Below are 55205 nucleotides of genomic sequence, written 5' to 3' on the forward strand. Positions count from 1 at the left end.
TGGGGTTGATACACAGCCTGACGACAACGCCGGGCAATGTGCATGACATTACCCAAGTCGATCAATTGCTGCACGGTGACGAAGATCGAGTCTGGGGTGACGCGGGTTATCAGGGTGTTGAAAAGCGCCCTGAGCATACAGAGCGAGATGTGGACTGGTATATCGCAATGCGGCCAGGAAAGCGGTCACAGCTGTCAAACTCGGACCCCTTGTCAGAAGTAGAAAAAATAAAGGCCAGTATCAGGGCGAAAGTAGAGCACTGTTTCTATCGGGTAAAGCGCCAGTTCGGGTATGACAAGGTTCGCTATCGCGGTTTGGCGAAGAATACGAATCGACTGTATCTGCTAGCGGGCTTTACCAATCTACTGCGGGCAGATTCATATAGGACGACATAACGGGATAACTCCGCCTGGAGTTTGCTGAAAAGCAAATTCCAGACGGAAAACAGAGGAATACACAGGGGGTTTCCACCCCAGAAGCCAATAAATAGAGGATTCGGAGAGCGGCGTGGAAATTCATGAGTTGTTCAGAGCTTCCCTAGAAAGCTAGAAAGCTAGAAAGCAGGTATACATTCAGCCACATATCTGGCCGCACCTGGATACTGTAGATCCCACCTTTGCTCAGACATATACGCCCCGATTCAGCTGCTACCTTTCGGCGGAGTATGGGTCCTCGGCCAACAGATATGCGCGAATATCGGCTTGCTGGGTTTGCGACTGCAGCCACTCGCGGGTCTTGCGGACTTCCTCATACAGCTCTTCGCCAAATTTCGCCCTGTAGAGATCCTGAAAACTCTGCCTGGCGCTTTCCTGACGGATTTTCTTCTGCCACTGCCGAGTGACAACCGCATTGAGCGAGCCGGCAAGCCCCTCTGATTTGAGAAGTTCCCACTCCCCCTTGTCCAGCCACAGGCCACCCACCGATACACTGTAGTCCAGGCGATGCTCGCAAGCGGCAGTGATTTTAAACTTCTGCATGATCGCGCCGGAAATCGGGCACAAGAGGGCGGACTTGGAATCGGTGGCCTCGCTGACCTCTGCCTCGCTGATATTTTCGGCAAACTGGTACTGCGGATTCTTCTCCTTCCAGGAGACGTAATCCTGAATAAGAATCCAGTTACCCCCGCAGGAAGTACAGGTGTGTCCACGAAAAATGGTATCGATAAACGTCGGCTTTAGTAGTCCCGACTTACAGCTTGTACATTTCACCTTATTAAGCATTCCTTTCGTGAATCGGGGCATCTTCTGCCCCGAGTATCATTCAGCATCACCTAATATCAGTAGCATTACGAAGTGCTACTGCAGAATTGCAACATCAAACCTGCAACTTATTGTACAGCCATGTACAAATGGTGACATATAACTCAAAGAACATGCTGACTATAAAATGAAAGTATTTTCTCTTTGAATTTTTGTAGGCATTCATCTGACAACGTTGTTTTAAACTGAGTGTCTAAATCCGGGCATGAAATCGTAAGATTTTTAGCCGGATCTGAACCACAAGGATAAATACTTAGCTCAATATATAATGTTTTTCCATCACCATCTTTTGAGATTTTAGGCATATTACACTCCGTAATAGTTTTTTGACTTAGTCCGTAATAGTTTGCTTATCAGCTCTCTGTTTCAGCCATCTTGGCAAACTCACCCACACCGGCTTCTTTCAGCAGCGAGTCGACCAAGGGTGCCATGGCGCGATGTTTCAACGCACTGCCTACCAGCGCCTCGGGCAGGCTCTGGCCAGCGGCCTTGCCATCACTATCCAGAATGCCACCGCTCGCACGGCCATCGATGCCATTTAACCCTTCCACCGAAATGATCTTCATGCCCTCGATACTCTCCAGAGGTTTGACGCTCTCGCGGATAATCTGCGGCAGGTTCTCATGCAAGCTGAGCACCTGCTTGAGAGCGATCTGGGCTTCGCTCAGGCTGTTCAGGGCTTCGTTCATCAGGCGCTGGCCCTCCGCGTCGACAGCGTACTTCTCGCGATCCGCTTCCACCTTGATGCGCACAGCTTCGGCCTCTGCCGCTGCCTGCAGTCGCAGTGCCTCGGCCTTGTCCTCCGCTGCAGATTTTTCCGCTTCGGCAGCCACCTTGATGGCGGTTGCTTGTCGCTCCGCTTCTTTTTGCGCCTCGATGATTTCGATGCGCTTGTCCCGCTCGGCAACCTCTACGTCCTTGGCGGTGCGCACCTGCTCTTCCGCTCTTACCGCTTCCGCTAGGGCGACATTGGCATGCTGGTCGGCGACCGACTGCTCCTTGGATTTTTCCGCCACCGCAATGGCCCGCTCCTGCTCGGCAATTTCTAGGGATTTCTGCTTGGAGATACGCTGCTCTTCCAGAATGCGCTCGCGCTCGATTTCCTGTTCCTGCAGGCGTTTTTCTTTCTCGATCTCAAGCAGGCGCGTGGCCTGCTCCGCGCCGATTCGGGACTGGTCCACTTCGCGCTGGGCCTCGATTTCCGCCTGACGAGCAGCGCGCTCCTGAGCTGCCTGTTCACGGGCGATATCCGCCTTCTGTGCCGCCTCGCGATTTTCCAGCTCACGTTGCTGTTCCAAGTAGGCGTAGCGTTTCTCCTTTTCGATCTCCAGTTTCTGGCGCTCAGCTTCGAGATTCTTGGTCTCGATCTGCACCATGGTTTCCTGTTCGACGTCATTTACTTCCTTACGACGCGCCTCAATAGAGCGGGTCATGCTGGCAAGACCTTCCGCATCGAAGACGTTGTCTTGATTGAAGAATTCCTTGTGGGTCTGGTCGAGACCGGTCAGCGACACTGACTCAAGCTCGAGACCATTTTTCAACAGATCTTCCGATACCACCTGCTGCACTTTCTGTACAAACTGGCTGCGCTGTTCATGTAATTCAGCCATCTCCATTTCCGCAGCTACCGAACGCAGCGCATCCACGAACTTGCCCTCAATCATTTCTTTAAGAGCTTCAGGATCCAGAGTGCGCACACCCAGCGTCTGTGCGGCATTGGCGATGGCATCCGTATCCGGTTTTACACGCAGATAGAATTCCGCCAGTACGTCCACCCGCATACGGTCTTTGGTAATCAACGCCTGGTGCTCCTTGCGCGATACCGCCAGACGCAGGGTATTCATGTTGACGGGAATTATTTCGTGCAACACCGGCAACACCAGCGCGCCGCCATTCATGATCACCTTCTGGCCACCCATACCGGTACGAACGAAAGAGCGCTCCTTGGAGGCCCGGGTGTAGAGGCGCGCAAAGATTGTCCCGATGACGATCAGGCCAACTAGGACAGAGCCAGCCATAAATAGAATCGTGGAAAAATTATCGATTAGCATCACTGTTCTTCGTTCCTTGTTTTAATTGTTCTCTACCAGGTACTGGCTAGTAGGTCGAATCACTCGGAAATTCACCCCGCGCTCTTCCACCAGCAACACCTGCTCCCCCTGGGTAAATACTTCATTTACATCCGGCTCCACCATCACGTAGTGAGTGGTGCCAAATTCGTCACTAAAACGGGCCTCCGCCGGTGAGCCAGAGCGTGCCTCACCAATAGTGATGGTCGCCACCCTGCCAACAAAGCTTTTACGAGCCACCGCTTCGGTCTCATCGCCGACGGCAAAACGCCGCAAGACGTTGCCGACAAAGCGCACCTGCGGCAGGGCAAGAAGCAACACCGGTATCGCCAGTAACCAAGACGGCAGCAGAATACCGATAAGCGAGACTGCGAACATTTGGATCACCAGACCGGTAATACCAAAGCTGACCAGAAGAGCTACCAGTAAAATCAGTGCCGGCACTTCACCGAAGCGCAGCCATCCAAGAAATTTTGTCAGGACACCCCCAGGCTCCGTATCGGGTGTGTCCAAATCAACATCCATGTCCGGCAACAAGTTATCCAGCAGCTCGGACAACCCGGCCCCAATCAGGGTCATGACGCCTTCCAATACCGCGATCATCAGCATCAATACCAGAGCACCGGTAAAGAGCTGATTGCCGTCTTGCAACAGGAACGCCATTAGGCCTCCGACTTGATTTTTGCGAGCCTTTCCTTGATGCGGTTATTGCGCGCCAGCTCTTCCAGCTCGGCCAGCTTGCCGGCATCGGCGTTGGATTGCATTGTGGGAACGCCCGCGGATTCCAGCACGCGATTGAATGCGCCTTCTGCCTGATCGACAAGGTCGACTGTGCTGCGGCTACTACCGCGCTGTTCACCGTTCAAACCATTGGCAATATGCTCGCTGGCTTTGGCAAATTCCCGCAACTGTTCACGCATATCACGCTTCTTACCCTGCAGTGCATTGATATAGGCATTCAGTTCATGAATTTCTGCATCAGCATCGGCGATGGCTTTTTCGAGCACAGGTAATTGCGCTTCAATATCCATCTGCTTGGCGATAGCGATTTCGGCCAGATCATCGCGACTTTCTTTGACAGCGATAGCAATCTGTTCAGAGAGTGCACTGTGACGATTATTTTCGTCATTAAGGGCTTTACTGCTGAGATATTTGGCCGCTTCCGCCTTGCCCAGCTGATCACGCACCTCGGCAATTGCGTCATCGATTTCTCGGATCGCTTGCTCCATTACCAACTGTGGTGTGGCGTTTTCAACAGAATCCACCAAAGCATTGGCCGACGCGGATATCAAACGGGATATGCGTTTAACCAGTCCTTCTTTCATTGTTATCTCCTTCCCTTGATGGGATTTGCTTATTTATTTAACAGACTGTCGAGGTGTTTTTTAATGCGGGTGGCGGAATCCGGATTAGCCATTCGCGGGTTCTCCTGCGTTGTAACCAGCAGGATTTTCTCCAGAAATGCTTCCATGGTGGACAGTGTTTTCTTCTCCAGCACCGGCGCCATTGGCTTTTCAGCGGCACAGCCCTGTATTGCTGCAGCACCCTCTGCCAGTAATTCCAACAGAGCCTCCACCAAAAGACTGCGCTGGTCCTCTTCCATGTAGCGGGCCTTGAAGGGCAATATCGCCTCCGCTGAGGCAATGTAGGCACGGCAAAAACTCTGCGTACCAACAGATTCGCGGGCCATAGCAATCAATTCGCGAACTTTTTCACTTTGGGTAACCGCGCCATTGCGATCGATGGACATCAGGTAGGCGTAGTCTTCGGGAGAGAGCCTTGCGGAGATAGACTGGGACTTGTTGAGCATGACAGTTACCAGTAATCGTTTGCCTGGTACCGCCGGCAGTATTGATAGGTTACGTGTCGCTTCGACAACACGCGTATACAAATGTACACACGCCGACCGCACCGGTCAATTACAGATTATTACAGCACCATATATGGCGCTTTTTTCTTCTTATATCAATAATCGCTTCATTCGTAAATCTACGCTTTGTACATCTGTGCTTTGCTGGGATTAAGCATTTTTTCACCAGGACACCAGATCGCCATGACCGCGCACAACCTGATCCTCAATGTGGACAGCTATAAGGCGAGCCACTTCCTGCAGTATCCGCCCGGCACGCAATATATCAGCAGTTATATCGAGTGTCGTGGCGGTGATTTTTCCGAAGCGGTGTTTTTCGGCTTGCAGGCGTTTGTTAAAGAATACCTGCTGCAACCCATACACGCGGGCGATATCGACGAGGCGGAAACTATCTTCAAGAGCCACGGGCTGCCTTTTCACCGCGCGGGCTGGGAACATATCCTGCACCACCACGGCGGCTTGCTGCCGTTGGAAATCTCGGCGATTCCTGAGGGTACGCCGGTGCCGCTGCACAATGTGATGCTGCAGGTGGTGAATACCGATCCGGCCTGCTTCTGGCTCACCAGTTATATTGAGACCGCGCTGGTGCGCGCCATCTGGTATCCGGTCACCGTTGCCACCCAGAGTCGCGAGATCAAGAAAGTGATTGCCGGCTACCTGGACGCGACCGCCGGCAGTCGCACCGGGCTGGAGTTCATGCTGCACGACTTCGGCGCCCGCGGTGCCAGCAGTCTTGAATCCGCCATGCTCGGTGGTATGGCCCACCTGGTGAATTTTCACGGCACCGATACCGTCTCCGCGCTGGTCGCCGCGCGCCGCTTCTACGGCGCCGATATGCCGGCGTTTTCCATTCCCGCCGCCGAGCACAGCACCATGACCGCCTGGGGCAGAGACCGCGAGGAAGACGCCTACGCCAATATGCTGCGGCGGTTTGCCGGCCCCGGGCACACGCTGGCGGTAGTGAGCGACAGTTATGACCTCTGGCACGCGATCGAAAATATCTGGGGCGGCAGCCTGCGCCAGCAGGTGATCGACAGCGGCGGCACTTTGGTGGTGCGGCCGGATTCCGGCGATCCGGTGGCGATTGTCAGCGAGAGCCTGGAGCGGCTGATGCGGATTTTTGGTGCGCGCCGCAATGCCCACGGTTATCGCATTTTGCCGGACTTCATCCGCTTGATTCAGGGCGATGGTGTCTCGCGCTCTTCGATCCCGGAGATTCTGCAGGCGTTGAAAGAACGGCGCATCAGCGCGGAAAATATCACCTTCGGTATGGGCGGCGAGCTGTTGCAGAAAGTGGATCGCGATACGCTCAGCTTTGCCATGAAGGCCAGCGCCATCTGCATCGATGGCCACTGGCACGATGTGTGGAAGGACCCGGTTACCGGGCCGGAAAAAAAGTCCAAGCGCGGCCGTCTGGCGCTGGTGGCGGACCCGGCCGCGGGCATGCGCACCGTCCGCCTGGAATCGCTCGGCTCATCATCTCAGGGCCTGTCATCCCACGCCATGGGGCACAACCTGTTGCGGCCGGTTTACCGCAACGGCCAGCTATTGCTCGATACCAGCTTCGATGAAGTGCGGGCGCAGGCGCGCATTTGAGATTATCCAGATATTGCCCTGAAAACAGCGTGAGAACAGCCTCAGAACAACCTGGTAGCGGACCATCACCTTATTTTCAGTATTTGCAAAAGCTTACTGGGGCGCGGCCACAGGGGGCGGCTGCGACTGATCGACGAAGATCAGCTGCTCGGTGGGGAAACCCTTGGCGCGCGCCTGCGCCACCAGTTTATCGAGGGTTTTCTGCGGCAACTGCGGCTGGCGGGCTAGTATCCACAGGTTGGACTTGCTGAAACCGCTCACCATTGCATATTGGTAATCGCCGCCCAGTTCGAACACCACATAGGATGCGTAGAAGGGCCCGAAAAAGGATACTTTCAGATGACCCACATCGTCACTACCGACAAACTTGGCCCGCCCATCGGCCTTTTCCCACTCGCCATCCTCGGTCTGGAAGCCGCGATTGATCACCCGCACGGAGCCATCGGCATTGAGGCTGTACTCGGCGGTGACATGGGTCATGCCGCGCTCGAAGGAATGGTCCAGCCGGGCGATTTCATACCATTTGCCCAGATAGCGCTGCAGGGCAAAATCCTGCACCGGGGCGACGTTTTCCGGAAGGCCGGTACAGGCGCTGAGGGCGAGTGAGAGAAGAAGAAGCGGGAGAGACCGCGGAGACAAGAGCCACTTTTTCATATTCATGGGAGAGTTCCTTTGACCGCATGAAGCTTTAAGCCTTCAGCCTTAAGCGAGAGACGAAGAGCGGGGAGCGCTCCACACATTGAAACACAGGGGCCATCCCTGAGGATGGCCCCTGCATCACAAGTTTAGTGCAGCGCCGGCACTATTCTTCCCCGGCCTTCCCCGGCCTTCCCCAGCAATATTCCTCTATGGGTATCGCCAGCGGCCGGGCCCCGCTACTTCTCCACAAAAGCGCGCTCGATCACATACTCGCGGGGATTGCCGGCACGGGTTTCGCTGAACCCCCAGTCGTCGAGGATGCTTGTGAAGTCCTTGAGCATGCTGGGGCTGCCGCAGAGCATAAAGCGGTCGTCGGCAACCGTCGGCGTGGGCACCCCCAGGTCCTCGAACAGCTTGCCGGACAGCATCAGGTCCGTCAGCCGGCCAGTATTCCGGTAGGGCTCGCGGGTCACCGTGGGGTAATAAAGCAGCTTATCGCGCACCATCTCGCCGAAATACTCGTGGTTCGGCAGTTCATTTTCGATGTAATCCTGGTAGGCCAGCTCCGATACGTAGCGCACACCATGGGTGAGAATCACCTGGTCGAAGCGCTCGTATACGTCCGGATCTTTGATAATACTGAGGAAAGGCGCCAGGCCGGTTCCGGTGGACAGCAGCCACAGGCGCTTGCCGGGCAGCAGATGGTCCGCCACCAGGGTGCCCGTGGGTTTGCGGCCGACGAAAATCTCGTCGCCGGGCCGGATTTTCTGCAGGCGCGAGGTCAGAGGGCCGTCGGGTACCTTGATGCTGAAGAACTCCAGCTCGTCTTCATAGTTGGCGCTGGCGATGGAATAAGCGCGCATCAGCGGGCGGCCATCCTCCTGCGGCAGGCCGATCATGACAAAGTGGCCGTTTTCAAAACGGAAGCCGGTATCGCGGGTGGTCTTGAAACTGAACAGGGTGTCGTTCCAGTGGTGGACCTGCAGCACCTTCTCTATATTCAAATTAGACATTTGGTTAGAACCACTTATTCCTGAATTCTCTTAATGATGGAATTTTAGCGCTGGAATTAGTATCGGAGAAATGGGATATTCCGATATTCCTTATCTATTTTCTCGATATAGGTCCTCCCACCGCCATGCGCTACTCCCTGCGGCAGATCGAAGTCTTCCTCGCCTGCGCCCACCACCAGAATGTGAGCCGCGCCGCCGCCAGCCTGAACATGTCCCAATCCGCCGCCTCGTCGGCGCTGAAAGAATTCGAGCAACAGTTCGAGCTGCGCCTGTTCGAGCGCACCGGCAAGCGCCTGCGACTCAATGAACTCGGCCGGCAACTGTGGCCGCGGGCGGAGGAGCTGCTGGAGCGGGCGCGGGAGCTGGAGCAGTCCCTGGCGGCACACGGTGATCTGGGCCGGCTCAAGATCGGCGCCACCCTCACCATCGGCAACTATCTCGCCGCCGCCATCATGGCGCGCTATATGGCGGAGCAACCGGGAACCCGGGTGGAACTGGAAGTGGCCAACACGGCACTGATCGCCGACAAGGTGCTGGGTTTTGAACTGGATCTGGGGCTGATCGAGGGGGAGCTCAACCACCCGGACCTGGAGATGATTCCCTGGCGCGAGGACGAGCTGGTGGTTTTCTGCGCGCCGCAGCACCCGCTGGCGCAACGCAAGCGGCTCTCTGACCGCGACCTGTGCCAAGCGACCTGGATTCTGCGCGAGCCGGGTTCCGGCACCCGGCAGACCTTTGAGCGCGCCGTCGCCGGCCTGCTGCCGCAGCTGCATATCCTGCTGGAACTGCAGCACACCGAAGCCATCAAGCGCGCGGTGGAGGCCGGCCTCGGCATCAGCTGCCTGTCGCGGGTGTCCCTGTCCGATGCCCTGAAACGCGGCGCCTTGGTGGAGCTGCCGGTGCCCCAGCGAAACCTGCAGCGCGAGTTTTATTTCGTCCTGCACCGGCAGAAATACCGCAGCAGCGGTATCGAGCGCTGGCTGCAGCTGTGCCGTGAGCTTGCCTGAGCGGCAGCGGGCAGTGCCCATTGCCGCGGCGGCATTCAGGAGCCCATCTCAACTGCGCGCCGTGCGCCCCTCACGGCGGGTCTCCAGCCGGCGCAGGAATTCCTGCAGGATTAACCGGTAGAGCTCCCGTCCCAGGTACTTGTCCTCGACACCGCTGTCGATTGAAGGGTTGTCATTCACCTCGATCACATAGCCCTTGCCGTCGGATTCCTTCACATCGACACCGTAAAATCCGTCCCCGATCGGCTTGGTCGCCTTCAGTGCGGCCTGCAGCACTGCTTTCGGCACTTCGAAGGTAGGCAGCGTGGTGAAGCCGCCGCTGCTGGTCTTGCCGCCGCCGTGGTTATAAATCTGCCAGTGATTCTTGGCCATGTAGTAACGGCAGGCGTACAGGGGCTTGTTGTTGAGTACGCCGATGCGCCAGTCGAATTCCGTATAGAGAAACTCCTGCGCCAGCAGCAGGCTCGACTCCTCGAACAGTTCCCTGAGGCTGTCGCGCAGCTGCCCCTCATCCTGGACTTTGACCATGCCGCGGGAGAAGGAGCCATCGGGAATCTTGACCACCATCGGCAGACCCAGCTCCGCCACCGCGGCCTCGATACCCGCCTCATCCCCCCGGCGCAGGATGCGGGTGCGCGGCGCCGGCACCCGGTGCGTTGCGAACAGATCCGCCAGGTAAATCTTGTTGGTGCAGCGCAAAATACTGGTGGGATCGTCCAGTACCACCAGACCCTCCGCTTCCGCTTTTTTGGCGAAACGGTAGGTGTGATGATCGATGGCGGTGGTTTCGCGGATAAACAGCGCATCGAACTCCGGCAGGCGCATGTAATCGGCCGCGGTAATCATTTCCACGGCAAAGCCGAGCTCGCGCGCCACGCTGGTAAACTTTTTCAACGCCGGCCCGTCTGAGGGCGGCAAGGCCTCTTCCGGATTCACCAGAATCGCCAGATCATAGCGGCTGTTGTCGCTGCGCTTGGGCGCACGCCACACCTGGTTACTGAAACGGTCGAGGGCCTCGGCAAAGGCGGTTTCCTCGGTCTCTTCCAATGCCCGATGGGAACCGATTTGCAGGTCGACGATTTCCCACTGCCCACTGAGGCAGGACAAGCGCATTTCCAATACCGGGCAGGGAAAGCGATCGAACAGCAGCCGCGCCAGCGGCTGCAGCGGGGCCTCAGCACAGTAACCGAAATAGGATTTCACCCTAAGCTCAGTGCCGCCATCTTGCGGCATGCGCAATTTGCTTAAGGCCGGCGCCACCTGGTTCAGCTGCAGCTTGTACAGCTGCGGTACCGACAGGTCGTTGAGGGTGCGCACACTGGGCAGTACCCGGTGGTTTCTGGCCTCGGCCAGCAGCGAGCAGTAATAGCCTTCGGCGCGGTAGTTGTAGTCCCCACACAGGTTAATGATGCGCACCCGCTGCTGGCGGGCGGGTAGCTGCAGGTAATCCGAGAAGGTGATTACCCGCTCACTGGGATAGTAGGGTGCCCAGTCGCCGGGCTGGTCGACGACGATAAGAACCTGAGTCATGCAGGAAGTTGCCTCGACAGAAAAAGAGACAGGCTGGTTGCGCGAAAGATAGAGGAATAACCCCAGCCCTCCTATCTTTTTTTTGCGTTTTTGCTAATGTTGCGCGGCCGCACTTTCGCGGTGTCTAGCGCCGCCCGAGGCGGACCCATTGATGCCCTCTGCCGACGAGTTTCCCTATTCCATCCGCTCCGCACTTATCACCGATGTGCCGGCATTGCACGCCCTTGAACAGAGCACTTTTCAGGGCGACCGCCTGAGCCTCCGCCGGCTGCGGCACTGGGTGAATGCGGACAACCGCGTTTTTCTTGTCGCCGAAGCACAGGGGCAACTGATCGGGTATGTACTGGTGCTGCTGCGCCGCGGCACCCGTCTCGCGCGGCTTTACTCCCTTGCCGTCGCCGCAGCGGGGCGCGGCCACGGAATCGGGCGCACTCTGCTGCTCGCGGCGGAGCAGGCCGGCATTGAAAGCGGACGGCTGTTTATGCGCCTGGAGGTGGCGACAAGCAATACCGCCGCAATCAGTCTGTACCGGCAGCTGGGCTATCGCACATTTGGCTTTTACCCCGCTTATTACGAGGATGCCGGTGATGCCATGCGTATGCAGAAACGCATCCGCTATCCGGCTGCGGATCTTCACAGCCTGCCGGTACCCTGGTACGGACAGACCACCGATTTCACCTGCGGTCCCGCCGCGGCAATGATGGCCATGGCGGCATTGAATGAAGACTACCGCCCCACGGTCAGCGAGGAGCTGGCGCTGTGGCGCGAAGCCACCACCATTTTCATGACCTCCGGCCACGGCGGCTGCCACCCATTGGGGCTGGCGCTGGCCATGCAACGGCGCGGCTACCATTGTGGGGTGTATCTCAATCAGGCCACGGCACTGTTTGTGGACGGGGTGCGCTCGGAAGCGAAAAAAAAAGTCATTCGGCAGGTGGATGCCGATTACCGCAGCGCCGCCTGTGAAGCGGGCATCCCGGTGCATTGCGAGGATTTTACCCAGCAGCAACTGCAGCAGTGGTTGGAAGAGGGGGCGTTGGCGCTGTTACTGATCAGCACTTATCGCCTGGATGGCAAGCGTGTGCCGCACTGGGTGACGTTGAGCGGTATCGATGAGCGCTGTCTCTATGTCCACGATCCCGACAACGAGGATGGCCGCGACCCCCTGGACAATCAATACCTGCCCATCGCCAGGGATGACTTCGCCAAAATGTCCCTGTTCGGCCGCGAGAGATTACGCACCGCCGTTGTGGTCAGGTGCCGGGGGGAGTAGCTCTATTTCCAATTCAGTACTGTTAACAGGCAGTTGCCGGCAAATTCACCGTTAAGATCACCAGACTGATAATCGCGCAGGTATCCCAATAACGATATCGCCCCGCTAATCACTGCCAGTTTTTCTCATCTCAAATAAGTCCGACACTTTGCACTGGTTTTTTCTTTCTTAAGCAGGAGTAGACTCACAATATAAAGCCCTTTTACGGCTTCCGGCATCACCAACTACGGCCGACTAATACAACCCGGGAAAGCTTTTCCGCACCGCCATTGTTGCCTCCTCATGGGCGGTATCGGCACAGAAATTTCCGTGGCCGCCGAGTAGATGGGCGAAGGGCAATTCCAGCAGCCTTTCGAAATCCGCAGCCAGCCAGCAGCCCGGATCACAGCCGCGCGGGGTCATGCGCAGACGCCAGGTGGGCGCCACCTGCAAGCCGCGGCGGAAGCCTGCCAGGCGCATCAGGTTGCGCCCCAGCCAGCTGCACCCCCGCCACGACTGCCAGTATTGCAAGGCATCACAGGTCAGCAGCAGGCCACCATTAATGGGCACCCAAAGCGCGGCTTCTGGATGGCGGCTGTGGCTGAATTCAAAGAACCGGCCCTCCGGTACGGGACAATTGCCGCCCTCCCGCAATGGCTGGTCCGCTGCCGGCGCCGGGTACAGGTCGGAATCCGATTGTCGCCAGAAGGTGAGGCTGTAGCGATCGCGATAGTACAAGTCGTCGCGGCCGTGACAGTAGCCAAGCCGCACCGCGTGGCGCACCCGCCCCAGGTCTTCCAGTTTTTCTTCCTGGGCGCGGCGCAGGCGCAGCGGGTTCACCAGCACCAGATCCTCACCAAAGCGCAGGATCGCCATATTGCGATTCACGGTAACCCCCGGACCCAGTCTTGCGGTACCGGGCACATAGAAAAGATCGGGCAACAGCCGGCGAATTTCGCCATGGGGCTGCGGCAGGGGGTAATCGATCCGCATAACAGCCTGAACCGGTGGCCTCAGCTGTACTGGGCCCGATTGCGCAGCCCACGCAGGCACTGCAAGGCCTCCTCCGCGCGCGCTTGCGGCACGAATATGTGATCGTGATTGAGTGCCGCCACCACATTCGCACTGATGCCGGCCTCGGCGAGCTCACCGGCAACCGCCGCCGTCAGTCCCACCGCTTGCAGGCTTGAATAAACCTGCAGGGTGATCTGCCTGAAGCCGATACTGGCCTCCAGACCTTCGCGCTCGGCCGTGTCGCTTTCCATGACCGCGCTCCAGCCCTCCCGCTCACGGAACAGGCACAGGCAGGCGCGCCAGAGTCGCTCAGCCTGCTCGTCATCGAGCGCGCAGAATACGTAACAGCCGTCCAACAGTTGCGGCTCCAGAGATTGCAACAGAGTGCCGAGTCTTACTTCTGCGTTCATGGTTGTGCGCCCTAAATCAGTGGAGGTCGGCGCTCTTGCGTTGCGCTCGCGCCTGTTCGGATCACTAAAAATCTTTGCCGTCGAATTCAGGCTCATCCGCTGCCGGCGTGGTATCGACTTCGGGATCTTGCGCCGCGGCCGCTTCTGAACGCGCCTGCTGTTCCCAGCGATCCAGCGCCGCATCGATATCGCGCTCGATTGCCAGACTGGGAAATTCCGGACAGGCCGCATCCTTGCCCGGATTGTGCCATCCGGACAGCGGTGCCACGAACACCACCAGCGACTTGTGCAGATGATTTTCACCGATGCTGGCCTCGGTCCAGGTGGTCTGCCAGGCAAATTTGCCGCGCACCGCGTAGTCGCTCTCATAGGATTTGAGCGTCAGGAAGTAGGGGTAGATGCGGCCGCCGCGACAGACGATCCGCCGTTCGGTCTTGATATTGGCCATCTGGGTGAAAGGATCGAAGTACCAGTGAATGTCGTAGCCGTAGGCAAAGCGCATTCCATTCTGGCTGTTGATAAATGCGTAGGAACGCCCACTGCCATCGGCGTTGAGACTCCACACATGTCGCGCCTCACCATCGCGGGAAATCAACCAGTCTCCCACCCACTGTTTCGCTTCAAGGCGCGAGTCCGCCTCCCATCCCCAGCCCGGGGACATCTTTTTCCCATTGGAATCCTGTTTGCCCTGCTGACCACCGTTTTCGTTCGCGGCAGAGGCAGCCAGCGCGAAACCCATAAGGACAACAACGAACATAAAGCGTCGCTGCGACACAGCGTTTCTCCCATTCGCTCCACTCTTCCCTGAGCTGGCCCTGAATGACCCTGAGCTGCCCCGGCCCTGCGCTACCTGTGTATGCCGCTTATCCAGGGCGGCAGCCCCTGCCAACATCGCAAAGTCATCACTTCAACTGGCCAGATTCGGGCACTCATTTCCCGCACGCGGTGTCTTCCAGGTTTGCAGACGCCGCTGGAAGGCCAGCAACCCGCCATTGCGCTGCAGCCAGTGGCGACCATCCACTATGGCGAAGTCGAGGGTCGCGGCGCTCCAACCGACAAAAGCGACGGCAACCACGCCGCCGCTGCAACGCACGGAAGCGCCGGTGCGCACGCGCACACGATCGCCATCCAGCTGCCAGTTGATGGCAAAACCGTGCGAGAGGCGCCCATTGGGCTGGAAGCCATAGGCAAAACCGGTGCCGTCGGCATTCAGTTGCCATACCAGCTGCTGATCGGATTCACCCACCACCAGCCAGTTGCCGGCCCAGGAGCGCTGGTCGGGTTGCTCGGCGAGCGCCATGGGCACACTCGAGAGCAGCAGCAAGACCAGTAACGCCTGTCGGCAATTGCGGAGCGGTGAAGACAGGAGACGGGGGAAAGAAGGGTATCGCAGGTACTTCATGCGCGACTCTACCGTTGGCTGGTTGCGACAGATGACCACCCTGGGCCACCGGTTGTCCCTGCCGGGCCGGTTGCTCACCGGACACCGCAAGAAAATCGCGCGAGCGCGTTTTCCCTTCCCTATTGAATAAAAGGCTAGACGCTAAATCCTTCGCTGGCAGCGGATGCCTCAAAAAACTGCAAGCCGGCGCCAGCTACCCAGCCGACACCCCAAACTGGATATTGCGCAGAAAATAGAGCTTAAGATCGACCATCTGATGGTAATTTCGCAAAAATATGAAGAAATAACACGAACGGTGAGCACTTGAGCCCGCGCATGGATCCAATAAAACCCGGCGAAAAGGGAGAGGGGAGAGGAGAGAGCAGGAATCGAGCGAGAGGCTGCCGGGGCCCGCAGTCTATGAATTCATTCGGAAGCGCTACCGATAGGGCCAGCGACCCACAGTAACGACACTAGAGCCCGACCGCCGGGGCGCTGCCGGCATAAAAAACCCCGCTCGCGGCGGGGTTCGCTATCAGGGGGCAGCGTCGATCAGCCGCGCTCAGCGCGCTCCTTCTCGATCAGGTAGTCCGCCACCTGCAGCATCATCTCCTGGGCATTGCTCTTGCCTTTGAAGCCCGGCAGGGAGCTGCTGATACGGTACTTGCCCGCCACCACGACTTCCGGCGTGCCGGACAGCTGGTAGGCGCGCTGGTTGGCCATGCCCTGCTTGACCTTGCTGTTGACGGCGAAGGAGTTCATCAGCTTGACCGCCTTTTCGCCATCCGCACCGTGCTCTTCAAACAGAGCGGCGATGGCATCGTTATCCGCGTTCCAGTCGCGGCCGGCGCGCTGGGCAAACATCTTGCGCTGCTGGGCAATGGCTTTGAAGATCGGCTCGTGCATGGTGTCCAGCACACCCATGGCGTCGGCCACGTAGAACATACGCGCGTGTATTTCCATAACCGGCTGCCAGATGGCCGGTATCTTTTTCACTGTCACGCCTTCGGCGATGCCGCCTTTCCAGCTTTTCAGCAGCGGCTCGAAGTCATAGCAGTGTCCGCAGCCGTACCAGAACAGCTCTGTCACCTCGATCGTGCTTTGATCGCGCTGAGGTACCGGCTGCGGCAGCACCTGATAGTGCTGGCCGGCCTTGAACTGGCCATTGTCCTCGGCACAGGCGGTGATGCTGAACAACAGCGCCAGCAATAGGATGATGGGGGCGGTAACCGCTCTCATAGTCTTCTCCAACGTTTTTTCTGCGCAAAAGCCAATCAAATAGACAGCGCCGATTATTTAAGTTCCCCGGCGACAGCGCAAGAAGCGCGCGCCAAAAACAAAAAGGCCGGTGCAAGACCGGCCTTTCGAGAGGGCATGGCGAGGGATCAGTCGGTCAGACCCGCCATGTACTGGGATACCGCCTTGATCTCGGCATCGGACAGCGACTTGGCCACCGAGCGCATCGGGCGGGTATCACCATCGTTGGCGCGGTCACCGGCGCGGAAGGCCTTCAGCTGAGCTTCGAGATATTCGGCGTACTGGCCACCGAGGCGCGGGTAGCCCGCCGGAGCGTTGCCCTTGCCGGTGGGGGAGTGACAGCCCATGCAGGCGGGCACACCAGTTTCCGGGTTGCCGGCGCGGAACAGCTTGCGGCCCAGCTTCAGACCGTCGACTGTTTCGCCGCTGTTGAGCTTCACCGACAGGGGCTGGGAACCGGCCAACTGCAGCGGCTGGGAATCGAAGTAGGCGGCGATATCGCGCAGATCCTGCTCACTGAGGTTGTCCAGCTGGCCGATCATCTGCGGGATCTCGCGCTCTCCGGACTTCACATCCATCAACTGCTTGTGCAGATACTTTTCACCCAAGCCGGCGATTTTCGGGAAGGCCGGGGCAATGCTGTTGCCGTCTGCGCCGTGGCAGGCGGCACAGGTGGCGGCCTTGGCCTTGCCTGCAGTTGGGTCTCCCTCGGCCGCCATGGCAGAGGTCGCGGCGAAAGGCGCGGCCAGTAGCAGGCCAAAAGCCAGAGCGGAAGTCTTTACAATGCTGTTCATACGTCGTCCCATAGCGCGCTGAAATAAGGCATATTGATCCGCAAACGGGATCATTGCGCCGCTCAAGATAACCCCCTGCGACGCATAGCTGCGGCATTATATACTTGCGCGCCAACCGAGTGTACCGAATCCAGCGGACAAACCATGCCAGAACAACGACCAGAGCGTCTCAATTTTCGCGCAGTAGAATTTTTAACCAGCGCCCCCACTGTAGCCGAGTGTCCCGAGGACAGCGGCGCCGAGGTGGCCTTCGCCGGCCGCTCCAATGCGGGCAAGTCCAGCGCCATCAACGCGCTGACCGGCAACAGCAAGCTGGCGCGCACCTCCAAAACCCCCGGGCGCACCCAGCTGATTAACTTCTTCAGTGTCTCAGAGACACAGCGCCTGGTGGATCTGCCCGGTTACGGCTACGCCAAGGTGGCCCGCTCCATGAAAGACGAGTGGCAGCGCCACCTGGCCTTTTATCTGGAACAGCGCCAGTGTCTGCGCGGGCTGGTGCTGCTGATGGATATCCGCCAGCCTCTGAAGGAATTCGACCTGCATATGCTGACCTGGGCCAAACAGGCGGGGCTGCCCACCCATATCCTGCTCACCAAGGCGGACAAGATGAAGAATGGCCCAGCGCAGAACATCCGTTTTGCGGTGGAAAAGGCGCTGCGGGAACAGGAGCTGGACACTGACGTGACCGTGCAGACTTTCTCTGCCACTAAACGCAGCGGCCTCGACAAGCTGGAACAAACCCTGAACCAGTGGCTGCGGGTGAATGGGCAATAACAGGCCAAGCTGGCTAAGCGGGCGGGCAAAGCCAAAGAGCGAGGCAGCAGACGGGCGCAGCAGATTGCCCCCGCCCCACACCTGACTCACGCCTGGCTCACAAGAGTCGGCACCTGCGCCGAAAAACAGGCAAAAAAAAGCCGACAGATGGGGGCTGTCGGCTCAGGGGGTCGGTACCCTTGGGGATGGGTACCTGCTTCAGGCGCGCCCAGGGGGACGGGCACACCTGTGGGTTCTAACTGTTTCTGCCTGTGTCTTGCTGTTTATTCGCCAGCCTGTGACGAATGGATCACTGCTGTTGGTGTTTGCTCGCTTGTTTGATGGCCAGCACTTTGAGACCTTAGCCTCTCATCACAACGATAGTGTCGGCTGCCTTGTGCCCCCACAAAATCTCAGCGCCGGGGGCCGCAATCCGTCCAGTTTTCAGCTCCGCATCAGTAGTGCGATCAATTCGCTGCGGCCCTGCTGCTCTTTGCTGCTTGGCGTCTCATGTTTTGCAGCATGGTATCCCATCTCGCAGAGAATTAGTGGTACATACTTCCCAATTATCGTCATAGACAAAAGCTATGACTGCAGATTACTTCACTCCCATACCGACAAACCCAACCTGCGCTCGACAAGCCAAACCTCCGGTTGCACCGATACGCTGACCCGGGTTCGCCCATAAAACTCATAAAACCTACAAGACACAAAAAAAGCCCCGATATGGAAATATCGGGGCGGGGAACTGACTTTCTCAGGGGTGGGAGAAGAGAGCGTTTAGGGTTTGGGGAAACGCTTTCACTATCCAAACGATACGTACTCTTAGAGGGGCCGAACCGGTGTCAGTTCCGCCGCACTGCATCAACCCGCGTAAAGAAGCGTAAAGCGCACAAATCCGCTGACCCGTTCCCGCCTGCCGGATCTCCGCGCTTTATTCAGCCTGCCGGTATCCCTTCTTGTATTGCTTCTTGTATTGCTTCTTCTATTTTATTTGCCCAGATCACCTCGACTAAGGCGCAGGCTGATTTCGGCTTTGCCATGGCCCGCGGGGGTGCTCCAGCGGCAATCCCACAAATACAGCTCACAAACCTCAGCTCACAAACTCAGCTCACAAGCTGGGCCGCCCCGGTGCAGGCGTCGAATCGCCTCCGCCAGCAGCGGCGCGCAGGAGAGAACCACTATGCCATCGGCAGATAACCCCTGCGGCAGCGTGTCGGTCACGGCTATTTCATCAAGACTGAGCGCGCCGAGACGTTTGCGCGCATCGCCGCCAAACTGGCCGTGGCTGGCGGCCACCAGTATCCGCGCGGCGCCGGCATTGCGCAGGGCGGCAGTGGCGCGCTCGATGGTACCGCCTCCGGAGATCAGGTCGTCGATCACCAGTACCGCGGCCCCGCGCACGTCGCCTGCCAGGGTGCCGCCACTCAGCTGTCCGCCACTGCGATACTTTTCCACAAACGCACGCCCGATCTCCCGACCGAGCCGCTCCCCCAACGCCAGTCGCAGGGCCTCGGCCCGCTTGACGCCGCCAACATCCGGGGACGCGACCACCAATGGGCGTTTTTCATGGCGCAGGCGGCCTGCGGCGAAATCCACAAACAGCGGCTGTGCCGGCAGGTGCAGGGTTCGGCAGCGAAACGCATTTTCAAACGCGGCCTGATTGTGGGCATCTACCGTCACCACGGCGTCGGCGCCCATGGCCTCGAACAGGCACGCCAGGTAGCGGCTGGAGAGCGGATCGCGCAACTTGGTGCGGCGGTCCTTGCGCCCATAACAGAGGTAGGGCACCACGGCGGTCACGCGCCCTGCACCCCCATCCCGCAGGGTGGCGATAAAGAACAGCAGCCGCACCAGTTTGTCATCCACACTGCTGTCGGCGCTGCCATAGAGGGACTGCACCACATAGACATCGGCGCCCTCCACATCCTCTAACGGCCGCAGCTTGTGTTCGCCGTCGCTGAAAGCCCGCTCCTCGTGTTGGCAGCGCTGGACACCCAGCTGACCGGCCACCGCTTGCGCCAGTGGCGCACCGGCATCGAGGCTGAAGATTCTCAATTGCGATAGGGTCATTTGGGTTCAGGCGGGCAGTGTGGCGAAGGAGGGACTGTCGGTGTTTTTTATTCGCTGCATTCGTTTCATTCGCTGTCTGCTCCCCCGAGCCCAGAGCCACTCGCCGCCAGTCGCTCCGCCTGGCGCAGCTGTTCCAGCACCTGTTCGTCGGTCAGCTGGGGAAACTCCCGGTACCAGGCGCCGATGGCCCAGAAGTCCCGCGGTACCTGCAGGCACTCCATGCGGTCCACCAGCGTTGCGAAACGCTGCAGCGTATCGGCGGGCGCCACCGGCACCGCCAAAATCAGCCCGGCCGGTTTTTCCGCCCTCACGGCCCGCGCCGCCGCCTCCATGGTGGCGCCGGTGGCAATACCGTCATCCACCAGTACCACCATCTTGCCGGTCAGCGCCGGCGGCGGCCTGTCGCCCCGGTAACGGCGGCAACGGCGCTGCAGTTCCTGCTGCTGGGCCTGCGTCTCCGCCTCCAGCGCCGCTGCGGGGATTGCACAACTCGCCAGCACAGTGTCGTTCAGCACCCGGGCGGTGGCGGTGATGGCGCCCATGGCCAGTTCCTCGTGGCCCGGCACCCCCAGTTTGCGCACCAGCAGCAGATCCAGCGGCACCCGCAGAGCCCGCGCCAGCTCCAGCGCCACCGGCACGCCGCCCCGGGGCAGCGCCAGCAGAATAACGTCCTCCCGGCCCGCCAGGTCCTTGAGCGTCTCTGCCAGCATGCGCCCGGCCTCGCTGCGATCGGTAAACGGCTCCATCACGGCGGCGACTCCCGCGGCGTTGCATTGCTGTGGATAAAACTAGACTAGCAAATGCAGCCGCCCGGAAAACGAACCATGGCCGTGACACTCAGCCCGACACCGTCGAACCAGCCAGGTCTTGAAGAAAAGACCCGCTTCCTGCTCGACCCCGCCAGTTACGGCGCAGCCACCACCCGGGTAACCATGGTGGAAACCCATATGGCGCGGGTATTTCTCACCGATCAGCACGCCTACAAGATGAAAAAGCCGGTGCGCAGCAGCTATCTGGATTTCAGCAGTCTGGACAAGCGTTACGGCGTATTAAATGACGAGCTGCGCCTGAACCGGCGGCTCACCGATGATGTGTACCTGAAACTGGCCGCGCTGCGCCTGCTGCCCGGGGGCGCACTGTATCTGGATGACGGTCATGCAAGAGATGGCGGGGATGGAGGAGATGGCGTGGCGGTGGAGTGGCTGGTGCAGATGCGACGCCTGCCGGAGGCTGACTGTCTGGCGCAGCAGATCGGCGCCGTGCCGAAACAGGCTCTCTCCCCCCTGCTGCGGCGCCTGTGTGACTTTTACCGCGATTCGCAACCGATAGCCATGAGCGGCGATCAGTATCTGGCCCATCTGCGCCGCCAGATCGGCGCCTTGTGGCGCCAGCTGTTACTGCCGGGGCTGGCGCTCGACCCGAGGACAATCAATCCGCTGGCGTCGGACCTACTGCGGTTCGTCGACCACAGCACAGACCTGCTGGCCCAACGGGCCGAGGGCGGCCGCATCCTCGAGGGACATGGCGACCTGCGCCCGGAACACTGCTTCCTCAGCACCCCACCGCAGATCATCGACTGCCTGGAGTTCAGCCGCGACCTGCGCTGTGTGGACCCGCTGGACGAGGTGGGCTACCTGGCCCTGGAGTGCGAGCTGCTGGGGCGGGCGGATCTGTCGGAGTTTATTGCCGCGACCTATGCCGGCGAATGCGCCGATCAGGCGCCGGAACGACTGTGCTGGTTTTACCGCGCCTACCGGGCGCTGCTGCGCGGGCAGCTGGCCGGCGCACACCTGCTCGACGCCAATGTGGCGCAACCTGAGCGCTGGCGGCAGAAAACCCAGCGCTATCTGCAGTCCGCCAGAGACTACGCCCACCGCCTGTAACAGCTACCTGCGGGTGCCAAGCGGCGAAGCCGCTTGGCAATCACCCGGGAAAACCACAGGCAAAAAAAACCCCGGCCTTGGGGGTCCGGGGTAATATCTGACTTCCTAGGGGGGATGATGACGCATTCCAACGATCTGCCTGTTTAGAGCGCGCCTTTTGCCCTTGGTTCCCGAAAAACTGTAAAAAAGTTTCACGCCGCTAATCGCCCCGCCCCCTGCGCCCATACCGCCAGGGAATGAGCGCAGAGACATAACTCCGCGCCCGGGTCAGTGGGCCTCGTCCCAGTTGGCCCCCTGGCCGACATCCACAATCAGCGGCACGTGCAGCTCGGCGGCGCCCTGCATGCGCGCGATCAGACCCTCGCGCACTGCCTGCACCTCGGCCTCGGGTACTTCCAGTACCAGTTCATCGTGCACCTGCATGATCAGTTTGCCCTGCAGCTGCGCCCCCGTGAGCCACGCATCCACATCGATCATGGCGCGCTTGATGATATCCGCCGCGCTGCCCTGCATCGGCGCATTGATGGCGGTGCGCTCGGCCGCCTGGCGCAATGCGCCATTGCGGGCCTTGATGTCCGGCAGGTAGAGGCGGCGGCCGAACAGGGTTTCCACGTAACCCTCTTCGGCGGCCTGCTTGCGGGTGTTTTCCATATAGCGCAGCACGCCGGGGTAGCGCTCGAAATAACGGTCGATATAGGTCTGCGCATCGGCGCGGGGAATACCCAGCTGGCGGGCCAGGCCGAAGGCGGACATGCCGTAGATCAGCCCGAAGTTGATCGCCTTGGCGCGCCGGCGCTGCTCGTCGGTCACCTCACTGGCGGGCACCTCGAAGACCTCCGCGGCGGTGGCGCGATGAATGTCGGCGCCGTGGGCGAAGGCGTCTACAAGCCCCTTGTCCGCGGACAGATGCGCCATGATGCGCAGCTCGATCTGCGAGTAGTCGGCGGCGATGATGACGCTGCCCTCCGGCGCCACAAAGGCCTGGCGGATGCGGCGGCCCTCCGGGCTGCGGATCGGAATATTCTGCAGGTTGGGATCGCTGGAAGACAGCCGCCCGGTGGCCGCCACCGCCTGGTGATAGGAGGTGTGCACGCGGCCGGTGCCCGGGTCGATCATCTTCGGCAGCTTGTCGGTATAGGTGTTCTTAAGCTTGGCCAGCCCGCGGTACTCCATAATCAAAGCCGGCAGGGCGTGGTCGTGGGCCAGTTCCTGCAGCACCGCCTCCGCGGTGGAGGGGGCACCCTTGGGGGTTTTCTTGATCACCGGGATCTCGAGCTTCTCGAACAGGATATGGCCCAGCTGCTTGGGGGAGCTCAGGTTGAACTCTTCGCCGGCCTCGGCAAAGGCCTTCTGCTGCAGCTCACTCATCTTCTGTTCCAGCTCGGCGCTCTGCGCCGCCAGCATCCTGGCATCCACATAGGCGCCGTTGCGCTCGATGCGCGCCAGCACCGGCAGCAGCGGCATCTCGATCTCGTCGAGCACCCGCGCCAGTGACGGAATCTCCGCCAGCCGGCTGCTCAGCTCGCGGTGCAGGCGCAGGGTGATATCCGCATCCTCGGCGGCGTAGGGGCCGGCCTTATCCAGCTCGATCTGGTTGAAGGTGAGCTGCTTGGCGCCCTTGCCGGCAATATCCTCGAAGTGCACCGTCTTCTCGCCCAGATACTTGAGCGCGAGGCTGTCCATATCGTGGCGGCTGGCGGTGCTGTCGAGCACATAGGACTCCAGCATGGTGTCGCGGGCGATGCCGCGCAGCGCAATACCGTAGTTGGCGAGGATATGGCTGTCGTACTTCAGGTTCTGCCCCACTTTCTTCTGTGCGGGGTCCTCAAGCAGGGGCTTGAGGCTCGCCAGCGTCGCGTCGAAGGGCAGCTGCGGCGGCGCGCCCATATAATCGTGGGCCAGCGGCACATAGGCGGCCTTGCCGGGCTCCACCGCGAAGGACACCCCCACCAGCTTGGCCTGCATATAGTTGAGGCTGGTGGTTTCGGTATCGAAGGCGAAAATCTCCGCCGCCTGCAGTTTTTGCAGCCAGGCATCGAAGACTTTCTGCTCGGTGACCACCTCGTATTCCCGCGCTACCGCCTCCTGCATCGCCTCCGGCATCGCTGCGGCGGTGTCCTCACCCCGACCCAGCTCCTCCAGCCAGCCGCGGAATTCCATCGCGGTGAACAGTTCCGCCAGCTTGTCCCGATCCGGCGCGGCGTTGTGCAGTTCCTGTGGCTGGTAGGGCATTTCCACATCGGTCTTGATGGTGGCCAGCAGGTAGGAGAGTTCCGCCGCCTCGCGGTGTTCCTGCATTTTCTTCGCCAGCGTCTTGCTGCCGCGGAAGCCGAGGGGCGCGATGGCGTCCAGATCGGCATAGATGTCCTTGAGGCCGCCCAGGTTCTGCAGCAGCGCCAGCGCGGTCTTCTCACCGACGCCGGGCACCCCGGGAATGTTGTCGGACTTGTCCCCCATCAGGGCGAGGAAGTCGATGATCAGCTCCGGCCCCACGCCGAATTTCTCGCGCACGCCATCGGTGTCCATTTCGGTATTGGACATGGTGTTGACCAGGGTAATGCCCGGGCGCACCAGCTGCGCCATGTCCTTGTCGCCGGTGGAGATGATCACCTGCTGCCCCTGCTGTTGCGCCTGCAGGGCGAGGGTGCCGATCACATCGTCCGCCTCCACACCGTCAATCACCAGCCGCGGCAGCCCCATGGCGTCGATGATGTCGTGGATGGGCTGGATCTGCGCGCGCAAGTCGTCGGGCATCGGCGGGCGGTGGGATTTGTAATCCTCGAACAGTTCATCGCGGAATGTCTTGCCCTTGGCGTCGAAAACCACGGCGACAGTGCTGTCCGGGTGCTCGCGCAGATGGCGGCGCAGCATGCTGATGACGCCGCGCACGGCACCGGTGGGGCGGCCGTCACTGGTGGTCAGCGGTGGCAGGGCGTGGAAAGCGCGGTAGAGGTAGGAAGATCCGTCCACCAGAATCAGTGGCGCGGCGCTGGACGCATTTTTACTCATAAATTTCCGCAAACTGGAATGACTTCATGGGTTCTCGATATGCGCGACAGGATACCCGCGATCTGACTTTTTCGCTCGCCCGGTCGACAGCAGCGTGGCAGTCACCGCAGACCCAGCGGCAATCTGACCCGGCACTTCTAGGCTTTTAAAGAACACTTGGAGAGCTGTTACAGGGCTGTTACAGGGCTGGCGATCAACGCCAGCGGCAGTCCGCGAGGGATGTCACCATGAAGTGTCTGATGATTGGCCTGGCTCTGGCGCTTGCCGGGGGCGGCACCATGCCGGTGCTGGGGGAGAATGGTCACGCCGGGGACAATGCTCCCGGCCCGATGGAATACCTGCAGGTGGAGGGCTCTGTTGACCTGGACGCCGCCCGGCGCGAAAGGGCAAACCACAAGCGGGCCATGGCCGAGCGCCTGCGCAGCGCCGGCAGGGCGGAGCAGATCAGTGGCATGACGCAACGCCAGCAGCGCTTTTTGCACCAGCTGCTACAGCGGCAAGCCCGCGCTCAGGCGCAAGCCAGGGCAAAGGCCGGGCAGCTGCGGCAGCAGCGCGAGGCCGCAAGTCACAACACGGAGCAACCGCTTGAGGAGCGCACTGGCGCCATCTGAGAAGCGGGCTGAAACAAGCCGACGGGGCTGCCGGCGCTATTCTTCGGCGGCGCCGGCTGGCGCCTCTTTGCCATTATCCGGCGGCGTTATTGGGCGGTCTGGAACCTGCGCCAGGCACTGGCGGGCATCCGCCAGCAGCGCCTCGATCAGCTCCCGGTAGCGGGCCCCCTCAGGCAGCGCCCGCCCCAGTGGGTCGAGTGCCACATAACCGAGGCCCAGATTCTCCGCCAGCCGCCGGTCGCGATCATTGGCCGGCGCCTCGCCAAACAGGCAACCGTCGCCCAGATCCCCCAGATCCAGTAAAGTGCGCGCGCCGTGGTGGTTGTGCCCACCGGTGCCGCTGAGGGCGGTGGTGGCAACGCCCGCGCCGCCAAAAAAGTGTCCATAGGCATCGTGGGTCACCACGATGGGCACATCCCGATAGGCCCACAGGGCGCGATCCAGAACCTTCTGCAGGTTGGCCATTTCGCGGGAAAAGTCCCGCGCCCGCTGGCGGTAGGTGTCTGCCTGCTGTGGCCGCAGTTCCGCCAGCCGCTCCGCCATCTGCGCGCCAATAATGGCGGCGTTGCGCGGTCGCAGCCACAGATGGGGGTCATCCGCTGTCGCGCCAGCCATCTCGAAATCCCCCTGCTGCAACAAACCCAGCTGACGCTCCGCCGGCACCTGCGCCAGCTGCCTGGCCAGCACGGTTTCCATTTTCGGCCCCAGCCAGACCACCAGCGCGGCCTGCTCCAGCGCCGCGCGGTCGGACACAGAGGGCGCGTAGTGATGGGGATCGCCGTTGCGGATCAGTTCGCGGATTTGCATATCCTCCCCGGCAATCTCGGCGCCGATCAGCGCCAGTGGGCGCACACTGACCAGCAGGGTGCCGTCTGCCGCCGGCTCCTCGTTGGAGCAGGCGGCGAGCGCAAACAGGGCGCTGGCGAGCACAAGCAGTGGGCTCAGGACTCGCAGGTATCTCGGGTGTTGACTGGGGATCATTGGATTGCCGTGGGAGGGTGGGCGAAAAAAGTGCGATATAATCACAGCCGGCCTCGTCCCGCCAGACCCGCGCCGGCGCCCTTGCCTGCCTTATATTGGCCCGGCAGTAGCCCGGCAGCAGTCCGGTACCATAGCGGCGCGGTCGCAGCAGCCGTGCAGGCCGCCACTTTTTTATCGCCACGCAGACCGCGGAGCCGTCCCCTGAAGTATTCGCAAGCCCTGATCACCGCCGAACACCTCAGCCTCGAGGTCGCCGGGCGCACCCTTTTACAGGACATCTCCCTGCAATTACTGCCGCGGCAGATCGTCACCGTGATCGGCCCCAACGGCGCCGGCAAAACCACCCTGCTGCGCCTGCTGCTGGGCCTCAGCCGTCCCACCGGCGGGCGGATTCAGCGCCGCCCCGGCCTGCGGCTTGGCTATATGCCGCAGCGCATGCAGGTGGACGCCTCCATGCCCATGTCGGTCACGCGCTTTCTGCAGCTCGGCCAGCCGGGGATCAGCCGCGCGGAGGCGGATGCGGCGCTGGCGCGGGTGCGCGCTGAAAAGCTGCGCGATGCCAGCCTGGCGGACCTCTCCGGTGGTGAAATGCAGCGCATTCTGCTGGCCCGCGCGGCATCGCGCAAACCGCAACTGATGGTGCTGGACGAGCCCACCCAGGGGGTGGATGTGAGCGGCCAGGCCGAGGTCTACCAGCTGATCGCGGCCCTGCGCGACGAGCTTGGCTGCGGGGTGCTGCTGGTATCCCACGACCTGCATATGGTGATGGCCGCCACCGACCAGGTGCTGTGTATCAACCAGCATATCTGCTGCCATGGCCACCCGGAGCAGGTGAGCCGGGACCCCGCCTATCTTGAGCTGTTCGGCGACAAACTGGCTCCCTACACCCATCAGCACAACCACGCCCACGACCTGAGCGGCGAAGTGCTGCATCACGGTCAATGTGGCCACGATCACGGTCACAAGCAGGGAGGCGCGGGGAATGAGTGAACTCACCACCGTACTGGGCAGCCAGTTTCTGTGGCTGGCGCTGGCCGCCGGCCTGATTGTGGCCGCGGTGGGCGGGCCTCTGGGCTGTTTTGCCGTGTGGCGGCGCATGGCCTATTTCGGCGATACCCTCGCCCACTCCGCGCTGCTCGGCGTCACCCTCGGCTTCCTGCTGCACCTGCAACCGACACTGGCGGTCGGCGCCAGCTGCTGCGCTTTGGCGCTGCTGCTGGTTTACCTGCAGCGCCGGCAGACACTCTCGGTGGACACCCTGCTCGGTATCCTGTCCCACTCCATGCTGGCACTGGGCATCGTCACCGTCAGCCTGTTCGATATTAATGTTGACCTGCTGTCGCTGCTGCTCGGCGACCTGCTGGCGGTGAGCCCCGCCGATGTCCTGCTGATGGCGGCAGCCGGCGCGCTGATCGCCGGGCTGCTGTTTTATCTGTGGGAGCCGCTGCTGTCGTTCACCCTCAACGAGGAACTGGCGGCGGTGGAAGGGGTACCGGTGGAGCGTGTGCGGCTGGCGCTGATGCTGATGCTGGCGCTGCTGATCGCCATCGCCATGAAGGTGGTGGGCATTCTGCTGATCACCGCGCTGCTGATTATTCCCGCAGCGAGCGCGCGCCGCCTGGCGCGCACCCCCGAGCGCATGGCGCTGCTGGCGGCTGTCATCGGCGCCCTCGCGGTGCTGCTGGGACTGCTGGCGTCGGTGCTCTGGGACACCCCGGCCGGGCCCTCCATCGTGCTGGCGGCGGCGCTGCTTTTCCTCGCCAGCCAGACCCGCCCCCATCACCAGTAAGCCGTCAGCGCCCGGGTCTGTCGGCTTTCTTGCCCATGTCCTCGACGGGTTCCGAGCCGGCCTTGTGAAACTCGTAGATGGTCAGCGCAATGCCGATCAACAGCAGGATAAACACGCCGATAGCGATGGACAGCAGCATGGCTTTCGACATGTTTACTTCCTCCGCGCCAGAAGTGCCGACACCTTGAAGTAGATCCCGAAGCACAGAATGCTGGGCACCCACAGAGCGGTGAAGATGCCCTGCTCCTTGTAGCCGTTGAACCACAGGTAGCCGGATAGGATGAAGGACACCCCAACGGCCAGCAGGATAAACAGATCCGATAGCTTGAACATGCAGACTCCCCGCGGCTATTCACTCAGTCGTTGTCGTAATCCCAGAAACCGATGGCGGCGATCAGCAGACCGCTGATCACCACCGCGGCGGGCATCCTCAATCCCGGCACCCCGAACACCGCCACCAGCGAAGGCGCCAGCTGTAGCGCTGCCAACAGCAGCCAGATTGCGAACGGCAACACCAGCGCCAGCCCCACCCAGCCAACGATGCGCCGCGCCCGACGACAACGGGCAAATCTGTCGAACAGGTTGCTCACGATAGGATGGCCTCGCGCTCTCGGGGATGCCGGCTTGCTATCACAGTAGTTGATCGCAGGCGCGGGAGAATGTCGGCGGGCAATTCGCGCCGCTGTTTGCCGCCTTGAACCTTGCGGCGGCGGTTCAGGTTACGCGGCAGGGGTTTCCTTCAACGGCAGGCGGGCGGCTGCGCGGATGTCAGGCAAACGCGGGGGTTTGGCAAAGGCGGGGGGGGGCAGCACTGACGCGGGTATTTGACTGCGCACTTCACCTCACTATTCAGTCCAGCTATTTTTTCCAGCTATTTCCATCAGCCGTTATAAGTGGCGCGCAGGGAGCGATAGGTCAGTTTCATTTTTGCCGGGTCCAGGGGTGCGCGGAAAAAGGCGTGGTAGTGGCCGCGGGGATTGATCAGCACCACCTGGGAGCCGTGGTCCACCGTGTAGCTGCCATCGGCCAGCGGCACCTTGTTGAAAGGCACGTTGAGCTGGTTGGCGAAACGCTTGAGCGTCAGGAACTCACCGCTCACGCCACGGAAATCCGCGTTGAAGTAACGCACGTAGTCGTGCAGTTTTTGCGGCGTATCGCGCTTCGGGTCCACGGAGACCAGCAGGATGTCGGTCGCCGCCCGTGTCTCTTCGTCGAGCATCTGGTAGAAGCTGTTGAGGGTGGTCATGGTGGTGGGGCAAATATCCGGGCAGTGGGTAAAACCAAAAAACACCAGTGTCCAGCGGCCGGTCAGTGCGCCCGTTGTAAATACCTCACCGCTATCCGCCAGCAGGGTGAACTCATCCACGATGCGGGGCCGCTCGAGTTTGACCGCGCCATTGGCGACAAGCTCCGCGTCGCTCAACACCCGCGGCTGGTTCAGCCGGTTGATAAAGCCGGCCAGCACAGCCAGCATGAACAGCACCAGCACCACCACGGTGATCAGTATGCCGCGCTGCTGTTGCGGCGATTTCTGTTGCTGATGAGGAGCGGACTGATTCATCAGTTACACCGCGACCAGGTAGTGATCCAGCAACATGATGCAGAACAGCGCCATCAGATACAGGATGGAGTAGCGGAAGGTCTCCATGCCCGCATCCGGGTTGCGATTGCGCAGCATCTCCACCGCCCAGTAAATAAAGCCGAGACCCAGCACCACCGCACCCAGCAGGTAGAGCCAGCCCAGCATGGCGGTGGCGAAAGGCAGCAGGGAGACGGCAAATAGAATGAAGGTATACAGCAGGATATGGACCTTGGTGTAGGCCACGCCATGAGTGACCGGCAGCATGGGAATATCCGCTTTGGCGTACTCATCCCGGCGGTGCACCGCCAGGGCCCAGAAATGCGGTGGGGTCCAGGCGAAGATGATCAGCACCAGCAGCAGGCCGTGGCCCTGAATTTCGCCAGTGACCGCGGTCCAGCCCAGCAGTGGCGGCGCAGCGCCGGCTATGCCACCGATGACGATATTCTGCGGCGTGGCCCGCTTGAGAAACATGGTGTAAACCACCGCGTAGCCCAGCAGGGAAACCAGTGTAAGCCAGGCGGTGAGCGCGTTCACAAACACCAGCAGGATGGCCATGCCGGCACAGCCCAGCAGCAGCGCGAAAAGTACCGCATTCTGCGGTTCAACTCTGCCCCGCGCCACCGGGCGGTTGCTGGTGCGGGCCATCTTGATATCGATATGGCGGTCCACCAGATGATTCACTGCGGCGGCACTGCCGGCGCAGAGGGCAATGCCCAGATTGCCAAACAGCAGGACATCCAGCGGCACCACCCCGGGCACCGCCAGCAGCATGCCGATCACCGCGGTGAGGATCATCAGCATCACAACCCGCGGTTTGGTCAGCTCGTAATAGTCGCGCCAGCCGGGCCGGCTCAGAACTGCAGTTTGTGTGCTCATGGTCTCACCTCATTATTGTTATGGATGTTACCGACCGTCTCTTATCAGGTTTGCCGGGTTGCCGGCTGCACCGTCTGGATGCGGTAACAGAAGGTTAACAGGCCCAACAGCAGCAGCGCCGCGCCCGCATTGTGGGCCACCGCCACCGGCAGCGGCAGGTACAGCACAACATTGGCGATACCCAGCCCCACCTGCAGCACCAGTGCACCGGCCAGGCCGACTGCCCAGCGGCGCGAGCCGGCCCGCCAGGCCAGTGCGGCCAGCGCCAGCACCAGCAGGCTGACCAGCAACGCTCCTATGCGGTGGGTCACATGAATGGCGGTGCGGGCATCGCTCTCCATGGTGCCCCCCAGATAACTGGGGCCTATCTGCTGCGCGATATTGAAACCCTGTTGAAAGTCCGACTCGGGCCACCACTCGCCGTGACAGGTGGGGAAATCGGCACAGGCGAGCGCCGCGTAGTTGGAGCTGGTCCATCCGCCAAGGGCGATCTGCAGTGCCACCGCCACCACTGCCGCGATTGCCAGCGGACGGATTTTCTGCAGCGCCCGATACTCATGCACCGGGATGGTCCTGCCCTTGTTGCGCAACCGCTCGACGATCAGCCACAGCATGGCGAGGGTGCCCATGCCGCCAAGCAGGTGTGCCGTCACCACCTGCGGCCACAGCTTCAGGGTCACCGTCCACATGCCGAAGGCCGCCTGCAGAATAATCAGTGCCAGCAGAATATGTGTCTGCTTGAAGGCGCGCTGGCCACGCCGGCGCCACGCCAATACCGTCAGTCCGCCAACCAGCAACAGCAGCGAGCCGGCGAAATAGCGGTGCACCATTTCCGGCCATGTCTTGTCGGTCTCCACCGGTGCGTGCGGAAACGCCTGGTTGGCGGTGAGAATCTCGTGCTCTTCATTGGGCCAGGTCAGATGGCCGTAACAACCGGGCCAGTCGGGGCAGCCCAGCCCGGCATCCACCAGTCGCGTGAAAGCGCCCAGCACCACCACGACTACCGCGAGGAGTGTCCCCGCCAGTGCCAGCCGCAGGCGCCAGTCCGTATGTGCCGCACCCTCGCGCGCCGCCATTGGGTGTTTTCCCATCACTCTTCCCCTCACTCTCCCCTCACTTCATTTACTGCTCGTAGGAGTACTTCAGCAAGCGCTTGATATCTTTGAGCAACTGATTACCACTGTGTTCATTGCCATAGCGCATCATGGCAAATCCCTTCTGATCCACCAGCAGCGCCTGTGGCTCCGCTGTACCGGAGATACCGCTCGCTGTGCGAAGGTTCTGCAATGCTGCGGTGTCCATCTGCACAAAGCGCAGTCGCGGGTGCTGCGCCGCCAGTGCCGCGCGCTGTTGCGCCGGCAGGGGACTCGCGGTTACCAACAGCCGCTCCACCCGATCCGCCTTTTCCGACAGGCGGATATGGACCTGCCGGCTGGTGTAGAGAAACTTCTCGCAGGCAGCGTCGCACGAGTCGGCGGGAACCACCAGATAGCGCCATTTGGGTGCAGCGGAGCCCAGCGAAAACACTTGTTGGCCCCGCTGATCGTTTTGCTCGACAAAAGACAGGTGGCCGACGGCTATCGGCGGGTCGAGCAGGCTACCCTGATTGACGGTGCCGCCGGGCATGCCGAGGCCGGTGTAATACACAATGCAGGCGGCCACCATGGGCAGGGCAACGGCGGCGAGCAATGCGAACCCCTGCAAGCCGCGGATCGGACTGCGTTCTTGTTTTTCCTCGCCAGCCGTTTCGATATCCACGGCGGCATCTGCACCGGCACCAACACCGCTACCAACACCGGCGCTAACACCTGCACCAGCACCATTACCAGTACTTACATCAGGACCGACATCCGCACCGGCTTGGGAGTTCTGGCTCACAATCCGCTTCCTCTCTTATTCGAATTTTTCGTTTTTATTTTTTCTTTTGCTTTTTTATTGTGATCTATTTTTTACGCTGTTTTTAACTCTGTATTTTTATTCCTGCAGTTATTTTTTCTTTCGCATTTTCAGGATCTCCGCGACTCGAGTGGCCCCGAACAACCACAGGATACAAAGGGCGGTCGCCATGGCAAACCACTGCACGGCGTAGCCGATATGCCTCGCTTCCGAACTGTTGACGAACTGCCACTGCGTCTTAAAAGCGGTGTCGGAGTCCGAGCTCAGGCGCACTGTCCAGTCGCCCCGACTGAGGCCCAGTGAAGCAGCCAGATCCGCGCCCACTGCCTGTATCCGCAGGCGTTTCTGTGCCTGAATATTGCCACCGGTATCCAGCGCAACGGGGACCGGCTGCGACGCTTCAACCCCACCGATGGGATAGAGAAATCCGCTGATCCTCTGCGCCGCAAGTGGCCAGGAAACCAGCGGCAGAGTGTTGCGATCTTTCGCTGCGGCTATCCAGCCCCGGTTGATTAACCAGCGCTCTCCACCAGCGACGAACACCTGCAGCACCTCGTAGCCCACCTGCCCATCGCGCATACGGTTATCCAGGTAGAAAACCTCACCGGTGTAAAACCCCAGCAGGCTGATCGGCGTATATGCCTGCAGCTCACCCAATCCGCCCGGGGGCTTCGGTTGCGCCGCCAGGCGCCCGTCGATGGTCGCCACAATCTGCGCTTTCTGCCCGGCCCGGTCCAGCTGCCAGAAACCCAGCGCCATCAACAGCGGCATCATTACAGCGCTGAGGAGGGTCAGCGGCCAGTTGTGGATCAATGCTACACTGGCAGTCTCTGAGCGCGCCGAGGTGTGGTTAACAGTCATGCCGATTAGCCATTACCGCAGCCCCCTACAACCAGTGGCAAATGAATATGTGGCTGAAAGTTGTGATCGTCTTACTGTTTCTCGCGGTACTGGTCAGCCTGTCCAGTGCCCTATTCTTTCTCTTGCGGGACATGGGCGCGCCCCAGTCCAAGCGCACCCTCTACGCCCTCGGTATCCGTATCACCCTCGCCGCGCTGTTGCTGTTCGCCATCTGGTACGGCTTCCATAGCGGTATCCTCTCCAACACCGCGCCCTGGGCGAACAAATACTGATTCATCGAACAGCCCCATTCCGCCCTTCCGGTTCAGGCGCCCAGCACGTACACAAAGATAAACAGGGCCACCCACACCACATCCACAAAGTGCCAGTACCAGCTGGCGGCCTCGAAGCCAAAGTGGTCGTCCGGCTTGAAGTGATGGGCGATGACCGACCTCAACAACATGATCAGCAGCATGATGGTGCCGAGGGTTACGTGGGCGCCGTGAAAGCCGGTCAGCATAAAGAAAGTAGTGCCGTAAATGCCGGACTCCAGCGTCAGGCCAAGGTGCTGGTAAGCCTCATAGTATTCCACCGCCTGGAAGTAGAGGAATGCAAAACCCAGTACCACCGTGGCTGTAAGCCACAGATTGAAAGCGTTGCGTTTGTTTTTCTTCAGGTAAACGTGGGCGACATGCACTGTGAAACTGGAGGCCAGCAGGATCAGGGTATTGATCAGGGGCAGGTGCCAGGGGTCGATAATATCCCTGGGGCCGACAAACTTCGCTGCGTCACCATGCGCTGCCGCATCCGGAGTCACCATTAGCGGCCAGTTGTTTTCAAAACCCTGCCACAGCATATTCGACGTACCGCGATCACCCTCACCAGCCAGCCATGGCAGGGCAAAATTGCGGATGTAATACAGTGCGCCGAAAAAGGCGGCAAAAAACATCACCTCGGAAAAAATAAACCAGCCCATACCCCAGACATAGGATCGCTTCAGCTGCTCACTGTTGAGCCCGGCCATATTTTCGCGAATGACCGCCGAGAACCAGAACCACAGCACCGATGCCAGCGCCAGCGCACCGGCGAAGAAAATGTAGGCACTGCCGCCATTGATCCAGTTGGCCGCGCCAAACGCAATCATAAACAGGCCGATGGTGGCGAAAATAGGTAAGCGCGACTGCTCGGGTACGTAATAGCTGCTTTCCGTTGCCATAACTTTTTATCCCTCTCGCTCGGGTTCGTTTTTATTTTCGAACTCGCGATTGATTGAAGCTCTTTCCGTGACATCAAACAGCGTATAGGAAAGGGTAATGGTATTGACGCTTGCGGGAAGGTCCGGGTCGACGATGAACCGCAGTGGCAATTCGGCACTTTCACCGGCGGCAAGGGTCTGCTGGTTGAAACAGAAGCATTCCGTCTTGTGGAAATACTGCGCGGCATTGAACGGCACAACACTGGGAATGGCCTGGCCCACCATCGTTTTTCCAGTCGGGTTGTCCGCAAGGAAAACCGCATCCATCGCTTCCCCCGGGTGCACCTTGACGGAAACCACACCGGGGCGAAAATGCCACGGCATACCCTTATTGTTGCTGGTGACAAACTGCACCGTTACCAGCCGCTCACGGTTTACTCCCGCGGGCACCGCCTCATAGCGGGCACCGGTCTTTCCATTCAGGCCGGTCACCTCGCAAAAGGCATCATAGAGCGGCGGCATGACAAACAGTGCAAAGGCCAGCATGCCGACAGACAGCGCCATCAGCCTGGCGGTGACCCTTGCGTTGTCACTCCCGATCATCGCCGCGACTCCTCAGCGCACCGCCGGCGGGGTGCTGAAAGTGTGGTAGGGCGCCGGAGACGGCACCGTCCACTCCAGACCCTGCGGGTTATCCCACACCTCGTCGGTGGCCTTTTTGCCGCCTTTTATGGTGCGAATCACATTGAACAGGAACACCAGCTGTGAAGCGCCGAACAGGAAAGCGCCGACACTGGCTATCTGATTGAAGTCGGCAAATTGCAGGGCGTAGTCGGGAATACGCCGCGGCATACCCGCCAGCCCGACAAAGTGCATGGGGAAAAAGGTGAGGTTGAGACCGATAAACGACAGCCAGAAATGCACCTTGCCCATGGTCTCGTTATACATATGCCCGGTCCACTTGGGCAGCCAGTAGTAGACCCCCGCCGTGATCGAGAAGATCGCCCCCGGCACCAGCACATAGTGGAAGTGCGCCACCACAAAGTAGGTATCGTGATACTGGAAGTCCGCCGGAGCGATGGCCAGCATCAATCCGGAAAATCCACCGATGGTAAACAGGATCACGAAGGCCACCGCGAACAGCATCGGCGTTTCGAAGGTCATGGAGCCGCGGAACATGGTGCTGACCCAGTTGAACACCTTCACCCCGGTGGGTACCGCGATCAGCATGGTTGCATACATAAAGAACAGCTCGCCGGTGATGGGCATGCCCACGGTGAACATATGGTGCGCCCAGACGATAAAGCTGAGGAAGGCGATGGACGCGGTGGCATACACCATTGAGCTGTAGCCGAATAGCGGCTTCCGCGCGAAGGTGGGAATGATCGCCGAAACGATGCCGAACGCCGGCAGGATCATGATGTAAACCTCCGGATGCCCGAAGAACCAGAAGATATGCTGGAACAGCAGCGGATCGCCGCCACCGGCGGCGCTGAAGAAGCTGGTGCCGAAATGAATATCCATCAGCATCATGGTGACCACGCCGGCGAGAACCGGCATTACCGCAATCAGCAGGTAGGCGGTGATCAGCCAGGTCCACACGAACAGCGGCATCTTCATCAGCGTCATGCCGGGCGCGCGCATATTGAGAATGGTGGCGACGATATTGATCGCCCCCATGATCGACGACGCGCCCATGATATGAATGGCAAAGATAAAGAAGGTCACACTGGGCGGCGCATATTCCGTGGACAGCGGCGCGTAGAAAGTCCAGCCAAAATTGGGTGCGCCCCCCTCCATAAACAACGTGGACGCCAGCATCGCGAAGGCAAAAGGCAGAATCCAGAAACTCCAGTTGTTCATGCGCGGCAGCGCCATGTCGGGAGCCCCGATCATCAGCGGGATCATCCAGTTGGCCAGGCCGACGAAGGCCGGCATCACCGCCCCGAACACCATGATCAGGCCGTGCATGGTGGTCATCTGGTTAAAGAATTCCGGCTGCACGATCTGCAGGCCCGGCTCGAACAGCTCCGCGCGGATTACCAGCGCCATACAGCCGCCGAGCAGGAACATGGCGAAACTGAACCACAGGTACATGGTTCCGATATCTTTGTGATTGGTGGTATAGAGCCACCGGGACAATCCGGGTTTTGGTCCCTGTGCCATAACTCTTTTCCTCGCGGCGCTTACTGCTGGTTATTCTTGAATTTGAGGATATCGATGGGCTGCACGGTATCGCCCATGTCGTTGCCGAAGGCATTGCGCTGATAGGTGATGACCGCGGCAATATCCGCCTCGGGAAGCTGCTGGCCGAAAGCCTGCATGGCCGGATTCTTCGGCGAGCCGGCAACGACGATACTGAGGTGCTGGCCTATCGGACCCGTGGCGATGGCGGACCCGGCGATGGCCGGGAAGGTGGACGGAACCCCCTGCCCGTTGGCCTGGTGACAGGCGGCGCAGTTGCGGTTGTAGACTTCTTTACCCCGCGCGATCAGCTCGTCAAAAGTAAAGTTCTTGTTGGTCAGCTCGCGTATTTTCGCCGCCTCGGCTTCCCGCTGTTGCAGCCACTGATCGTATTCCTCCTGGGGCACCGCCTTGACCACGATCGGCATAAAGCCGTGATCCTTGCCGCACAGCTCGGCACACTGCCCGCGGTAGATGCCGGGCTCGTCGATGCGGGTCCAGGCCTCGTTGATAAAACCGGGGATAGCGTCCTTCTTGACCGCCAGATCCGGCACCCACCAGGCGTGAATGACATCGTTGGCGGTAATCAGGAAACGCACCTTCTTGCCCACCGGCAGCACCACCGGCTCATCCACCTCGAGCAGGTAGTGGGGGTTTTTCGGCAATAGGTTGTCGATTTCGGCACGGGGTGTGGAGAGATTCGAGAAGAAGGAGACATCGGCACCCAGGTAGTCGTATTTCCACTTCCACTGGTAGCCGGTGATCATGACATCGAGGTCGGCCTCCTCGGTGTCGTAGATGTCATAGAGGGTCTTGGTGGCGGGGATGGCCATCAGCACAAGGATCACCACGGGGATGATGGTCCAGACCAGCTCCACCGCGGTACTTTCGTGAAACTGGGCCGCCTTGTAGCCCCTGCTTTTGCGGTGGCGCCACATGCTGTAGAACATCACCGAAAACACCAGCACGCCGATCGCCACACAGATCCAGAAGATCAGCATATGCAGGTCATAGGTGGTCTGGGCGACCTCCGTAACCCCCCGGGGCATATTGACCCCCCAGCGTTCCGGCCCCTTCTCTTGCGCCAGGGCGCCGCCGGCCGGCAGCACCACAGCCATCCAGGCGAACAGCCGATTAAAGCCTTTCAACATCGCCTACAGACCTCCGTGTCTAACGACCCCACCAGCCTGAGCGGGCCACGCCGGTACTGCCCGAGGGCACTACCTGGTAGCCCAGTGCAAATGGAGAGTCGTGATAATTATCTTCAGCCGCTGGCTGCGCACGGATAACTGGAGTCGCCGGGAACGGGCACGCCGATGCCACGGCTTTTCCACACAGTCTTAGTGGACATGCTGTAGTAACACAAGACTACTACACTGGGCGGGAATGGGACCCCCGCGATACTGCCTTCAGTGCAACCTGTTATTCTTCGTAAAAAATTTACTTCAGATGCCGTCGTCCGAAAGGTACAACCAACAACCTGTTTTTTTGTTGCATCTACTTGCACCGCAACAGGAACATATCGCCGGCACATTGTCAATTACACTGCCAGCCCAAATTTCTTCCTGATGCCGCCATCACAAACCCTTAGCAACCCCCATCACCGCGTGTGGAATCTCGCCTGGCCGATGATCCTCAGCAATATTTCCGTGCCTTTACTGGGCGCGGTGGATACCGCAATCCTCGGCCACCTTTCATCGCCGGAATATCTCTCCGGTGTCGCAGTGGGAGCGGCGCTGACCAGCATGTTGCTGTGGGCATTCGGCTTCCTGCGCATGGGCACCACCAGTCTCGTGGCCCGCAGTGGCGACAGCGGCGAAAGCTGGCTGCTGCGCGCCCTGGTTCTGGCATTCTCCCTTGGCGCAATACTGATCCCCCTGGCACTGCCATTGGTCGACACCGCCGTACAGTGGATGAACGCCAGCCCACAGGCGGCGCCGCATGCGCAGTCCTACCTGCAAATCCGCCTGCTGGCGGCGCCGCTGGCACTGGCGAATTTTGCCCTGCTGGGTTTTTTTATCGGCCGGCAGGACAGTCGCGCGCCGCTTTACCTTCTGCTTGCCGCCAACCTGCTCAATATCGTTCTCGATCTGGTTTTTATTATCGGGCTGGGCATGGGTGCCCGCGGCGCAGCCCTGGCCACAGTGTTCGCCGACCTGTTTGCCTTTGTCCTCGGCCTGCTGCTGTTGCGCCGTTTCGATCGGAAGATTCTCACCAGGCTTGTGCGCACTCTGCAACGCGCCGATTTCCTGCCGTGGCGAAACACTGGTCCATGGATTGAGCTTGTGCAGATCAATACCGACCTGTTTTTGCGCACCCTGCTGCTGCTTTTTACTTTCACATTCTTCACCGCACAGGGTGCCCAGCAGGGCGATGCCGTGCTCGCCGCCAATGCCATTTTGATCCAGCTGCTGATGATGACTTCCTATGCGCTCGATGGGTTTGCCCACGCCACAGAGTCTCTGGTGGGCAATGCGATACACAGGCAGTCGCGCCGGCAGTTTCAAGCGATCATACGCGCCGCCGGGCATTGGGCGGCCGGCACTGCCGTTGCCATAACGCTGGTATTGCTACTGGGTGAGCCTGTGCTGCTGCCGCTGTTTACCAACCTGGAACCGGTACTGGCGCAGGCAAAGCAGGTTTATGGCTGGCTTTGTGCACTGCCACTGGTGGCGGTGTGGAGCTATCAATTGGACGGGGTTTTTATCGGCGCGGGAAAAAGCCGCCAGATGCGCGACACCATGTTTGTGGCAACCGTGCTGATTTTCCTGCCGGCCTGGTGGTTTACCCTGCCTTTGGGCAACCATGGCATCTGGTTTAGCCTCTTTTTGTGGTTTATTGCCCGCTCTCTCGGCTTGCTATCGGTTTTTTACTACTACACTTGGAAAAAAATATGGATCTGAAAGAGCGATTCCGTTTTCTTCTGCCAGCAATACCGGGCTGTGCGTACTGCGGGATATGACGTGTTATCCAGCCACCAGTGCAAACTCTGAGGTAGTTGTGGTTTGAGGACTCCGGCGTTGACAGCACCGGTTTATGGCACAAAACGAATATCAGGCCTTACAGCAGATCATCCAGTCTACGGTGGCAGCCGAACAGCACCACGGCTTGCTGCACACCTACCTTCGTAAAAGATTACCTGCGCTGCATCACACCGTCAGCCTGCCCCCGGGAGACGGCGTGTTGATTCTGGCGAGCTTCGCCATTCGCTATCTGGAGGCCCTGCCGCGCTGGCTGGAGGAGATGGTCGACCACTGTCACACCGCTGGCATATCCACCCGTACCATGCGCCGCCTTGTGCGGCGCGCTTTCTGCCGCGCGCAGCGCAGCGCCGACAGCCGCGGCGGCACACTCTCGCTGAGCGCACTGCTGCCCTACGCCTACCTCTGCCATCGTCTTCTTGAAGAAGCCAATGACCGGCTGCAGTTTGCCTGCGGCATACCACTGCTGCCGCGCGACCCCATGGTGGCCAACCTGGTGATGCGCGAACTGATCGGCGAAGAGATCGCCGCGACTCTGGACCGGGCGTGCCTCAGGGCGGCGCGGGATTTCGACGATCTGCAGCTGGCCAGCGAGCGCGTTGTGGCGCTGATCCTCGGCCGCCAGTGCCACTCCACCACGCCCGGCTGCTGGCCCGACTTTGCCGCGGAGATGCGTATTGGGCTGCTGGTGCCCGAGATTGAGCTGGAAACGGAAAAATTACACTGACGCACTCATCCCGCGCAAACTCGATTGCGCTCACGCTGCTTATCGGCCTGGCGGCTCGGCAGTTTCGGCACGAGCACCAGCCACTAACTATAAGCCCTGCGGCAAACATTGCGGGCGCGGTGCAGTTTCTACTACAACTATCACGCTGGACAGTCAGCGTGGGTTAGATGTTACATAGTAAGCGCTGTTAGATAGTCAGCGGCCGTGTAACTAGTAAGCGCCCGCATAATTAACAAGCGGCCACATAAATAACAAACGGTCTGGTTAATGGTCTTTCTTGGTCCCCGGACCGAGATCCAGAATTTTCACCGGACTTTCCATCTGTTCCTCGCGACCGCGTTCGTTTACCCGCGTGGGTATTTCCGCCGGGCTCGACTGCAGGCGGATTTCATCCTTGAAGTCACAGGCCACGCATTCACGGTAATTTTTTTCGTCCTGCCGATAATTGACGATGGTGTCCATCGCGCTGCAGCGTGGACAGACGGCACCGGCAATAAAACGCTTTTTCACCGCCGCTTTTTTTTCATCCCGCATGGATTACTGCTCCCACTTTTTAGTCATGATTCAATGCCGGAATTTCTCAGCAGGGCGTCGATCTCAGGGGCGCGCCCGCGAAAAGCGGTGAACAGTTCCAGTGCATCGCGGCTGCCGCCCTGTTCAAGAATGGTGTGCAAAAAGTGTTGGCCTGTCTTCGCATCGAAAATGCCATTCTCCTCGAACAGCGAGAAGGCATCGGCAGACAATACTTCGGCCCACTTGTAACTGTAATAGCCCGCCGCATAGCCCCCGGCAAAAATATGGCTGAAACTGTTCTGGAAGCGGTTGAGCGGCGACACCGGCACCACCGCCACTTCTGCGCGGACCTCATCCAGCAGCGCCTGAATTTGTTGCGGCGATGCGCCCTCCGCAAGGCAGTGCAGGCGGAAATCGAACAGGGCGAACTCCAGCTGGCGCACCGTGAACATGGCGGACTGAAAATTTTTCGCGGCCAGCATTTTTTCCAGCAGTGCCACCGGCAGCGGCTCACCGGTTTCATAGTGGCCGGAAATCATCGCGATCGCCTCCGGCTCCCAGCACCAGTTTTCCAGAAACTGGCTGGGCAGCTCCACCGCATCCCAGGCCACGCCATTAATCCCCGCTACGGGGCCGACATCCACCTGCGTCAGCATATGATGCAGGCCGTGGCCAAACTCATGGAACAGGGTGGTGACTTCGTTATGGGTCAGCAGGGATGGCCTGTCCGCCGTCGGCTGGCTGAAATTACACACCAGGTAGGCCAGCGGTAACTGCAGCCCTGCACTGCCCTGGCGGCGGGTGGTGACGGTATCCATCCAGGCGCCACCGCGTTTTTTATCGCGCGCAAACGGGTCGAGATAAAAGCCGGCGAATTTCTCCCCATTGCGCAGCAGCCAGAAAAACTGCACATCTTTGTGCCAGACCGGCACCGCGGGATCGGTCTGTACCGTCACGCCATACAAGCGCTCCACCACGGCGAACATTCCCGCTAAAACCCGCGGGTAGGGGAAATAGGGCCGCAGCGCTTCCTGGCTCACGGCATAGCGCTCGTGTTTCAGCTTTTCCGCCGCCCAGGCAATGTCCCAGGGTTGCAGCTTTTCAAGCCCCAGAGTCTCGCCGGCGAACGCCTGCAGCTCGGTGAATTCCCGCTGCGCCGCCGGGCGCGCGCGCCGGGCCAAATTGTGCAGAAACTCCAGTACCTCATCACTGCTCTCGGCCATTTTGCTGGCCAGAGAAAGTTCGGCGTAATTGCCCATGCCCAGCAACTGCGCCTGCTGTGCGCGCAGGCTGAGGATTTCACTCATCACCGGCGTGTTGTCAAAGCGGCCCGCATCCGGCCCCAGATCCGAGGCGCGGCTGACGAAAGCCTCATGGACCCGCTGGCGCAGCGCGCGGTTATCGGCGTGTGTCATCACCGCCAGGTAACTGGGGCCATCGAGGGTAATCAGCCAGCCGCTCTGTTCGCGCCCCTCGGCTGCGGCGCGCGCGGCTGCCAGCGCGGTGTCCGGCAGGCCCGCCAGTTCACCCTCATCATCGGTCTGGTAAGTCCAGGCGCTGGTGGCATCCAGCACGTTGTTGGCGAAGGTGCTGGACAATTCCGCCAGGCGCCGGCTGTTGGCCGCGAAGCGCTCGCGCTCGGCGCCCTCCAAACCCACGCCGCCCAGGCGGAAGTCGCGCAGGCCCAGCTCGATGGTCTTGCGGCGCGCCTGTGGCCAGTCGCTGAAACCGGGGTCTTTTTCAATATCCCGGTACACTTCATAGAGTGCGCGGTTGTGCCCCAGCTCGGTCCAATAGGCGGTGATTTTCGCCAACGCGGCTTCATAGGGCGCGCGCCAGTCTCCACTCAGCACGCTGTTGAGGTGACTCGCCGGCGAGAAGGCGCGGCTGAGGCGGTCCTGGGCCTCCTCGAGCGGCGCCAGGGTGCTGTCCCAACCCGGCTGCTCCTCCGCCAAACCCCGCTCCAGTACTGCCCGGCAGGCCGCCAGGTGCGCGTCGATGGCCGGGGCGACCTGTTCTGGGTGAAGCTGGTCAAAGCGGGGAAGCAGCGGGAGTTCTTGCAGCGGGTTCGACATATAACACCTTGTTGGCACCGGCGGATGAACGCTGCGGGGATCGCAGCAAACCTGCCAGCGGTTATCATAGGGGAAACTATTCAGTAGCCGATTGTACAGGAGGTTGTCCATGTCCCCATTGCGTTCCCACGGTGCCGGCGCGGATCAGAAGAATCCCCAGCTGGCGGACAACGTCTACGTTGACCCCCAGGCCACCGTCATCGGCGATGTCGCGATTGGCGAAGACAGCTCCGTGTGGCCGATGGCGGTGGTGCGCGGCGATATGCACCGCATCCGCATCGGCGCACGCAGCAGTGTGCAGGATGGCGCCGTCCTGCATATCACCCATGCCGGGCCCTTCAATGCCGATGGCTGGCCACTGACCATCGGCGACGATGTGACCATCGGCCACAAGGCCTGCCTGCACGGCTGCACCGTCGGCAACCGGGTCCTGATCGGTATCGGCGCCATTGTGCTCGACGGCGCAATCATCGAAGACGAGGTGGTGCTGGCCGCCGGCGCCCTGGTGCCGCCGGGCAAAAAGCTGCAAAGCGGCTATCTCTATGTGGGTTCGCCCTGCAAGCAGGCGCGGCCCCTCAGCGAGCGGGAGCGGGAGTTTTTCCGCTATTCCGCCAGCAACTACGTCAACCTCAAAAACGAATACCTGCTGCAGGAACAGACTCAGAGCTGAGCAGTACCGAGGCCCATTTGGCATTCGCGACATTTGAGCCCTACAAGGCCGAAGGTACAAACGCGGCTGCAATTGGGTAGGTTGCCGTCCAAGTCAATGCGAACAGCGTTTCCCTGCGCATTGGCTGCGGCTCGCGGGGTTCTTGTTCCTGGCCCAGAGCTTCGCTTTTGCGCTGTGCAGCCTGCGCTCTGCGCATAATGCCGGGCAGCCGCGACACGGCGGCACTTTATTTTGCCAGCACATTTTCCGCCACCAGCGCCAACCGACGGCAAGCATGACCAAGATTCCCGATCTCACCCGATGGCACCAGAGTATCGCCCGGCTAATGGAGGACGATTCGGATTCCGCGCGTATCGACGAGCTGCTCAAGGGAGCCGAGGCGCTGGTGGCGGGCAACAGCAGTATGGCGATTGTGTATCCCCAAGACGGCCCGCCGGAAGTTACCCATCACCGCCTGCTCGCCAGTGAACAGCCCGGCGCGCAGGTAGAGCGTTACGTTAATGGCGCCTACCTGCTCGACCCCTTTTACCACACGGCCATGGGCGAAGAGCGCGAGGGGCTGTTCCTGCTGCGCGAGGTGGCTCCGGACGCGTTTCGCCAGACCGAATATTTCCGCATGTACTATCGCGAGGCGCAGCTCATCGACGAAGCCTGCTTTCTGGTGCGCGGCGACGGCGGAACCATCGCCAGCCTGTCCATCGGGCGCACGGCGGCCCCCGGTCGCAGCCGCTTTTCCCGGCAGGACAGGAGCCTGCTGCAGTCGCTGCTGCCGCTGGTACAGAGCGTGCTGAAACAGTGGATGAGAAACCGCGATCCGGCCCAGTTGCGCGAAGAGAGTTTTGGCAGCCGCCTCGATAGCGCCCTGCTGCATTTCGGCAGTTCCGTTCTCACCCAGCGCGAGTGCGAGGTGCTGCACATGAGCATGCGCGGTCACTCAGTGAAATCGATGGCGGCGAAGCTGGACGCAAGCATCGATACCATCAAAACCCACCGCAAACGCATCTACGCCAAGCTCGATGTGGGTTCACAGGCGGAACTGTTTTATCTCTTTATCAGCGCATTGCGCCACGACAATGGTGCCGAGCGCGACCCGTTCGCCGCCCTCAACCGCTAGCTGCCGCTACCTGCCAGCAGCGCCCAGCGGTGCGGGTCCATCAACAAATGCCCTAGCCTGCCCGGTGAGCTGCGCGGTTATTTCGGTGTCAGCGGAAAGCCCATGCGCTCCACAAGACGCACCCACGGCACGCGCCAACCCCCTTTTTCGTCCAGGGTATCCAGCGCGTACATGGTGATCTTGGCGCCTATCCAGCGAAATGGCTCCGGTGGAATATAGGCGGGTTTGGAGCGGGCGAACTTCAGTGCGCGCTCGGGAATCTTCTTATCGTCGAGGATCGCCAACGCCACACGGGCACCAAAGCGCGTGGCCGTGACGCCGAAGCCGGAATAGCCGCCCGCATACAGCATTTTTCCACTGTGGTAGTGCTGGTAGTGCACCGCCATCCTTGTGGTCAGCGCGATGGGCCCGCTCCAGGCGTGGCTGAAACGCACGCTCCTCAGCATGGGAAAGGTGCGATAGAAATTATCGATCAGCCGCAGGTAAGGCTCCGGCGTGTTGTCCTCCTGGGGGTCGGTGTCATTGCCAAAAAAATAATCCAGCCGGCCGCCAAAGAGAATGCGGTTGTCAGCGGTCAGACGCATATAGTTCAGCTGGGTGCGGGTATCGTAGATACCCTGGCGATTCTGCCAGCCGATGGCCGCCAGCTGTTCCCCGGTGAGTGGCTCGGTGACCACGATGCGATCGCGGATGGCGGCAACGCGGTTGCGAATTTTGCGGTTGCCGGCGGCAAACGCATTGGTGGCCAGCAGCACCTTGCTGGCCCGGATACACCCCTCCGGCGTGGTCACCTCCACCACATCGCCTTTGCGGGTGTTGCTGTGCATGGGCGTGTTTTCGTAAATCCGCACCCCGAGCTCCCTAGCCACCCGCTTCAGCCCCCAGGCCAGTTTGGCGGGGTGCACGGTGCCGCTGCGTTTTTTCGACCACAGGCCGCCGCTGAATAACGGCGAACGCACTTGACGCTGTACCTCGGCCGCATCCAGCAGGTGGGCGTCGTGGCCGTAGCGGCGGTAGAGTTCGTACTCCTGCCGGATATCCGCCAGGCCCTCCTCGCCGATGGCCACGGTCAGCTCGCCGCCCCATTCCAGGTCGCAGTCAATGCCGTAGCGCTCGATGGTCTCGCGAAAGCCATCCAGATTGTCCTTGCCCAGCTGTTCGAGGATCTCCATATCGTCCGGATACAGGCGCTGCGCATTGGTGAGGCCGTGCATCACCGAGGTGGAGAGAATGGCCGCCGGACGCCCGGAGGCACCGATGGCAATACTGTCCGCCTCGATCAGCACCACATCGCGCTGCGGTTCGGCCTCCTTGGCCTGTACCGCGGCCCACAGCCCGGTGAAACCGCCACCGACGATCAGCAGCTCACAGGCGGTCTGCCCCCGCAGTGCCGGCTCGTCATCGGGTCGCTGGGGGTTGTCCAGCCAGAAGGGGAAGAAGGTGGTATTGCGCAGCGCCTGCATGGCGTCCACCCTGATCTGTTCATCACATTCGTCACGCATGGTCGATGCCAGTCCATCTCATTATCGGTTTTACTGCTGCGCACTATAAAAACCGAATGATGATTCGGGTATCACCCAATCGGGTGAGCCTTTTCAGCGGGGGAAAGAGAAGCCAAGAGGCCAGAAGCAGAAGAGAGGACTAAAGGGAATGACATTGACCGAGTGGCGTCTCAGGCTCGGCAGGTTTTGAATGAAAGGGGCCCGCTGCCGTTAGGGGTTGGTACCCACGGATGGTCCGGGCCCGCGGCAGAGGAGTGCCTGCGATCTGGTTTTGGCGTGGAGGTTTAGTGGTTCAGTGGCTCACTGGCTTAGGCGCTCAGCGGCTTAGGGGCTTAGGGGCTTAGGGGTCTCAGTGGCCGACTTGTTGTCCGCTCATTTTTCACCGGCCCTGGGCGCGCAGAAGAGCGGAAGCGAACACGCCCCCCGCCGCGCAGGCCAGCCAGACCACCAGGGGAGTCAGGGTTCCCAGGGCCAGCGCGCCCGGGCCGTAACCGCGCATTGGCAGCAGCACCAGCAGCAGGGCGCCGGCGGGAACCAGCGATAGCAACAGGCCGCGGCTGAACCAGGCGCGCCGCAGCGGCAGCAACAGCAGCCAGCCACAGATACCGCCCCAGACAATTCGCTGGTACAGATAGGGATGGGACAGGTGCGGAGCTATGTCCACGCCCAGGCGGTATGAAACGCCATAGCGGCCCAGGGCCCAGAGTGCGAGGGCGTAAACGAGGCCACCGGCGGCGCCGACCGCAAAGCCCATGGACAGATTGCGCAAGAATTCCCGCACGCTTCCCCCTCGAAATAAAAAATGGTTGGCTCGCTGGCTTATTGGTTTTGCAGCCGTGCCCGCAGCGCCTGCAACACCGGTGTCGTCTGCGGTCGGGTGCCCCGCCACAGCATAAATGACTCCGCCGCCTGCCCCACCAGCATGCCGAGGCCATCCGCAGTCTCGGCGCCCCGCGCCGCGGCCCAGGCCATAAATGGCGTCGGCTGCGCACCGTACACCATGTCATAGGCCTGGCAGCCATGGCCAACCAGCGTATCCGCCAGCGGCGGCAGATCACCGCTGAGACTGGCGGCACTGGCATTGATAATCAGGTCGAAGGAACCGCCAAGACTGTCGAAACCGCTGGCTTCAAGCGAGCCGTGGCGGGCAAATTCGAGCGCCAGGCGCTCGGCGCGCTCGGCTGTGCGGTTGGCGATATGCACAAGCGCCGGGCCCCGTTCCAGCAGGGGCAGCATGGCGCCTCTGGCGGCGCCACCGGCCCCCACCATCAACACCCGCCGCCCGGCGATTGGCCAACCCAGATTGTCGCGTATATCCGTCACCAGTCCGGCGCCATCGGTGTTGTCGCCGAGAATGCTGCCGTCGTCCCGCATGGCCAGGGTGTTGACCGCGCCGGCGGCGCTGGCCCGCTCGGTCACCTGGTCGGCGAAGTCGAAGGCGTCCAGCTTGAAGGGCACGGTGACATTGAGGCCACGGCCGCCAGCGGCGAAAAAGCGCCGCGCGACCGATTTGAAGCCGTCTTTGGGTGCCGGGAGCTTTTCATAGGCGATGTCCTCGCCGGTCTGGCGCGCGAATGCCTGATGAATCCAGGGTGACAGTGAGTGGTCCACCGGGTTGCCGATCACGGCGTAGCTATCGGTCACGAATACGTTCCTTTTATTTTTATGGGCTTACGGCTGCAGGCTGCGGCGGCGTTTCGGTTGTTCCGCTGGTGCTGGGGTTTCCCCTGGCGCTGGCAATGCTGGCGCTGTCGGTAAAGTCGACGCCGCTGGTTAAGCGGCAACGCCGTGTTATTCGCGCCCCTGCCGACGCTGGCGCAAGACCGCGCGCAGCTTGGTGGTTTCATCGCTGGCGAAAAGCGCGTCGATCTTCAGCCCGTCGGCGGTGTCGACCACCAGGTAGCGGGAGGTGGCAGCGTAAAGCTGGCTGGTCTGGTCGCCATCGGTGCGCAGCAGAATCCAGTTGAGGGACACCAGGCTGGCGCTGGCATTCACTGCCACCAGGTCCTTCACGGTGCCGACAATCTGAGCCACGCCCAGCCGGCGATAAAGACTCAGCAGCTTTTCCACCAAATCCACAAATTGACTGCGATCAAATACGCTTTTGCCACCATCGTCTGTGTAATAGTGCAGTGGAAAGCGGTAAAAATCTGCCACCTGCTGGGCATCGCCACTCTCAAAAGTGCGGCGATATTGCTGGTACAGTTTGCTGATCTCGGCCCGGCTGTGACTATCTACAGAACTCATAGACTCCCCTGGTATTCGCTGAAACTCCAAAACCTGGCAACAAACCGGAACCTTTAAACGCCCCAGGACCTATCAACAGCCTAGATCCTATCAGCGGCCAAAAACTCCCCAGCGCAAATATCACACCCAGTCGCGGGGCACGAGAAAATCGCTGTAGAGCCTTGCTTCCGCCGAACCAGGTTGCGGCTGCCAGTCGTACTGCCAGCGAACCAGCGGCGGCAGCGACATCAAGATCGATTCGGTGCGCCCGCCGCTCTGCAGGCCGAACAGGGTGCCGCGATCGTAAACCAGGTTGAATTCCACATAGCGGCCGCGGCGGTACAGCTGAAACTGCCGCTCGCGCTCGCCGTAGGCCATATCGCGGCGACGGTGAATAATCGGCAGATAGGCATCCAGATAACTGTCGCCAACCGCGCGCATCAGGGCGAAGGCGTTGTCAAAGCCACCCTGCTGATAATCGTCGAAAAAGAGGCCACCCACACCCCGCGCCTCGTCCCGGTGCTTGAGGTGGAAATATTCATCGCACCACTGTTTGAAGTGTGGATAAACGTCTTCGCCGAACGGCTGGCAGGCATCCCGCGCGGTGCGGTGCCAGTGCATCGCATCTTCCTCGAAGCCGTAGTAAGGGGTCAGGTCATATCCACCGCCGAACCACCAGACCGGCTCGGCACCGGGCTTCTCCGCCACGAACAGCCGCACATTGGCGTGACTGGTGGGCACGTAGGGATTGCGGGGATGAATCACCAGGGATACGCCCATGGCCTCGAATGAGCGCCCGGCCAGTTCCGGCCGGTTGGCGGTGGCGGAGGGCGGCAGGCCGTCGCCGTGCACGTGGGAGAAATTGACCCCGCCTTTCTCGATCAGGCCACCCTCTTCCAGCACCCGGGTGCGGCCGCCGCCGCCGCCGGGACGCTCCCAGCTGTCCTCGCGAAACGCGCTGCCGTCCACCTCGCTCAGGGACTGGCAGATGCGATCCTGCAGCTCCAGCAGGTAACGTTTGACGGCGTGGATATCCACTTCACTCATGATATTTCCCGATTGTACTTAGTGGGTTGGTGGCCGCGCTCAGCCGGCCCGCACGACCTGACCGGTGACCAGGTCGCGAATCTCGCTGGGTGACTGGCGACCTCCGGTGGCACCGCCGCCGACAAAATCCAGCTGATCACCGAAATAGCGCAGCACCTGATATTTGCTGCGCGCCGGCTGGCAACCGCCCGGATTTGCCGAAGTGGAAACGATGGGAGCGCCGAAGGCCCGGGCCAGCGCGGCGGTAAAGGGGTGGTTGCTACAGCGCAGCGCCACTGAGTGGTGGTCGCCGCTGATCCACGGCGGCACGCGACCAAAGTGCGGCACCAGCCAGGTTACCGGCCCAGGCCAGGTTTGGGTGACTTTGTCGCGCTGCTCGGCAGAGAGATTTTCCAGCAGGCCGCCGAAGGCGTCGCTATCGCCCGCTACCAGGATCAGACCCTTGGCCAGCGGGCGGTTTTTCAGCTGCAGCAGGCGCGCCACCGCGTCGGGATTGAGCGGGTCGCAGGCGAGACCCCAGACAGATTCGGTGGGATGGGAGATGACCCCGCCCGCCGCCAGGGCGCGGGCGGCGAAGCGCACATCGAGCTGTGGATATGCCATAGGCAGTGAGTCTCCCTTACATCAATCGGCCGCGCCGGCGGGTTGCGCGCGTCGCTCCCCTTCTCCTTGCGGTGTCTCTCGACGCTCTTGAGCGCTTGCTGCGGGCAGGCATGCCCGCGGCGAGAAAGAGCGCTCATTCTGCACAAGCTGCGAGAAGGAAATTAAAAGACGCGGCAATCTAGCGGATTGCCCTGCGGCGCACAAGTTGGCCACCCGGAGGCGCACTCAGCCTGCGCCCTGCTCTGCCGCTCTGCCCAGTATCGATGGGCGTCGCTGATGGACGTCGCTAAAGCCTCGAGTTTTCTCGCGCCGGCATTCACTGCCGGGATGCCTTCCGGGCCAGACTACCTTTCAGTTTACGATTTTCAGGTCATGGCGGTTAGAAGCCTGGCTCCCCGCCCGGTCAACTGGTAGCCGCCGGGCAGGGTCTCCACCAGCCCGGCCAGCTCCAGTTGCAGCAATGTCGCCATCAACGCACCGGGCTCCTGACCGGTAGTCGCGGCGATCTGTTCCAGGCTGCGGTGGTCACCGCCGAGCGCGGCGATCACCCGTTGCTCGACGCCATCCAGCGGTGGCATCTGTGACAAATCGCTGTCTGTCGCCGGCACCTCACTCAACAGACCGCCAAGCTCGTCGACAATATCCGCCGCCGTCTCCACCAGTGCGGCGCCCTCGCGGATCATGCGGTGACAGCCGCGGGACTGGGGGTTGTGGATGGAACCGGGGATCGCAAACACCTCGCGGTTCTGTTCCGCCGCCAGCCGGGCGGTGATCAGGGAACCCGAGCGCAGGGCCGCCTCCACCAGCAGTACGCCCAGAGAGAGACCACTGATAATGCGATTGCGGCGCGGAAAGTTGCCCGCCTCGGCACCGCTGCCAATGGCAAACTCGCTCACCAGGGCTCCGCCCCCGGCGAGGATTTCCTCCGCCAGCGCCGCATTGCGACGGGGATACAGCTGGTCGATCCCGGTGCCCATCACGGCCACTGTCACCCCGTGCGCATCCAGAGCGCCCCGGTGTGCGGCGGCATCGATACCCAACGCCAGGCCGGAAGTAATCGCGAATCCGGCCCCGGCCAGCTCGCGGCTGAAGGCGCGGGCGTTGTCGAGACCGGCACTGGTGGCCCGGCGCGCGCCGACCACGGCGATCTGCGGCAGATGCAGGGCATCGGGGTTGCCGCGCACATAGAGAAGTGGCGGCGGGCGCGGGATCTGCGCCAGCAGTGCCGGATAGGCATCACTGCCGGCGGCAATCAGGCTTGCGCCCAGCTCAATGCAAAGCGCCTGCTCGCGCTGGACCCAGCCCATCAGGGTGCTGGCGTCGCCGCACTGGCGCCACTCGCGCCACTGTTCACGGGCCCGCGGCGGCAATTTCTCCAGCAGGGTTGCGGGGAGCTGCTCCAGTGCCTCGACGGCGGAGGGGTAATGCTGCAGCAGGGACCAGTAACGGCTGGGGCCCATGCCCTGCAGTCGCATCAGGGCCAGGGTAGCGGTGAGCGCATCCATGCTCTGCACCTCTTGAAGGGGAAATTCGCAGGGAAACTCGCTGGCGGGCCGCCCGGCCCGCTCGTCACAATCGAACGGTCATCGACCGGTCAGGGGTTGCGCACCTGATCCATGAGCTCCAGCGGACGGTCCGCCTCCAGCACCAGGCCCAGGCTCATTTTGTCGAAGGTGCGGAACACCATCATCAGCCCGGCGCGCTCGTCCGGCAGTTTCACCTCGTCGCGGCCAATGCGGTCGCGCACTGTGGCGCCGCGCTTGTAGATGGCGAGCACATTGCCGGTGGAGATGCCCTCCCGCAGACCGCGGTTGATGGCAACCACATCGAACTTGCCGATCTGGGTCACCCCCTCCTCGACGCCGATGATCTGGCCATACACCAGCTGTGGCGGCGCGCTGGGCTGGAAGAAGGCCTCGATGGCACGCTCCTCCGCCGGCAGCAGGCGATCCTCAAGACGAATCTCGCGGGCGGTGCGGGTGACGCGCATGGTGGCAATCGCGGAGTCGCGCCGGCGATCCGGGTCCAGCTGGTACAGATCCACATTGCCCACGTCCAGAGCCTGCAGCCCCAGCACCTCACCGGTATTCGGATCCCTGTACACCTCCCCCGGGCGGTAGATGCCATAGGAACTCAGGGCGTTGCGGAAATCCCCGCGCACATAGATCTTCTCGCCGGCGCCCATCAGGATGCGCTGTTCGTCACCGGAAATCACATAAGGAGTGCCCTCGAAGGCATCGGTATCGACGATGCGGGTGTGCGACAGGAAGGCGTTGATGGCATCGAGGGGCAGTGCCGGAATGGCATCGTCAATGGCCTCTCTGCGTACCTGCGGTGACAGGCGGCTGGCGTCCGCGACCGGAGTCAGCTTGTAGGCCTGGGGACCGCGCTCCAGCTGCAGCTGCGGCTGACCGGCGACGTATACCAGGCGCAGGCGGTCACCGGGGTAAATCAGGTGGGGGTTCTCCACCTGGGGATTGACCTGCCAGATTTCGGGCCAGTACCAGGGCTGGGTCAGGAAGCGTCCGGAGATATCCCACAGGGTGTCACCCTTCTCGACAACATACTCATCGGGGTGGTCGGGGTTGAGGCGAATATCGTCCTGCGCGTGCAGGCCGATGGCCGCCACCAGAAGCGCGGCAACCAGAATAATTTTTCTCATGGAAGCATTCCTATGCTCTTTATCGCTATAATTTACAGCGCCGGGCCACGGCCAGAGTGGCGGGAGACCCGAAAAGCAACGGCGCGAGACCGGCAGATAAAGGGCTCCCTGCGGCAAATATCGAGCGCGATCATTATGTTATCAGCGCAAGTTCCACGATTACTAGAAGTTTGTCACGGGTGTTATGGCCAAGCTTGAGATTCTAGAATTTCCCGATCCCCGCCTGCGCGAAGTCGCCAAGCCAGTCGACAAGGTCAGCGACGAGCTGCGCACCCTGGTCGACGACATGTTCGAGACCATGTACGACGCACCGGGAGTGGGCCTCGCCGCCACACAAATCAATGTGCACCAGCGTATCGTGGTGATCGACGTTTCCGAAGACCAGAGCGAACCGCTGGTTTTTATCAACCCGGAAATCGAAGTGCTCGAAGAGGAGCACCACCAGTACGACGAGGGCTGCCTGTCGGTACCGGGCTTTTATGAAACCGTCGAGCGGCCCCGGCGCGTGCGCGTCAAGGCACTGGACCGGGAGGGTGAGCCTTTCGCCATGGAAGCCGAGGGCCTGCTCGCCGTCTGCATCCAGCACGAGGTGGACCACCTGAACGGCAAGCTGTTCGTGGACTACATTTCCCCGCTGAAGCGCAACCGCATCCGCTCCAAGCTGGAAAAGGCCCACCGCCAGCGCGCCTGACGGGCAGCTGCCCGGCCTTGCGCCCAACCCATGCCCCAACCATCAGACCGCCGGTTTCCACCGGCGGTCTGCGTTTATATAGAGCACCTATATAGAACACCATGTCTAAACAACTGAATATCGTCTTCGCCGGCACACCGGATTTTGCCGCCGCACACCTGCAGACCCTGCTGGACAGCGGCCATCGCGTGATCGCCGTCTACACCCAGCCGGACCGGCCTGCCGGGCGCGGCAAGAAGCTGCTGCCCAGCCCGGTCAAGCAGCTGGCCCTGCAACACCAGCTGCCGGTCTACCAGCCCCACAGCCTGCGGGATGCCGACGCCCAGGCCGAACTGCAGGCACTGGGTGCCGATATCATGGTGGTGGTCGCCTACGGACTCATCCTGCCGCAGGTGGTGCTGGACATGCCGCGGCTCGGCTGTATCAACGTGCACGCCTCACTGCTGCCGCGCTGGCGCGGCGCCGCGCCGATTCAGCGCGCCATCGAAGCCGGCGACCCGCAAAGCGGTGTCGCCATCATGCAGATGGAAGCGGGGCTCGACACCGGCCCGGTGCTGGTGGAAAAACGCTGCCCTATCAGCCCCGGCGAAACCGGCGGCAGCCTGCACGACAAGCTGGCACAATTGGGTGGCCCGGCATTGCTGGATGCGCTGCAACAGCTCGCCGCCGGCAGCGCCACAGCCCGGGCACAGGATGACAGCCTGGCCAATTACGCCGCCAAGATCAGCAAGGAGGAAGCCTGCATCGACTGGCAGCGTCCTGCCGTGGAGATAGAGCGCAGTATCCGCGCCTTCAACCCCTTCCCGGTTTGCTGGACCACGCTTGCCGGCGACAAGGGCGAGCAGCGCCTGCGGGTATACCGCGCACAGCTGGAGCGCGGCTGTCACAGCGACGCACCGGGCACCATCCTTGCCGCCGACGCCGAGGGCATTCTGGTGGCCTGCGGCCGCGAAGCCCTGCGCCTGCAAGAGTTGCAGCTGCCGGGCAAAAAAGCCCTGAGCGCCGATGAACTGCTGCGCGGGCACGGGGCGCTGTTCGCGACCGGCACCAGGCTTGGGCAGGACTGATCGAGATGAAAAAGCCAGCCGCCGGCAAAAACCAATCCCCCACCGATGTTCGCGCCGCCGCCGCCCGGGTGCTGGCGGAACTGCTGCAGTCCCGCGGTTCACTGGCACGCCTGTTGCCCGCTGCGGAACGCGTGGTTTGCGAGCGGGACCGCCCGCTGCTGCGGGAACTCTGTTACGGCAGCGCGCGCGCGGCGCCGCGCCTGCAGCTGCTCGCCGACAAGCTGTTGCGCAAGCCGCCTGCCGATATCGAGGTGCGCGCGCTGATCCTGCTGGGGCTTTACCAGCTCGAATTCACCCGCATACCGGATCACGCGTCCATTTCCGCCACCGTCAACGCCGCCCGCGACCTCGGCCTCGATCGCGCCACCGGCGTGATCAACGGCGTGCTGCGCAATGCGCTGCGCAACCGCGAGGCCCTGCAGCGCAAACTGTCCGGCAACCCCCAGTTCAGTTCCATGCACCCGGCCTGGCTGCAACAGGCCATCAAGGCCGCCTGGGGCAGTGACGCCGGCGGGATTTTCAAGGCCAACAACGCCAACCCGCCGATGACCCTGCGGGTCGACA

58 protein-coding genes (1 of these 58 running past the window's edge) are annotated in these 55205 nt (G+C 61.0%); 17 read left to right on the forward strand and 41 right to left on the reverse strand.

From position 1 onward, the window contains the following. Positions 1-395, forward strand: a 395-nt coding sequence (locus tag ABEA58_RS05525; RefSeq protein WP_345549603.1) for a transposase, incomplete at its 5' end; no start/stop codon positions are given. A 252-nt stretch (positions 396-647) separates the two neighbouring features. Here ABEA58_RS05525 and ABEA58_RS05530 read toward each other — a convergent pair. The 6 genes from ABEA58_RS05530 to ABEA58_RS05555 form a co-directional block, all read right to left on the reverse strand. Beyond that, complete coding sequence (locus tag ABEA58_RS05530; protein WP_345549605.1) at positions 648-1208, reverse strand: TFIIB-type zinc ribbon-containing protein; 561 nt, start codon at positions 1206-1208, stop codon at positions 648-650. A gap of 155 nt (positions 1209-1363) precedes the next feature. Then, positions 1364-1564, reverse strand: a complete 201-nt coding sequence (locus ABEA58_RS05535; protein WP_345549607.1) for a hypothetical protein — start codon at positions 1562-1564, stop codon at positions 1364-1366. A gap of 48 nt (positions 1565-1612) precedes the next feature. Then, entirely contained in the window at positions 1613-3277 is a 1665-nt protein-coding gene (locus tag ABEA58_RS05540; protein ID WP_345549609.1) for a flotillin family protein, read from the reverse strand. 54 nt (positions 3278-3331) lie between these two features. Then, positions 3332-3991, reverse strand: coding sequence for a YqiJ family protein (locus ABEA58_RS05545; RefSeq protein WP_345549611.1), 660 nt, complete (start codon positions 3989-3991; stop codon positions 3332-3334). Then, positions 3991-4653, reverse strand: a complete 663-nt coding sequence (locus ABEA58_RS05550) for a PspA/IM30 family protein (RefSeq protein ID WP_345549613.1) — start codon at positions 4651-4653, stop codon at positions 3991-3993. The genes ABEA58_RS05545 and ABEA58_RS05550 overlap by 1 nt, the downstream gene beginning before the upstream one ends. Positions 4654-4682: 29 nt before the next feature. Beyond that, positions 4683-5078: a hypothetical protein gene (locus tag ABEA58_RS05555; protein WP_345549615.1), complete on the reverse strand. Its 396-nt coding sequence runs from the start codon at positions 5076-5078 to the stop codon at positions 4683-4685. 303 nt (positions 5079-5381) lie between these two features. Here ABEA58_RS05555 and ABEA58_RS05560 point away from each other — a divergent pair, with 303 nt between their 5' ends. Next, positions 5382-6794, forward strand: coding sequence for a nicotinate phosphoribosyltransferase (locus ABEA58_RS05560; protein ID WP_345549617.1), 1413 nt, complete (start codon positions 5382-5384; stop codon positions 6792-6794). A 93-nt stretch (positions 6795-6887) separates the two neighbouring features. On the opposite strand, the gene ABEA58_RS05565 is transcribed toward ABEA58_RS05560, so the two are convergent. Both ABEA58_RS05565 and ABEA58_RS05570 read right to left on the reverse strand, forming a co-directional pair. After that, positions 6888-7454, reverse strand: coding sequence for a lipocalin family protein (locus ABEA58_RS05565; protein WP_345549619.1), 567 nt, complete (start codon positions 7452-7454; stop codon positions 6888-6890). Between the two features lie 215 nt (positions 7455-7669). Then, positions 7670-8446 carry a ferredoxin--NADP reductase gene (locus ABEA58_RS05570; protein WP_345549621.1) on the reverse strand — a complete coding sequence of 259 codons (777 nt, stop codon included), beginning with the start codon at positions 8444-8446 and terminating at the stop codon, positions 7670-7672. Between the two features lie 125 nt (positions 8447-8571). Here ABEA58_RS05570 and ABEA58_RS05575 point away from each other — a divergent pair, with 125 nt between their 5' ends. Next, the gene (locus ABEA58_RS05575) at positions 8572-9453 is read left to right on the forward strand and encodes a LysR family transcriptional regulator (protein ID WP_345549623.1); all 882 of its coding nucleotides are present in this window, start codon (positions 8572-8574) and stop codon (positions 9451-9453) included. 48 nt (positions 9454-9501) lie between these two features. Here the strand turns inward: ABEA58_RS05575 and ABEA58_RS05580 are convergent, their stop codons facing one another. Further along, positions 9502-10983, reverse strand: a complete 1482-nt coding sequence (locus ABEA58_RS05580; RefSeq protein ID WP_345549624.1) for a RimK family protein — start codon at positions 10981-10983, stop codon at positions 9502-9504. 151 nt (positions 10984-11134) lie between these two features. Between ABEA58_RS05580 and ABEA58_RS05585 the strand changes: the two genes are divergently transcribed. Further along, positions 11135-12256: a peptidase C39 family protein gene (locus tag ABEA58_RS05585; RefSeq protein WP_345549626.1), complete on the forward strand. Its 1122-nt coding sequence runs from the start codon at positions 11135-11137 to the stop codon at positions 12254-12256. 234 nt (positions 12257-12490) lie between these two features. Here the strand turns inward: ABEA58_RS05585 and ABEA58_RS05590 are convergent, their stop codons facing one another. The 6 genes from ABEA58_RS05590 to ABEA58_RS05615 form a co-directional block, all read right to left on the reverse strand. After that, complete coding sequence (locus tag ABEA58_RS05590; RefSeq protein WP_345549628.1) at positions 12491-13228, reverse strand: hypothetical protein; 738 nt, start codon at positions 13226-13228, stop codon at positions 12491-12493. Positions 13229-13248: 20 nt separating this feature from the next. Continuing rightward, positions 13249-13659, reverse strand: coding sequence for an ACT domain-containing protein (locus ABEA58_RS05595; protein WP_345549630.1), 411 nt, complete (start codon positions 13657-13659; stop codon positions 13249-13251). Between the two features lie 64 nt (positions 13660-13723). Further along, positions 13724-14416, reverse strand: coding sequence for a hypothetical protein (locus ABEA58_RS05600; protein ID WP_345549632.1), 693 nt, complete (start codon positions 14414-14416; stop codon positions 13724-13726). A gap of 150 nt (positions 14417-14566) precedes the next feature. Next, positions 14567-15061, reverse strand: coding sequence for a hypothetical protein (locus tag ABEA58_RS05605; protein ID WP_345549633.1), 495 nt, complete (start codon positions 15059-15061; stop codon positions 14567-14569). A 531-nt stretch (positions 15062-15592) separates the two neighbouring features. Next, the gene (locus ABEA58_RS05610) at positions 15593-16279 is read right to left on the reverse strand and encodes a thiol:disulfide interchange protein DsbA/DsbL (RefSeq protein ID WP_345549634.1); all 687 of its coding nucleotides are present in this window, start codon (positions 16277-16279) and stop codon (positions 15593-15595) included. 146 nt (positions 16280-16425) lie between these two features. Then, positions 16426-17091: a c-type cytochrome gene (locus ABEA58_RS05615; RefSeq protein WP_345549636.1), complete on the reverse strand. Its 666-nt coding sequence runs from the start codon at positions 17089-17091 to the stop codon at positions 16426-16428. Between the two features lie 144 nt (positions 17092-17235). Between ABEA58_RS05615 and yihA the strand changes: the two genes are divergently transcribed. Beyond that, positions 17236-17865, forward strand: a complete 630-nt coding sequence (gene yihA, locus ABEA58_RS05620) for a ribosome biogenesis GTP-binding protein YihA/YsxC (protein WP_345549638.1) — start codon at positions 17236-17238, stop codon at positions 17863-17865. A gap of 1077 nt (positions 17866-18942) precedes the next feature. On the opposite strand, the gene ABEA58_RS05625 is transcribed toward yihA, so the two are convergent. Next, entirely contained in the window at positions 18943-19917 is a 975-nt protein-coding gene (locus ABEA58_RS05625; RefSeq protein ID WP_345549640.1) for a ribose-phosphate diphosphokinase, read from the reverse strand. Between the two features lie 65 nt (positions 19918-19982). Further along, positions 19983-20663 carry a phosphoribosyltransferase gene (locus ABEA58_RS05630; RefSeq protein WP_345549852.1) on the reverse strand — a complete coding sequence of 227 codons (681 nt, stop codon included), beginning with the start codon at positions 20661-20663 and terminating at the stop codon, positions 19983-19985. 78 nt (positions 20664-20741) lie between these two features. Here ABEA58_RS05630 and ABEA58_RS05635 point away from each other — a divergent pair, with 78 nt between their 5' ends. Next, complete coding sequence (locus ABEA58_RS05635) at positions 20742-21800, forward strand: hypothetical protein (RefSeq protein ID WP_345549641.1); 1059 nt, start codon at positions 20742-20744, stop codon at positions 21798-21800. A gap of 267 nt (positions 21801-22067) precedes the next feature. Here the strand turns inward: ABEA58_RS05635 and polA are convergent, their stop codons facing one another. Further along, positions 22068-24809, reverse strand: a complete 2742-nt coding sequence (gene polA, locus ABEA58_RS05640; protein WP_345549642.1) for a DNA polymerase I — start codon at positions 24807-24809, stop codon at positions 22068-22070. Between the two features lie 227 nt (positions 24810-25036). On the opposite strand from polA, the gene ABEA58_RS05645 reads away from it, so the two are divergent. Next, positions 25037-25420 (forward strand): hypothetical protein, encoded by a 384-nt coding sequence (locus ABEA58_RS05645; protein WP_345549644.1) that lies wholly within the window; start codon positions 25037-25039, stop codon positions 25418-25420. Between the two features lie 36 nt (positions 25421-25456). Here ABEA58_RS05645 and ABEA58_RS05650 read toward each other — a convergent pair whose 3' ends face one another. Further along, entirely contained in the window at positions 25457-26401 is a 945-nt protein-coding gene (locus ABEA58_RS05650) for a metal ABC transporter solute-binding protein, Zn/Mn family (protein ID WP_345549646.1), read from the reverse strand. A 219-nt stretch (positions 26402-26620) separates the two neighbouring features. On the opposite strand from ABEA58_RS05650, the gene ABEA58_RS05655 reads away from it, so the two are divergent. Continuing rightward, a complete protein-coding gene (locus ABEA58_RS05655; RefSeq protein WP_425563518.1) occupies positions 26621-27391 on the forward strand; it encodes an ATP-binding cassette domain-containing protein in 771 nt (256 codons plus the stop codon). After that, the gene (locus ABEA58_RS05660; protein WP_345549647.1) at positions 27384-28190 is read left to right on the forward strand and encodes an iron chelate uptake ABC transporter family permease subunit; all 807 of its coding nucleotides are present in this window, start codon (positions 27384-27386) and stop codon (positions 28188-28190) included. The genes ABEA58_RS05655 and ABEA58_RS05660 overlap by 8 nt, the downstream gene beginning before the upstream one ends. 4 nt (positions 28191-28194) lie before the next feature. On the opposite strand, the gene ABEA58_RS05665 is transcribed toward ABEA58_RS05660, so the two are convergent. The 8 genes from ABEA58_RS05665 to ABEA58_RS05700 form a co-directional block, all read right to left on the reverse strand. Further along, positions 28195-28341 (reverse strand): hypothetical protein, encoded by a 147-nt coding sequence (locus ABEA58_RS05665; RefSeq protein ID WP_345549649.1) that lies wholly within the window; start codon positions 28339-28341, stop codon positions 28195-28197. Between the two features lie 2 nt (positions 28342-28343). Continuing rightward, positions 28344-28523: a hypothetical protein gene (locus ABEA58_RS05670; protein WP_067084720.1), complete on the reverse strand. Its 180-nt coding sequence runs from the start codon at positions 28521-28523 to the stop codon at positions 28344-28346. Between the two features lie 23 nt (positions 28524-28546). Next, complete coding sequence (locus ABEA58_RS05675; RefSeq protein ID WP_345549654.1) at positions 28547-28780, reverse strand: hypothetical protein; 234 nt, start codon at positions 28778-28780, stop codon at positions 28547-28549. Between the two features lie 290 nt (positions 28781-29070). After that, positions 29071-29751, reverse strand: a complete 681-nt coding sequence (locus ABEA58_RS05680; protein WP_345549656.1) for an SCO family protein — start codon at positions 29749-29751, stop codon at positions 29071-29073. Positions 29752-29754: 3 nt separating this feature from the next. Beyond that, positions 29755-30648, reverse strand: coding sequence for a heme o synthase (gene cyoE, locus ABEA58_RS05685; protein ID WP_345549658.1), 894 nt, complete (start codon positions 30646-30648; stop codon positions 29755-29757). A gap of 44 nt (positions 30649-30692) precedes the next feature. After that, the gene (locus tag ABEA58_RS05690; RefSeq protein ID WP_345549660.1) at positions 30693-31739 is read right to left on the reverse strand and encodes a COX15/CtaA family protein; all 1047 of its coding nucleotides are present in this window, start codon (positions 31737-31739) and stop codon (positions 30693-30695) included. Between the two features lie 31 nt (positions 31740-31770). After that, positions 31771-32526, reverse strand: coding sequence for a hypothetical protein (locus ABEA58_RS05695; protein ID WP_345549662.1), 756 nt, complete (start codon positions 32524-32526; stop codon positions 31771-31773). A 108-nt stretch (positions 32527-32634) separates the two neighbouring features. Further along, the gene (locus ABEA58_RS05700; protein WP_345549664.1) at positions 32635-33405 is read right to left on the reverse strand and encodes an SURF1 family protein; all 771 of its coding nucleotides are present in this window, start codon (positions 33403-33405) and stop codon (positions 32635-32637) included. Between the two features lie 47 nt (positions 33406-33452). On the opposite strand from ABEA58_RS05700, the gene ABEA58_RS05705 reads away from it, so the two are divergent. After that, on the forward strand, positions 33453-33677 hold the full coding sequence (locus ABEA58_RS05705) for a DUF2909 domain-containing protein (protein ID WP_345549666.1): 225 nt from the start codon (positions 33453-33455) through the stop codon (positions 33675-33677). Between the two features lie 32 nt (positions 33678-33709). Here ABEA58_RS05705 and ABEA58_RS05710 read toward each other — a convergent pair whose 3' ends face one another. The 4 genes from ABEA58_RS05710 to coxB are packed head-to-tail and all read right to left on the reverse strand — an operon-like array spanning position 33710 to position 37914. Next, positions 33710-34600, reverse strand: coding sequence for a cytochrome c oxidase subunit 3 (locus ABEA58_RS05710; RefSeq protein ID WP_345549668.1), 891 nt, complete (start codon positions 34598-34600; stop codon positions 33710-33712). Positions 34601-34606: 6 nt separating this feature from the next. Continuing rightward, the gene (locus tag ABEA58_RS05715; protein ID WP_345549670.1) at positions 34607-35182 is read right to left on the reverse strand and encodes a cytochrome c oxidase assembly protein; all 576 of its coding nucleotides are present in this window, start codon (positions 35180-35182) and stop codon (positions 34607-34609) included. 12 nt (positions 35183-35194) lie between these two features. Next, positions 35195-36745: a cytochrome c oxidase subunit I gene (gene ctaD / locus ABEA58_RS05720; RefSeq protein ID WP_345549672.1), complete on the reverse strand. Its 1551-nt coding sequence runs from the start codon at positions 36743-36745 to the stop codon at positions 35195-35197. A 20-nt stretch (positions 36746-36765) separates the two neighbouring features. Continuing rightward, a complete protein-coding gene (coxB, locus tag ABEA58_RS05725) occupies positions 36766-37914 on the reverse strand; it encodes a cytochrome c oxidase subunit II (protein ID WP_345549673.1) in 1149 nt (382 codons plus the stop codon). A gap of 417 nt (positions 37915-38331) precedes the next feature. Between coxB and ABEA58_RS05730 the strand changes: the two genes are divergently transcribed. Next, the gene (locus tag ABEA58_RS05730) at positions 38332-39666 is read left to right on the forward strand and encodes an MATE family efflux transporter (RefSeq protein WP_345549674.1); all 1335 of its coding nucleotides are present in this window, start codon (positions 38332-38334) and stop codon (positions 39664-39666) included. A gap of 133 nt (positions 39667-39799) precedes the next feature. Further along, on the forward strand, positions 39800-40471 hold the full coding sequence (locus tag ABEA58_RS05735) for a hypothetical protein (RefSeq protein ID WP_345549675.1): 672 nt from the start codon (positions 39800-39802) through the stop codon (positions 40469-40471). 264 nt (positions 40472-40735) lie between these two features. On the opposite strand, the gene ABEA58_RS05740 is transcribed toward ABEA58_RS05735, so the two are convergent. Both ABEA58_RS05740 and ABEA58_RS05745 read right to left on the reverse strand, forming a co-directional pair. Further along, on the reverse strand, positions 40736-41005 hold the full coding sequence (locus ABEA58_RS05740; protein WP_425563516.1) for a YheV family putative zinc ribbon protein: 270 nt from the start codon (positions 41003-41005) through the stop codon (positions 40736-40738). Between the two features lie 23 nt (positions 41006-41028). Further along, positions 41029-43059, reverse strand: a complete 2031-nt coding sequence (locus ABEA58_RS05745) for a M3 family metallopeptidase (protein WP_345549676.1) — start codon at positions 43057-43059, stop codon at positions 41029-41031. Between the two features lie 109 nt (positions 43060-43168). On the opposite strand from ABEA58_RS05745, the gene ABEA58_RS05750 reads away from it, so the two are divergent. Together ABEA58_RS05750 and ABEA58_RS05755 are read left to right on the forward strand one after the other, a co-directional pair. Then, complete coding sequence (locus ABEA58_RS05750; protein WP_345549677.1) at positions 43169-43729, forward strand: gamma carbonic anhydrase family protein; 561 nt, start codon at positions 43169-43171, stop codon at positions 43727-43729. A 274-nt stretch (positions 43730-44003) separates the two neighbouring features. Beyond that, the gene (locus ABEA58_RS05755) at positions 44004-44843 is read left to right on the forward strand and encodes a helix-turn-helix transcriptional regulator (RefSeq protein ID WP_345549678.1); all 840 of its coding nucleotides are present in this window, start codon (positions 44004-44006) and stop codon (positions 44841-44843) included. A gap of 77 nt (positions 44844-44920) precedes the next feature. Here the strand turns inward: ABEA58_RS05755 and ABEA58_RS05760 are convergent, their stop codons facing one another. From ABEA58_RS05760 to ABEA58_RS05795, 8 genes are all read right to left on the reverse strand, one after another. Next, positions 44921-46345, reverse strand: coding sequence for an NAD(P)/FAD-dependent oxidoreductase (locus ABEA58_RS05760; protein WP_345549679.1), 1425 nt, complete (start codon positions 46343-46345; stop codon positions 44921-44923). Between the two features lie 379 nt (positions 46346-46724). Further along, complete coding sequence (locus ABEA58_RS05765) at positions 46725-47126, reverse strand: hypothetical protein (RefSeq protein WP_345549680.1); 402 nt, start codon at positions 47124-47126, stop codon at positions 46725-46727. Positions 47127-47164: 38 nt separating this feature from the next. Beyond that, positions 47165-47989 (reverse strand): shikimate dehydrogenase, encoded by an 825-nt coding sequence (gene aroE, locus ABEA58_RS05770; protein WP_345549681.1) that lies wholly within the window; start codon positions 47987-47989, stop codon positions 47165-47167. A 147-nt stretch (positions 47990-48136) separates the two neighbouring features. Next, positions 48137-48592 (reverse strand): nuclear transport factor 2 family protein, encoded by a 456-nt coding sequence (locus tag ABEA58_RS05775; protein ID WP_345549683.1) that lies wholly within the window; start codon positions 48590-48592, stop codon positions 48137-48139. 120 nt (positions 48593-48712) lie between these two features. Next, the gene (gene hemF, locus ABEA58_RS05780) at positions 48713-49618 is read right to left on the reverse strand and encodes an oxygen-dependent coproporphyrinogen oxidase (RefSeq protein WP_345549684.1); all 906 of its coding nucleotides are present in this window, start codon (positions 49616-49618) and stop codon (positions 48713-48715) included. A 39-nt stretch (positions 49619-49657) separates the two neighbouring features. Then, a complete protein-coding gene (tsaC, locus tag ABEA58_RS05785; protein WP_345549686.1) occupies positions 49658-50221 on the reverse strand; it encodes an L-threonylcarbamoyladenylate synthase type 1 TsaC in 564 nt (187 codons plus the stop codon). 365 nt (positions 50222-50586) lie between these two features. Beyond that, positions 50587-51726 (reverse strand): DNA-processing protein DprA, encoded by a 1140-nt coding sequence (gene dprA / locus ABEA58_RS05790; RefSeq protein WP_345549688.1) that lies wholly within the window; start codon positions 51724-51726, stop codon positions 50587-50589. 89 nt (positions 51727-51815) lie between these two features. Continuing rightward, a complete protein-coding gene (locus ABEA58_RS05795) occupies positions 51816-52883 on the reverse strand; it encodes a LysM peptidoglycan-binding domain-containing protein (protein WP_345549690.1) in 1068 nt (355 codons plus the stop codon). 184 nt (positions 52884-53067) lie between these two features. On the opposite strand from ABEA58_RS05795, the gene def reads away from it, so the two are divergent. The 3 genes from def to rsmB form a co-directional block, all read left to right on the forward strand. Continuing rightward, positions 53068-53574 carry a peptide deformylase gene (gene def / locus ABEA58_RS05800; RefSeq protein ID WP_345549692.1) on the forward strand — a complete coding sequence of 169 codons (507 nt, stop codon included), beginning with the start codon at positions 53068-53070 and terminating at the stop codon, positions 53572-53574. Between the two features lie 101 nt (positions 53575-53675). Then, positions 53676-54641 carry a methionyl-tRNA formyltransferase gene (gene fmt, locus ABEA58_RS05805; protein WP_345549694.1) on the forward strand — a complete coding sequence of 322 codons (966 nt, stop codon included), beginning with the start codon at positions 53676-53678 and terminating at the stop codon, positions 54639-54641. A 5-nt stretch (positions 54642-54646) separates the two neighbouring features. Beyond that, positions 54647-55205, forward strand: partial view of a 16S rRNA (cytosine(967)-C(5))-methyltransferase RsmB gene (gene rsmB / locus ABEA58_RS05810; RefSeq protein ID WP_345549696.1) — the beginning only. It continues 776 nt past the right edge of the window; the window shows 559 of its 1335 coding nt (coding positions 1-559); it begins with the start codon at positions 54647-54649; its stop codon lies off the right edge, out of view.

This window comes from Microbulbifer aestuariivivens (assembly GCF_039545115.1).
In the GTDB taxonomy this organism is placed as follows: Bacteria; Pseudomonadota; Gammaproteobacteria; order Pseudomonadales; family Cellvibrionaceae; genus Microbulbifer; species Microbulbifer aestuariivivens.

Excerpts from the sequence above, each read along its gene's own strand:
- ABEA58_RS05665 (WP_345549649.1), bottom strand. The coding sequence starts at position 28,341 with ATGTCGAAAGCCATGCTGCTGTCCATCGCTATCGGCGTGTTTATCCTG.
- yihA (WP_345549638.1), top strand. The coding sequence starts at position 17,236 with ATGCCAGAACAACGACCAGAGCGTCTCAATTTTCGCGCAGTAGAATTT.
- ABEA58_RS05600 (WP_345549632.1), bottom strand. The coding sequence starts at position 14,416 with ATGTTCGTTGTTGTCCTTATGGGTTTCGCGCTGGCTGCCTCTGCCGCG.
- ABEA58_RS05605 (WP_345549633.1), bottom strand. The coding sequence starts at position 15,061 with ATGAAGTACCTGCGATACCCTTCTTTCCCCCGTCTCCTGTCTTCACCG.
- ABEA58_RS05635 (WP_345549641.1), top strand. The coding sequence starts at position 20,742 with ATGGCCGTGACACTCAGCCCGACACCGTCGAACCAGCCAGGTCTTGAA.
- ABEA58_RS05730 (WP_345549674.1), top strand. The coding sequence starts at position 38,332 with ATGCCGCCATCACAAACCCTTAGCAACCCCCATCACCGCGTGTGGAAT.
- ABEA58_RS05690 (WP_345549660.1), bottom strand. The coding sequence starts at position 31,739 with ATGGGAAAACACCCAATGGCGGCGCGCGAGGGTGCGGCACATACGGAC.
- ABEA58_RS05745 (WP_345549676.1), bottom strand. The coding sequence starts at position 43,059 with ATGTCGAACCCGCTGCAAGAACTCCCGCTGCTTCCCCGCTTTGACCAG.
- hemF (WP_345549684.1), bottom strand. The coding sequence starts at position 49,618 with ATGAGTGAAGTGGATATCCACGCCGTCAAACGTTACCTGCTGGAGCTG.
- polA (WP_345549642.1), bottom strand. The coding sequence starts at position 24,809 with ATGAGTAAAAATGCGTCCAGCGCCGCGCCACTGATTCTGGTGGACGGA.
- coxB (WP_345549673.1), bottom strand. The coding sequence starts at position 37,914 with ATGTTGAAAGGCTTTAATCGGCTGTTCGCCTGGATGGCTGTGGTGCTG.
- tsaC (WP_345549686.1), bottom strand. The coding sequence starts at position 50,221 with ATGGCATATCCACAGCTCGATGTGCGCTTCGCCGCCCGCGCCCTGGCG.
- ABEA58_RS05625 (WP_345549640.1), bottom strand. The coding sequence starts at position 19,917 with ATGACCCTATCGCAATTGAGAATCTTCAGCCTCGATGCCGGTGCGCCA.
- ABEA58_RS05700 (WP_345549664.1), bottom strand. The coding sequence starts at position 33,405 with ATGACTGTTAACCACACCTCGGCGCGCTCAGAGACTGCCAGTGTAGCA.
- ctaD (WP_345549672.1), bottom strand. The coding sequence starts at position 36,745 with ATGGCACAGGGACCAAAACCCGGATTGTCCCGGTGGCTCTATACCACC.
- ABEA58_RS05570 (WP_345549621.1), bottom strand. The coding sequence starts at position 8,446 with ATGTCTAATTTGAATATAGAGAAGGTGCTGCAGGTCCACCACTGGAAC.
- ABEA58_RS05795 (WP_345549690.1), bottom strand. The coding sequence starts at position 52,883 with ATGAGAAAAATTATTCTGGTTGCCGCGCTTCTGGTGGCGGCCATCGGC.
- cyoE (WP_345549658.1), bottom strand. The coding sequence starts at position 30,648 with ATGAGCACACAAACTGCAGTTCTGAGCCGGCCCGGCTGGCGCGACTAT.
- ABEA58_RS05755 (WP_345549678.1), top strand. The coding sequence starts at position 44,004 with ATGACCAAGATTCCCGATCTCACCCGATGGCACCAGAGTATCGCCCGG.
- ABEA58_RS05550 (WP_345549613.1), bottom strand. The coding sequence starts at position 4,653 with ATGAAAGAAGGACTGGTTAAACGCATATCCCGTTTGATATCCGCGTCG.
- ABEA58_RS05595 (WP_345549630.1), bottom strand. The coding sequence starts at position 13,659 with ATGAACGCAGAAGTAAGACTCGGCACTCTGTTGCAATCTCTGGAGCCG.
- ABEA58_RS05555 (WP_345549615.1), bottom strand. The coding sequence starts at position 5,078 with ATGTCCATCGATCGCAATGGCGCGGTTACCCAAAGTGAAAAAGTTCGC.
- ABEA58_RS05660 (WP_345549647.1), top strand. The coding sequence starts at position 27,384 with ATGAGTGAACTCACCACCGTACTGGGCAGCCAGTTTCTGTGGCTGGCG.
- ABEA58_RS05650 (WP_345549646.1), bottom strand. The coding sequence starts at position 26,401 with ATGATCCCCAGTCAACACCCGAGATACCTGCGAGTCCTGAGCCCACTG.
- ABEA58_RS05590 (WP_345549628.1), bottom strand. The coding sequence starts at position 13,228 with ATGCGGATCGATTACCCCCTGCCGCAGCCCCATGGCGAAATTCGCCGG.
- ABEA58_RS05545 (WP_345549611.1), bottom strand. The coding sequence starts at position 3,991 with ATGGCGTTCCTGTTGCAAGACGGCAATCAGCTCTTTACCGGTGCTCTG.
- ABEA58_RS05750 (WP_345549677.1), top strand. The coding sequence starts at position 43,169 with ATGTCCCCATTGCGTTCCCACGGTGCCGGCGCGGATCAGAAGAATCCC.
- ABEA58_RS05535 (WP_345549607.1), bottom strand. The coding sequence starts at position 1,564 with ATGCCTAAAATCTCAAAAGATGGTGATGGAAAAACATTATATATTGAG.
- ABEA58_RS05735 (WP_345549675.1), top strand. The coding sequence starts at position 39,800 with ATGGCACAAAACGAATATCAGGCCTTACAGCAGATCATCCAGTCTACG.
- ABEA58_RS05630 (WP_345549852.1), bottom strand. The coding sequence starts at position 20,663 with ATGGAGCCGTTTACCGATCGCAGCGAGGCCGGGCGCATGCTGGCAGAG.
- ABEA58_RS05580 (WP_345549624.1), bottom strand. The coding sequence starts at position 10,983 with ATGACTCAGGTTCTTATCGTCGTCGACCAGCCCGGCGACTGGGCACCC.
- ABEA58_RS05705 (WP_345549666.1), top strand. The coding sequence starts at position 33,453 with ATGTGGCTGAAAGTTGTGATCGTCTTACTGTTTCTCGCGGTACTGGTC.
- ABEA58_RS05680 (WP_345549656.1), bottom strand. The coding sequence starts at position 29,751 with ATGAATCAGTCCGCTCCTCATCAGCAACAGAAATCGCCGCAACAGCAG.
- ABEA58_RS05565 (WP_345549619.1), bottom strand. The coding sequence starts at position 7,454 with ATGAATATGAAAAAGTGGCTCTTGTCTCCGCGGTCTCTCCCGCTTCTT.
- ABEA58_RS05710 (WP_345549668.1), bottom strand. The coding sequence starts at position 34,600 with ATGGCAACGGAAAGCAGCTATTACGTACCCGAGCAGTCGCGCTTACCT.
- fmt (WP_345549694.1), top strand. The coding sequence starts at position 53,676 with ATGTCTAAACAACTGAATATCGTCTTCGCCGGCACACCGGATTTTGCC.
- ABEA58_RS05540 (WP_345549609.1), bottom strand. The coding sequence starts at position 3,277 with ATGGCTGGCTCTGTCCTAGTTGGCCTGATCGTCATCGGGACAATCTTT.
- def (WP_345549692.1), top strand. The coding sequence starts at position 53,068 with ATGGCCAAGCTTGAGATTCTAGAATTTCCCGATCCCCGCCTGCGCGAA.
- ABEA58_RS05585 (WP_345549626.1), top strand. The coding sequence starts at position 11,135 with ATGCCCTCTGCCGACGAGTTTCCCTATTCCATCCGCTCCGCACTTATC.
- ABEA58_RS05560 (WP_345549617.1), top strand. The coding sequence starts at position 5,382 with ATGACCGCGCACAACCTGATCCTCAATGTGGACAGCTATAAGGCGAGC.
- ABEA58_RS05615 (WP_345549636.1), bottom strand. The coding sequence starts at position 17,091 with ATGAACAGCATTGTAAAGACTTCCGCTCTGGCTTTTGGCCTGCTACTG.
- ABEA58_RS05760 (WP_345549679.1), bottom strand. The coding sequence starts at position 46,345 with ATGCGTGACGAATGTGATGAACAGATCAGGGTGGACGCCATGCAGGCG.
- ABEA58_RS05645 (WP_345549644.1), top strand. The coding sequence starts at position 25,037 with ATGAAGTGTCTGATGATTGGCCTGGCTCTGGCGCTTGCCGGGGGCGGC.
- ABEA58_RS05670 (WP_067084720.1), bottom strand. The coding sequence starts at position 28,523 with ATGTTCAAGCTATCGGATCTGTTTATCCTGCTGGCCGTTGGGGTGTCC.
- ABEA58_RS05575 (WP_345549623.1), top strand. The coding sequence starts at position 8,572 with ATGCGCTACTCCCTGCGGCAGATCGAAGTCTTCCTCGCCTGCGCCCAC.
- ABEA58_RS05610 (WP_345549634.1), bottom strand. The coding sequence starts at position 16,279 with ATGAGAGCGGTTACCGCCCCCATCATCCTATTGCTGGCGCTGTTGTTC.
- dprA (WP_345549688.1), bottom strand. The coding sequence starts at position 51,726 with ATGGATGCGCTCACCGCTACCCTGGCCCTGATGCGACTGCAGGGCATG.
- ABEA58_RS05715 (WP_345549670.1), bottom strand. The coding sequence starts at position 35,182 with ATGATCGGGAGTGACAACGCAAGGGTCACCGCCAGGCTGATGGCGCTG.
- ABEA58_RS05740 (WP_425563516.1), bottom strand. The coding sequence starts at position 41,005 with ATGCGGGATGAAAAAAAAGCGGCGGTGAAAAAGCGTTTTATTGCCGGT.
- ABEA58_RS05775 (WP_345549683.1), bottom strand. The coding sequence starts at position 48,592 with ATGAGTTCTGTAGATAGTCACAGCCGGGCCGAGATCAGCAAACTGTAC.